Source organism: Zavarzinia sp. (genome assembly GCF_049306435.1).
Classification (GTDB): domain Bacteria; phylum Pseudomonadota; class Alphaproteobacteria; order Zavarziniales; family Zavarziniaceae; genus Zavarzinia.
Genome location: NZ_JBAQRT010000322.1, coordinates 1 through 41,316 on the forward strand (window position 1 = coordinate 1; position 41,316 = coordinate 41,316).

The following is a 41,316-nucleotide window of genomic DNA, read 5'->3' on the forward strand; positions in this document are numbered from 1 at the left end:
AGGCCGAGGGGGGGCGGCGTCGGCGGCGGCTCCTCCCATTCGGGCAAGCGGTTCCAGACGTCGAGGCCAGTGCCTCGCCCCTCGCCGCCATCGGGCCGGCCCAGAGCGGAAAGGACGAGCGGCGCCCAGACCCAGCCGCCCCGCCCCATGGTGAAGGCGATACGCACCGCTTCCGCCGCGTCGCTTGCGCGCGACAATTCGTCGAGCAGCAGTGCCGCCGCCTGGGGCAGGATGCTCGCCTCGTCGATCAGATCGGCAGGCGGCGCGAGGCCGAAGACACGGGCAAGCCCCCCCGCGCTCGGCAGGCAGAATTGCGCCGGCCGCGCGAAGGCGAAAAGCTCGAGCACATCGAAGCCACGGAGCTGCCGCACGCCGAGGCGCCGCGCCGTCAGCGGCGCATGGGCCAGCAGCAATTGTCCGCTGTCGGCGGCGATCGCGCCATCACGCAGGGACAATTCCTCGATCTCCCCCGTCGGCCGCACAATGACGGCCTGACCGACACCAACGGCCAGCGCCGGCAGGCCGAGCGGCGGAACGTGACGAGAGGAAGGCGATTCGGACATGGCGGGATGATAGACGGACCGGCGCGAAGACGAAGCGCGCTCAACGCCGATCTATCTCGCGCCCCAGAAAAGGACGAAAAGCGATCAGAACCTCGCGCAAGAACGAGTCACCGAAACGGCCAAATCGGCGCGCATTCCGGCCCAGATAAAAGGACCGCTCGGCAATATCGTGATTCCATTCAGAAACAGTGATCCATGCGCGCTTTGCCGGATCGAGCCCCGCCCGCCGACGTTCGGCCTCCGGCACCTCGACAGTCACTTGCCCCTCGCGCGGAGCAGTACTCGAAATCGCCAGGAGTGCCACATGGGTAAGCCCATCGGACTTACCCTTGACGACGAAGGCAAGACAGCTTGGCCTTTCCTTCCGGCCCTCGGTCTCGCCCCGGTCATCCTGCCAGCGCCACAAATAGGGATAATCGATAACCAGCCCCGAAAAGAGCTCCGTCATTTTTGGGCCGGTTGGCTCAGGAAATCGTCAATGGCCTCGGCAAACAGATCCGCCACCTCGGCGGGCGCCTCGCCCGGGCCATAGGCCCGCTGGCTGTCTGCCTGACGCGCCAACCGCTCGAAATCTTCGACCGACATCAGGACATAGCGCGGCTTACGATGCTGCGTGATCGCTACTGGCGCCCTGTTGGCGGCGATGGTGACGGTGCGGATGTCACGCACCAATTCAACCGTGCTGAATTCTTTCATACCGCTGGCCCGAAACTATATACGCCCTATACGCAATATACGCATTTTCCGTAGAATCCGCCAGAGAGGTTGAGCGCCCGAAGATGCACACAGGGCATCGAATGCAGTATCGGCTGCGCTGGCGGCAAGACGCCAACGAGCGCCCGGCATTGCTCGCGCCCTTACCTTAAAGCCTCGGCAGCCATGTTCACAACGGCGCCGCCATTCAATTGACGAAAGCCTTGCGCCGCCTTACGAACAGACCCGCGACGAAGGCGTTGCTTCAAAGGAGTTTTTGCGAAATGTCGAGCGAGATCCGCACGCTTGCCCAGAATGCCCGTGCCTGGCCCTTCGAGGAGGCACGGAAACTGCTGGCGCGGATCGAGAAGAAACCGGAAGTGCTCGACAAGGGCTACATCCTGTTCGAGACCGGCTATGGCCCCTCGGGCCTGCCGCATATCGGCACCTTCGGCGAGGTTTCGCGCACCACCATGGTCCGCCACGCCTTCAACGTGCTGACCGATGGCAAGATTCCGTCGAAGCTCCTGTGCTTTTCCGACGACATGGACGGGATGCGCAAGGTGCCGGACAATGTGCCCAACCCCGAATTGCTGCGCGCCAATCTGGGCAAGCCGCTGACCCGCGTGCCCGATCCCTTCGGCAAGTTCGAGAGCTTCGGCCACCACAATAACGCGATGCTGCGCTCGTTCCTCGACCATTTCGGCTTCGAATACGAATTCGCCTCGGCGACCGACTATTACGCCGAGGGCAAGCTGGACGACATGCTGCTGCGTATGTTGGCGCGCTATGACGAGGTGATGGCGATCATGCTGCCCACCCTGCGGTCGGAGCGGCAGGAGACCTATGCCCCCTTCCTGCCGGTGCATCCGAAGACCGGCGTCGTCATGCAGGTGCCGATCGAGGGCCGCGATGTCGCCAGGGGCCTGATCCGCTGGACCGACCCGGAGACGAAGGAAACCTTCGAGACCCCGGTGACCGGCGGCGGCTGCAAGGCGCAGTGGAAGCCCGACTGGGCGCTGCGCTGGGCCGCCCTCGGCGTCGACTATGAAATGTCGGGCAAGGACCATATCGACAATGTGAAGACGTCGAGCAAGATCTGCCGCGTGCTGGGCGGCCTGCCGCCGGACGGCTTCAACTACGAGCTTTTCCTCGACGACAAGGGCCAGAAGATCTCGAAGTCGAAGGGCAACGGCCTGACCATCGAGGAATGGCTGACCTATGCCAGCCCCGAGAGCCTGTCGCTGTTCATGTATGCCCAGCCGAAGACGGCCAAGCGGCTCTATTTCGACGTCATTCCGCGCCAGGTGGACGATTATTTCGATCATCTCGCCGCCTATCCCGCTCAAGACCCGGCGAAGCAGCTGGAAAATCCGGTCTATCACATCCATTCCGGCCAGCCGCCGGTGGTGAAACTGCCGATCACCTTCGGCCTGCTGCTGAACCTCGCGGGTGTCGTCGCTTCGGAAGACAAGTCGGTGCTCTGGGGTTTCATCGCCCGCTATGCCCCGGGCGCGACGCCGGAGACCCTGCCGGTGCTGGACGACATGGTCGGCCATGCCATCGCCTATTTCCGCGACTACGAGAAGCCGCACCGCAAATTCCGCCTGCCGACCGAGGTCGAGGCGGCGGCGCTGTCGGAACTCGCCACCTGGCTCGAAAGCGGCCCGGCGGACCAGAGCGCGGAAGCCCTGCAGACCGAGGTCTTCGAGATCGGCAAGCGCCATGCCTTCCCCAGCCTGCGGGACTGGTTCAAGGCCTGCTACGAAGTGCTGTTCGGCGAGGCGCAGGGGCCGCGCCTGGGCTCCTTCATCGCGCTGTTCGGCGTCGCCAATTCTGCCCGGCTGATCCGCAAGGGCCTCGCTGGCGAGTTGCTTCAGCCGGCCGCGGCGGCATGACCGAAGCCGTCTACAAGATCATGGACCGCGCGGCCTGGGAGCAATTTCAGGCCGCCGGCACATTCGCGGGCGCCCCGGTCGATCTCGCCGATGGCTATATCCATTTCTCCGCCGCCCATCAGGTCCAGGGCACGCTGGACAAGCATTTCGCCGAGCGGGCGGACCTCGTGCTCGTCGCCGTCGATGCCGCCGCGCTCGGCGCAGCCCTGCGCTGGGAAGTCTCGCGCGGGGGGGACCTGTTCCCCCATCTTTATACCGCGCTGCCGCTTCAGGCCGTGACCATCTGCACCGCCCTGTTGATCGGCGACGACGGGCGCCACAGGGCGGCCGAAGCCCTGGCGAGCGTCTCCGGCGTCGGCGGCTGACCGTCCATCATCTGGGCCGCGATGCGGCGCGACGCCCGGACGAGCAAACCGCCCACGGTCGCCGCGTCCATGTCGCGCGAGGGCGCGGCGATGGCGGCGATGACCCGCTCCCCTTCCCCGAAGACCGGCACCGCGACCGACAGGGCGCCCAGTGGCCCCTGACCCCGGTGTACCGCGAAGCCGACCCGGCGCTGCACCCGCAGCGACTGGCGGAAGGCGGTCCAGCTGGTGCCGAGCCCGGCTTCAGCGATGGCCGGTGCCGAGACGTCGTAGATGCGCCGCAGGCGGCGGACCGATTCATGGGCGAGGACGACCCGCGCCGCCGCGCTGTCGAACAGGCTGGCCGAGAGACCGCGCACCAGATCGGGCGGCGTGGCGAGGCCCGGCGCCGCCTCGACATGGGTCACCACCACCTGGTCACGATAGGGCTGGACCACGGTGACGAGCGCGAGACTGCGGGCCAGTTCCGCCAGCTGGCCGCGCGCCGTCGCCAGCAGCGGATCATAGAGCCGGATCAGCCGGTCGAGGCCGATCACTGCGGGGCCGAGGCTGTAGGCGCCGTCCGGCCCCGGCGAGACGAGGCCCGCCGCCGTCAGGCTCTTGAAATAGCGATAGACGGTCGAGCGCGAAAAACCGGTCCTCGTCATCGCCTGTTCGACCGTCCAGTGCGGCCGCTCGGCGGCGAAAAGGTCCAGAACGCGCAACATGCGGTCGAGACTGCTCATGGAATAACGCCTCCTGCTTCGGGCCGGGAGGCGCCACAAGGCACCTCATCCTTCTGCTGATACGTGGTGGACGAGCAATCCGATCTGTTCGATTTCAACTTCTACCTTGTCGCCCTCGCGCAGCCAGGGCGGCGGATTGCGTCCGGCGGCGACCCCGGCGGGCGTTCCCGTCGCGATCACGTCGCCGGGATTGAGCGTCGTGAAGGACGAGAGATAGGCGATCAGCGCCGGAATGCGGAAGATCATGTCGGCGGTAGAGCCGTTCTGCCGCTCGACTCCGTTCACCCTGGTGACGAGGCGCAGATCATGGGGATCCCTCACCTCGTCCGCCGTCACCATCCAGGGGCCGAAGCCGCCGGTGCCGGGGAAATTCTTGCCCGGCGCGAACTGGCTGGTGTGGCGCTGGAAATCGCGCACCGAAGCATCCTGGAAACAGGCATAGCCCGCGACATGGGCCATGGCGTCGGCGGCCCGGACATGGCGCGCCGGCCGGCCGATGATGACCGCCAGTTCACCTTCATAGTCGAATTGCGTGGAATTCTTCGGCAGGATCAGATCCGACCCCGGCCCGACCAACGTATCGGCGAAGCGCGTGAATACCGTCGGGAACGGCGGTGCCGTGCGCCCCATTTCACTGGCATGATCGGCATAGTTGACACCGATGCAGATGATCTTTCCCGGCACGGGCACCGGCGGCAGCAGTCGGACATCGGCCAGCGCGATATCGGGCGACAGGCGGGCGACGGCGGTCGCCGCCTTGCCGAGGCTGGTCGCGATGCAGTCGAGGATTTTCGGCGCCTCCGCCGACAGAAGGGCCGACAGATCGACGATGCCGTCGCCCTTCACGGCGCCATAGCCAAGCCGCTGGCCATCAAGGAAGGAGACGAGCTTCATGGGGTCCTCCGCTGCGCTTGTTCCGCCGACAGAAGGGCGCAAAGCGCTGCCTGTTGTCTACCACCAAGGCTATGCGCCGCCGCTGCCCGCCAGCCATCGCTTTCCCATGGCCAAGTTCGCCGCGCTTTTCGACGAATTGACGGCGATGGGCATCGCCCGCCCGGGCCATACCCATGTCCCCGCCCCGGCGACGCGCGAGCAGCTGATTCGCGTGCACGAGGCGGGCTATGTCGATGCCGTGCTGGCGCGGGCGGTCCCCCCGGCGGTCGAGCGGCGGATCGGCCTGCCGGTCGATGACGGCGTCGCCCGCCGCGCCCTCCTCGCCAATGGCGGCACCTTGCTGACGGCGCGTCTCGCGCTGCGCCATGGCATCGCCTGCAACACGGCGGGCGGCAGCCATCATGCCCGCCGGGAAACCGGCGCGGGTTTCTGCGTCTTCAACGATGTCGCCGTCGCCATCCGCGCGCTGCAGGCCGAAGGCGCGATCGAGCGGGCGCTGATCGTCGACCTCGACGTCCATCAGGGCGACGGCACCGCGGAAATTTTCGCTGGCGATGCTTCCGTCTTCACCCTGTCGGTCCATTGCGGCGCGAATTTCCCGCTGCGCAAGGAAGCCTCGGATCTCGATATCGACCTGCCCCCGGAGACGGGCGACGAAGCCTATCTCGAAGCCCTCGCTCCCGCGCTCGATGCCGCCATCAAGGCAGGCCCCTTCGATATCGTGTTCTACAACGCCGGGGTCGATGTCCATGGCGCCGACCGGCTGGGCCGCCTTGCCCTCGGCGATCAGGGCATCGCGCGGCGCGACGCGCTGGTGATCCAGCTGGCCCGGGCGCTGGGCCTGCCGCTGGCCGGGGTGATCGGCGGCGGCTATATGGATGACGTAATCGCCCTCGCCCGGCGCCACGCCATCCTGCACCAAGCAGCCGAGGCCGCGCTCAACGATGGAATCGCCAAGGCGCCCCAAGCGGTGTAAACCTGTGGCGCCATCCCGAGACAAGAAGAACCGCGGCCCGACCGGTCGCCCTGCGGCGTGGAGGCATCGATGAATGCAAGACCCCTGATCGCCGTCATCGGCGGCGGTATCGCCGGGCAGAGCGCGGCCTCGGTGCTGTCCGAGGCCGGGGCGCTGGTGACCGTTTTCGACAAGGGCCGGGGCGCCGGCGGGCGCCTCGCCACGCGGCGCGACGATGCCCTGCAATGGGACCATGGCGCGCAATATTTCACCGCCCGCGATCCGGCCCTGAAAGCCGTGCTGGCCGGTCTCGTCGCCCGGGGCGTGGTCGCCCCCTGGGAAGGCGTGATCGGCAACCTCGGCCCCGGCGGCTTCACGCCCACCGAGGAAACGGACGCGCGCTTCGTCGGCCAGCCGCGCATGAGCGCCCTCGTCGGCGCCCTCGGCACCGGCGCCACGGTTTACGATGTCGAGATCCGGGACATCGCGCCCCGCGGCCCCATGCTGACGGTGACCGACCGCCATGGCGAGCATTTCGGCCCCTATGACGGTGTCGTCGTCGCGACCCCGGCCCCGCAGGCCGTGCCCCTTCTGGCCCTTGCGCCCGAATTGTCGGGCCGGATCGCCGCCGTCGAGACCGCGCCCTGCTGGGCCCTGATGCTGTCGTTCGCCGCGCCGCTGCGCCTTGGCTTCGACGGTGCCTTCATCGATCTCGCCCTGACCGATGGTCTTCTGTCGTGGATCGCCCGCGACACGTCGAAACCGGGCCGGCCACAGGACACGGCCGAGACCTGGGTGCTTCACGCCGCCCCCGGGTGGAGCGCGGCGCATGTCGAGGATGAGGCGGAGGATGTCGCGGCGCGGATGCTGGCGGCCTTCGCCCTGCTGGCCGGAGGTCTGCCGGTGCCGCTTTCGGCGCGGGCGCATCGCTGGCGTCACGCGATGACGACGCGGCCGCTGGGCCAGCCGCATCTGATCGACCCGCGGCGGCCGCTGGGCGCCTGCGGCGACTGGTGCCTGGGCGCGCGGATCGAGGGCGCCTTCCTGTCGGGCCGCAGTCTCGGCGCGGCCCTGGCGCGGCAGATGGGCCTTCGACCGGCTCAGGCTTCCAGTTCGGCGTCCCAGTAGAGAAAGTCGTTCCAGCTGTCATGCAGGTAATTGGGCGGGAAGGACCGCCCGTTTTCCTGCAGCTGCCCGACCGTCGGGACATAGGGGCGGGAGCGCAGGTGCAGCCCGGATTCCTTCAGCATCCGCCCGCCCTTCCGCAGATTGCAGGGCGAACAGGCGGTGGTGATATTGTCCCAGGTGGTGCGGCCGCCCCGGCTGCGCGGCAGGACGTGATCGAAGGTCAGGTCGTCGCCATCGCCGCAATACTGGCAGGCGAAACGGTCGCGCAGGAAGACGTTGAACCGCGTGAAGGCCGGATGCCGGGCCGGCTGGACATAGGTCTTCAGGCTGACCACCGACGGCAGGCGGATCTCGAAACTGGGGCTGCGCACCGTCCGGTCGTATTCCGAGAGGATGTTGACGCGGCCAAGGAAGACCGCCTTGATCGTGTCCTGCCACGACCACAGGCTGAGGGGGAAATAGCTAAGCGGCCGGTAATCCGCGTTCAGAACGAGCGCGGGACAGGCACCGACCGGCTGGGACATCGCGTTCATCAATACGCCTCGCCCTAAACCCAGACTGCGGTCTGCGATGCAGACCCAGCAAAATAGTGTCAAGCCTTGCGGTTGGACGCCAGTAAAATACTACATGCAGTGTGACGATGTCGTGACCTCGGCCCGTCCTTCTTCAGTCGCGGGAATCCAGCAGATGGCGGCACAGGAATTCGCCGCCGAGCGCCAGCCCCTCCGGCCCGATGCCGTGCGGCAGGCCTTCCTCGACATGCCATTGCACCGGAACCAGGGCGGCGGAAAGCGCCGCCACCGCCCGGCGCAGGGCGACGACCGGCACGACGCCATCGGCATCGCCGTGAATCAGCAGCACCGGCGGCTTGCAGGTCATTTCCCCGGCGAGGAGATCGCCGCCCGCCAGCGCCCCGGAATACCCAAGGATCGCCGCCGGGGCCAACTTGCGCCGAAGGCCGACATGCAGCGTCATCATGCAGCCCTGGCTGAAGCCGACGAGGGCGAGGGCGCTGTCCGGCAGGCCCGCCTTTTCCAGTTCGCGGTCGATGAAGGCGTCAAGCACCGGGGCCGCCTGGCGGGCGCCGGCCAGACGTTCCGCGTCGCTGAAATCGGTCAGCGGGAACCATTGCCGGCCAAAGCCGCCCAGCACGCAGGGTTGCGGCCCGTCGGGGGCGACGAAAAGCGCATCGGGCAACATGCGCCGCCACGGATCGGCGAGGCCGATCAGATCCTCGCCATCGGCGCCGAAGCCGTGCAGCAGGATCACGAGCTGGCGGGCAGGCCGCCCCTCCGCCGGGGCTAGGCGCGGTCCGTCGATGGGGGTCATTCGGTTATCTCCTGCGGGGCGGCGCGGCTGGCATAATCATGACGCCGAATCGCCCGAGGAAAAGCCCGGATTGGTCAATATTGCTCCCATTTCGACGAGGTTCGCGCCAAGCCCCACGGGCTGCCTGCATCTGGGCCATGCTTTCGCCGCCTGGACGGCCCATGACCGGGCGCGCGCGGCCGGCGGGCGCTTCCTCCTGCGCATGGAAGATATCGACCAGACCCGCTGCCGGCCAGCATTCGAGGCCGGCATCATCGAGGACCTGACCTGGCTGGGCATCACCTGGGACGGGCCGGTGCGGCGCCAGTCGGAGCATTTCGCCGATTACCGCTCCGCCCTCGACCGGCTGACCGAGCTTGGCGTGATCTATCCCTGCTTCTGCACCAGGGCCGAGATCGCGGCCGAGGTCGCCGCCAGCCCGGGCGCGCCGCAGGGTCCGGCCGGCCCGCTCTATCCGGGGACCTGCCGCGGCCTCGACGCCGGCCAGCGCGCCTTTCGCCTGGCCGAGGGGCGGGACCATGCGCTTCGCCTCGACATCGGCAAGGCCCTGGCCCTCGTCGGCCGGCCCCTGTCCTGGCACGACGAGAAGGCGGGCGAACAGCCGGCGCGGCCGGAGATCCTGGGCGACGTGGTGTTGGCGCGCAAGGAAACCCCGACGTCCTACCACCTCGCCGTCACCGTCGACGATGCGCTGCAGGGGATCACTCTGGTCACGCGGGCGATCGACCTGTTTCCGGCAACCCATGTCCACCGCCTGCTGCAGGCGCTGCTCGGCCTGCCGGTGCCGGCCTATGCCCATCACGGACTGGTCATCGGCGAGGACGGCATCCGCCTCGCCAAGCGGGACAAGGCCCTGACCCTCGCCGCCATGCGCGCGACGGGCCAAACACCGCTGGAGCTGCGCCGCCGCCTCGGCCTGCCGGCTTGCTGATGCGAGGACAAGCCCGTACCCTCCCCGGCAAAACGGAGAAGAGTTCATGAAAAGCCAGAAGATGGTCGACTATGCCGCGCCCCTGTGCGAGTTGGTCGCCCCCGATCCGGTGCCCGAGGGGACCGAGGTCGTGGTGCGGATTTCCCGCTGCGGCGTCTGCCATTCCGACCTTCACATCCACGAGGGCTATTTCGAGATGGGCGGCGGCAACCGGCTCGACATCAGGGCCGGGCGCAAGCTGCCCTTCACCCTCGGCCATGAGATCGTCGGCCAGGTGATCGCCGCCGGCCCCGCGGCCGAAGGCGTCTCGGTCGGCGACCGGCGCGTGGTCTATCCCTGGATCGGCTGCGGCAGCTGCGGTGTCTGCGCCCGGGGCCTCGAGCATCTGTGTCCCAAGGGTCGGCACCTCGGCGTCAATGTCGACGGCGGTTACGCCGACACGGTGCTGGTGCCCCATCCGCGTTATCTGCTCGATTACGCCGGGATCGAGGAAGACCGCGCCGGACCCCTCGCCTGTTCGGGCCTGACCGCCTATTCCGCCCTGAAGAAGATCCCGGCGGCGGGCGCGGGCGATCCCCTGCTGATCATCGGGGCGGGCGGCGTCGGCCTGATGGCGATCCAGGTGGCGAAGGCGCTCTATCCGGCGGCCCCCCTCGTCGTCGCCGAGATCGACCCGGTGAAGGGCGAGGCGGCACGGGCGGCGGGCGCCAGCGAAATCGTCGACCCGCGCGACAAGGACACGCTGGCGAAACTCCAGAAGACTTATGGCGGCATTCATGCCGCCTTCGATTTCGTCGGCGCCGAGGCGACCGTGAACCTCGCCATACGATCCTTGCGCCGGGGCGGCACCGCGGTCATCGTCGGCCTGTTCGGCGGCGCGCTGACGATGCCGATCCCGCTGTTTCCGTGGAACGGCATCACGGTGCTCGGCTCCTATGTCGGCACCCTGCCCGAACTCGCCGAACTGCTCGACCTCGTGAAGGCCGGCAAGGTCGCGCCGATCCCGGTCACCCTCCGCCCCATGAGCGAGGCGACCGAGGCCCTGCACGACCTGAAGGCCGGCAAGGTGCTCGGCCGCACCGTCCTCACGGTCTGAGGGCTCGGGCGACGGCGGCTACCCTCAGGCGAGGGCCGGGGGCCGCCGCGCCATCATGATCGACAGCAGGGCGGCGACGAGGCCGGTCGCCCCGGCGATCACGAAGGCTTGCAGATAGTCGCCCTGCACCGTCCGCATATAGCCGGCGAAGAAGGCGGCGCTGGCCGCGCCCATCTGGTGACCGGCGGCGATCCAGCCGAAGATCACCGGTGCGTCGCGGTCGCCGAAATGATCGCTGGTCAGGCGTAAGGTCGGCGGCACGGTGGCGATCCAGTCCAGCCCGAAGAAGATCGAGAAAATGCCGAGGCTAAGCAGATCGAAATCCGAATGGATCAGGAAGATCAGCGACAGCCCCCGGATGCCGTAATAGACGAACAGCAGCTTGCGCGGATCGAAACGGTCGGTCAGCCAGCCGGACAGGGTGGTGCCGGCCAGATCGAACAGGCCCATAACCGCCAGCAGCCCAGCCGCCTGCACCTCGGGAATGCCATTGTCGCCGCACAGCGCGATCAAATGGGTGCCGACGAGGCCGTTCGTCGTGAAACCGCAGATGAAGAAGGTGGCGAAGAGATACCAGAAGGCCCGCGTCTTCATCGCCCGGCCCAGAGTGGCGAAGGTCGAGGCGATCATGTTGCCCGGACGGGGGGCCGGAATATCCGGAGCCTTGGCCGCGCCATAGGGCAGCAGACCGATCGACGCCGGGTATTCCGGCAGCAGCCACCAGACGATCGGGATCATCAGGGCGCAGGCTGTGGCCGCCGTCAGCACCACCGCCTGCCAGCCGAAGCTCTGGGCGATCGCCGCCAGCGCCGGCAGGAACAGCAGCGTGCCCGTGGCCGCGCTCGCGGTCAGCAGGCCCATCACGAGGCCGCGATTGGTCGCGAACCAGCGGTTCACCACCGTCGCGCCGAGGACGATGGCGATACAGCCCGACCCCAGCCCCGAACAGACGCCCCAGGTCGCGATCAGCTGCCAGGGCTCCGACATGAAATAGGACAGCAGCGGGGCCACGGTCATCAGCACCAGCGCGCCGATCATCACCCGGCGGATACCGAGGCTGACCATCAGCGTCGCGGCGAAGGGCCCGACCATGCCGTAAAGGAAAATTCCGATGGCGGCGGAGAGCGATACCGTGTCCCGGCTCCAGCCGAAACCCGCCTCCAGCGGCAGGATCAACACCCCCGGCGCCGAGCGCTGCCCGGCCGACACCAGCAACGCCAGGAAGATCACGGCGACGACGACGAACGCGTATCTCTGGCCAAAGGCCCTGGGGCGCATTATGTTCATGTGACTGACCGGTACGTTTCAGATGTTTCCTTCATACGTACCGATCGGTAACACCGTCAACATGAAGTTTTTGCATGACCGTATCCGCCAATTCCGCAGACCGCCCCCGCCGCGCCGTCGACCGCATCCGCGAGACGGCGCGCGAGCTGTTCTATCGCCGGGGCATCCGCGATGTCGGGGTGGAAGAGATCGTGACCACGGCGGGCGTGACCAAGCCCAGCCTGTACCGTGCCTTCGCCTCCAAGGACGAATTGGCCGCCGCCTATATCCGCGACTATGACGCCGACTTCTGGCAACGCTTCGAGGCGGTAACGGCCCCCCTTGCCGGCGACCCGAAGGCGCAAGTCATCGCCTGGCTGCAATCGATCGAGGATCGGACAAGGGTCAGCCATTACCGGGGCTGCGGCATGACCAATGCCGCCGTGGAATATCCCGACCGCGACCACCCGGCCCGCCTCGCCTCGGTCGCGAACAAGAAGGAATACCGCCGCCGCCTGCGCGGGCTCGCCGCCGGCCTCGGCGCGCGCGACCCGGACATGCTGGGCGACGCGCTTCTCCTCCTCATCGAAGGCACCTATGCCTCGGCCCAGCTCTTCGAGGGCGACGGCCCGGCGATCCATCTGGTCGAGGCCGGCAAGGCCCTGATCGCGGCGAGCCTTTAGCCGATCTCCCGCACATAGTCGATGAAGGCTCGCAAGGGCGCCGGCATCAGGTGGCGGCTGGGGTAATAGAGGAAGGGGCCGGGGAAGCTCTGCCACCAGTCCTCGAGCACGGGTACGAGCTTGCCCTTCGCCATCGGCGGCCCCAGCCAGTCCTCGAAGCCGAAGACGAAGCCGAGCCCGGCTTCCGCCGCCGTGATCAGCGCCTCGATCGAAGATGAAACCAGCGGTCCCGAGGGATCGACGCGGACCACCTCGTCCCCGCGCATGAACTCCCACGGCCATTGCGTGCCATGGGGAAAGCGATGGCGCAGGCAGGCGTGATGCAGCAGGTCACGCGGGTGTTGCGGAGAGCCGGCCTTTTCCAGATAGGCGGGGGCGGCGCCGAGGATATAGCGCTGCACCCGGGGGCCGATGGGCACGGCGATCATGTCCTGCTCCAGCGTCTCGCCATAGCGGATGCCGGCATCGAAGCCGGCGGCCAGCACGTCGATGAAACGATCCTCGCTCATCAATTCGACCGTGATGCCGGGATGGCGGGCGAGGAAACCGGCGATGATGGGCGGCAGGACCACCCGGGCGACGATGCCGGGCACGTTGAGGCGCAATGTGCCGGTCGGGCTGTCGCGAAAACTGTTCACGGCGTCGAGGGCGGCGCGCATCTCGTCGAGGGCCGGGGTCAGCCGCTCCAGGAGGCGCAGGCCGGCCTCGGTCGGGGTGACGCTGCGGGTGGTGCGGTTCAGCAGTCGAACGCCCAGCCGCTCCTCCAGCCGGCGGATCGCCTCCGACAGGCTGGAGGCGGAAAGCCCCCGCAGCCTGGCCGCGCCCCGGAAGCTGCGCGCGCGGGCGACGGCGGCGAAGAGATCGAGATCGGCGAGATCCGGCGTCAAGGTCATTGTACGATTTTCCGAACAGCTCGTCTGGATAAAGGCGGATTATCGAACATAATCATCCGGCGCATGATCCCGCCATCGATTTCGCGGGAGAGCATGATGCAACAGCGCAAATTGGGCACCACCGGCCCCCTCACCTCCGCCCTTGGCCTCGGCTGCATGGGCATGTCCGATTTCTACGGCCCGGCCGACCGGGGCGAGAGCATCGCCACCATCCACGCCGCGCTCGATGCCGGCGTCACCCTGCTCGACACCGGCGATTTCTATGGCTCGGGTCATAACGAGATGCTGATCGCCGAGGCGCTGCGGGACGTCGCCCGCGAAAGCTACCAGCTGTCCGTCAAGTTCGGCGCCCTGCGCGATCCGGCGGGCGGCTTCATCGGTTACGACGGCCGGCCGGCGTCGGTGCGCAATTTCCTGGCCATGAGCCTGAAGCGGCTGCGGACCGACCATATCGACGTCTATCGCCTGTCCCGCCTCGACCCTTCGGTGCCGATCGAAGACACGATCGGCGCCATCGCCGACATGGTGAAACAGGGCTGGGTGCGCCACATCGGCCTGTCGGAAGTGGGCGCGGAGACCATTCGCCGGGCCGCCGCCGTGCATCCGATCTGCGATCTTCAGATCGAATATTCCCTGATCTCGCGGGGGATCGAGGATTCGATCCTGCCGACCTGCCGCGACCTTGGCATCGCCATTACCGCTTATGGCGTATTGTCGCGCGGGCTGATCAGCGGCCACTGGCAGGCGGGCCAGCAGAAGGCGGGCGATTTCCGCGCCTTCTCCCCCCGCTTCGCCGAGGAGAATGTCGGCCACAACCTCGCCCTCGTCGAAGCCCTGGGCAAGCTGGCCGCGACCAAGGGCGCCACGGTCGCCCAGATCGCCATCGCCTGGGTAGCGGCGCAAGGGTCCGATATCGTGCCGCTGATCGGCGCCCGACGCCGCGATCGCCTGAGAGAGAGCCTGGGGGCGCTGAACGTCACCCTGACCACCGAGGACCTCGCCGCGATCGAGGCGGCGATCCCCAGGGGCGCGGCGAAGGGTGAGCGATATCCCGCGCCCCTGCTCGTTCATCTCGACAGCGAGAAATAGGCGCCCCGGCCTTTCCGTTTGGCGATCCCCGCCCCTCCCCCCATATGGAAGGGGTGACTCGGCACCGAAGGGAACAAGACCATGCCCAAACGGAAAGAGAACAGCGAAGCCCCGCCGCTCGATCCGATCGACGAGGCCAGCCGGGAGTCCTTCCCGGCCAGCGATCCGCCCGCCTTCGTGCCGACCCATGCCGGCACGGGGGTCCCGGCGGTCGACGAGGACGAAAAGCCCTCGGCGCCTTGATCCCGATCAGGTCGCGGCGGCTCGGGCTGCTGCTATGCTTTCCCGGTCGGCCTTGGGGCCGGCGCAACAACGCCGCGCCCCATGCAGGGCGTGGCCGACAAGGGAGATGTGTCCGATGGGTCGCGTGCAAGGAAAAGTCGCCCTGATCACCGGGGCCGCCAAGGGAATCGGCCGGGAAACCGCGCTGCTGCTGGCGCGGGAAGGCGCCAGGGTCGCGGTGACCGATGTCGACGAGATGGAAGGCGGCAAGGTCGCCGAAGCCATCATCGCCGCCGGGGGCGAAGCCCTGTTCCTGAAACAGGATGTCGCCGACGAGGCGCAATGGCAGGCGGTGGTCGCTGCGGTCGTGGCGCGTTTCGGCGCCCTGAACATCCTCGTCAACAACGCGGGCGTCGCCCTCTCCGGCAGTGTCGAGGAAACCAGCCTCGAGGACTGGCGCTGGCTGATGTCGATCAATCTCGACGCCGTCTTTCTCGGCACCAAACACGCCATTCTCGCGATGAAGGAAACCGGCGGCGGCTCGATCGTGAATCTCTCCTCGATCGAAGGCATCATCGGCGATCCCAATCTGGCCGCCTATAACGCCAGCAAGGGCGGGGTGCGCATCTTCACCAAGTCGGCCGCGCTCCATTGCGCCAAGGCCGGTTACAAGATCCGCGTGAACTCGGTCCATCCGGGTTACATCTGGACGCCGATGGTCGAGGGCTTTCTGAACGACACCGAGGATCCGGCTGCCGGCAAGGAAGGCCTCGTCGCCCTGCACCCGATCGGCCACCTCGGCGTCGCCGCCGACATCGCCAACGGCATCCTCTATCTCGCCTCGGACGAATCCGGCTTCATGACCGGCAGCGAACTGGTGATCGACGGCGGTTACACCGCGCAGTGATGCCGCCGGGTGCTGTCACAATAGCTTGGCGATATCCTCCGGCGACAGCACCCGCCCGCTCGACACCAGCTTGCCGTCGACCATCAGGGCCGGGGTATGCATCACGCCCGCGGCCGCGATATCGGCGATATCGGTCACCTTGACGAATTCCGCGTCGATGCCGGCCGCCGCCGCGGCGGCCTTGGCGTTTTCGCCAAGGGCGATGCACTTCTTGCAGCCCGAGCCGAGGATCTTGATGATCATGGTGTCTTCCTTCAGATGAACCAGCCGGAAATGGCGTTGAACAGAAAGCCGATGGCGAGGATGCCGCCGGTGACCACGCCGGTGAAGATGACGAGCAGGGGCATCTTCACGACGCGCTTCAGGAGAACCAGCGATGGCAGCGACAGCGCCGTGACCGCCATCATGAAGGCCAGCACCGTGCCCAGCCCCACGCCCTTGCCCACCAGCGCCTCGGCGACCGGCAAGGTGCCGAAGATGTCGGCATACATGGGAATGCCGACCAGCGTCGCCAGCGGCACCGACCACCACTTGTCCTGACCGAGCAGGGCGGTGATCGCGGCTTGCGGTATCCAGTTGTGGATCAGCGCGCCCAGGCCGACCCCGATCAGGACATAGGGCCAGACCCGGGCGGCGATCTCGACCACCTGATCCCGGGCATAGGCCAGCCGCTCGCCCCTGGTCATCGCGCTCTCGGTATCGGACACGGGCGCCTTCCGCACGAAATCGGCGATCTGCGATTCCAGCCTCAGATGGCCGATCAGCGTGCCCCCGACGATCGCCACCGCCAGCCCGACCGCGACATAGGCGAGGGCGATCGACCAGTTGAAGATCGAGGCGAGCAGGATGATCGACGCGAGATCGACCAGCGGAGAGGAAATCAGAAAGGAAAAGGTCACGCCCAGCGGCAGGCCCGCCGCCGTGAAGCCGATGAAGATCGGGATCGACGAACAGGAGCAGAAGGGCGTGATCGTGCCCAGCAGGGCCGCCAGGATATTGGCGCCCAGCCCGGCCCGGCCGCCGAGGATGCGGCGCGTCCGCTCGGGCGGGAAATAGGTCTGGCCGTAGGAGACGGTGAAGATCAGCGCCGACAAAAGCAGGAAGATCTTCACGACGTCATAAACGAAGAACTGGACCGAGCCGCCGAGGCGCGACGCGGGGTCGAGACCGACCGCCGTCACCCCGGCCGTCACGAGATCGGACAGCCACACCATCCGGAGCAATTGGTCGTTCAGCCAGCCGAACAGCATCAGGCGATACCCTCGCCCCTGCGGACGACACGACTGGGGACAGGCTGCTTCAACACCATGATCGACCTCCGGCTTGCCCCTACTTGTGCATGAAGGGGCTGCCGGCGACTTGATCTGGATCAGGCGACCGGGGCCGCCATCGCGGCCCCGGCGACGGGATCAGGCCGCGACCGGCAGGTCGTCGATCATGGCGACGATGTCGGCCATGATGTCGGTCAGCTGATAATCCTTCGGGGTGTAGACCCGGGCGACACCAGCCGCCTTCAGCCTGGCTTCGTCTTCCGGCGGGATGATGCCGCCGACGATCACCGGAATATCGGCGATGCCCGCGGCCTTCATCTTCTCCATCACGTCGGTCACCAGCGCGACATGGCTGCCCGAGAGGATGGACAGGCCGACGACATGGACGCCTTCTTCCAGCGCCGCGTTGACGATCTGCGCCGGGGTCAGGCGGATGCCCTCGTAGACGACTTCCATGCCGGCGTCGCGGGCACGGACGGCGATCTGTTCGGCGCCGTTGGAATGACCGTCGAGGCCGGGCTTGCCGACCAGGAACTTCAGGCGCCGGCCGAGCTTGGCCGAGACGGCGTCGACCTTGGCCCGCACCGCGGCCATGTCGCCGGCCGGCGCGGAGGCGGCGCGGGCGACGCCCGTCGGCGCCCGGTATTCGCCGAAGACCTCGCGCAAGGTCTGGCCCCATTCGCCGGTGGTGACACCGGCATGGGCGGCGGCGATCGAGGGTTCCACGATGTTGCGGCCTTCGACCGCGGCGCTGCGCAAGCCTTCCAGCGCGGCTTTCACCCGGGCGTCGTCGCGGGAGGCGCGCCAGGCCTTCAGGCGCTCGACCTGTTCGGATTCTGCGGCATCGTCGACGACGAGGATCGAGCCTTCACCACCGCCCGACAGCGGGCTGGGCGCCGATTCGATGAATCTGTTCACGCCGACCACGGTCATGTCGCCCGATTCGATGGCGGCGAGGCGCTGGGCGTTCGATTCGACGAGACGCTGCTTCATATAGGAGGATTCGACGGCGGCGATCGCCCCGCCCATGGCCTCGATCCGGGCCAGTTCCTCCATCGCGGCCGCCTTCAGCTCGGCGACCTTCTGTCCGACCACGGTCGAGCCGTTGAAGATATCGCCGAATTCGAGCAGATCGGTCTCATAGGCCAGGATTTGCTGGCAGCGCAGCGACCATTGCTGATCCCAGGGCCGGGGCAGGCCGAGCGCCTCGTTCCAGGCCGGCAGCTGGACCGAGCGGGCGCGGGCATCCTTGGACAGGGTCACCGCCAGCATTTCGAGGAGGATGCGGTAGACGTTGTTTTCCGGCTGCTGCTCGGTCAGGCCGAGGCTGTTCACCTGCACGCCATAGCGGAAGCGGCGGAACCGCTCTTCCTGCACGCCATAACGGTTCAGGGTGATTTCGTCCCACAGTTCGGTGAAGGCCCGCATCTTGCAGACTTCGGTCATGAAGCGGATGCCCGCGTTCACGAAGAAGGAAATCCGCCCGACCACCTTCGGCAGATCCGAGGCCGGCACCTGGCCCGCCTTCTTCACCTCGTCGAGCACGGCCTGCGCCGTCGCCAGGGCATAGGCCAGCTCCTGGACCGGCGTCGCGCCCGCTTCCTGCAGATGGTAGGAGCAGACGTTCATCGGGTTCCACTTCGGCACGTCCTTGTAGGTGAAGGAAATGACGTCGGCGATGAGGCGCATCGAAGGCTGCGGCGGGAAGATATAGGTCCCGCGCGAGAGATATTCCTTGATGATGTCGTTCTGCGTCGTGCCCTGCAGATCGGAGCGCTTCGCCCCCTGATCCTCGGCCGTCGCGATATAGAGCGAGAGCAGCCAGGCCGCCGTCGCGTTGATCGTCATCGAGGTGTTCATGCGGCCGAGCGGAATACCGTCGAACAGCGTGCGCATGTCGCCGATATGGCTGATCGGCACGCCGACCTTGCCGACTTCGCCGCGCGACAGGACATGATCGGCGTCATAGCCGGTCTGGGTCGGCAGATCGAACGCTACTGACAAACCTGTTTGTCCGCGCGCGAGGTTCGTGCGATAAAGAGCATTGGACGCCGCCGCCGACGAATGGCCAGAGTAGGTCCGGATCAGCCAGGGGTCGTCCCGAACGGCCTTGGCCCCGTCATTCGCCACGCTCTCACGCTTGGTATCACTCATTGTCAGAATCCCCGCTCTCGCAACTTTCTGGCGTTCTAGACCCTCTGTCGGCCAGCGACATTACTCTTTCGGACCATATCCGATGCCATATTATTCAAATAGCATGTTGTGCGACGCAAAATAAACTTGCAACTCGGACACACTGCATCCAAAACTCCGCCCCTACCCCGATCTTGTCCTTGGCGTAGGATGGTCGGGGGGCGGCAAGCGAATACAAGCAGCAAAAGCCGACCATATATAAACCGACGGAGCGCGAGGGACAGAAGCATGACGGCAACCACGACGGGTCAGGTCCAGGCGATCTCGACCAGCCAGCCGATCAAGGATCTTTACGAAGTTGGCGAGATCCCGCCGCTCGGGCATGTGCCGAAGCAGATGTACGCCTGGGTGATCCGGCGCGATCGTCACGGTCCGCCCGAACAGGCGATGCAGCTCGAGGTGATGCCCGTGCCCGAGATCGGCGAGGACGAAGTCCTGCTGCTCGTGATGGCGGCCGGCGTCAACTACAACGGCGTCTGGGCCGGCCTCGGCATCCCCGTTTCGACCTTCGATGTCCACAAGAAGGACTATCACATCACCGGCTCGGACGCGTCGGGCGTGGTGTGGAAGATCGGCGCCAAGGTGAAGCGCTTCAAGGTCGGCGACGAAGTCGTCGTCCACTGTAACCAGGACGACGGCGACGACGAGGAGTGCAACGGCGGCGATCCGATGTTCTCGCCCTCGCAGCGCATCTATGGTTACGAGACCGCGGATGGCTCCTTCGCCCAGTTCACCGTCGTCCAGGCGCGTCAGCTGATGCACCGGCCGAAGCACCTGTCGTGGGAAGAATCGGCCTGCTACACGCTGACCCTCGCGACCGCCTACCGGATGCTGTTCGGCCATCGCCCGCATATCCTGCGTCCCGGCCACAACGTCCTCGTCTGGGGCGCCTCGGGCGGCCTCGGCTCGATGGCGATCCAGCTGATCTCGATCTCGGGCGCCAATCCGATCGGCATCATCTCGGACGAGACCAAGCGCGATTTCGTCATGTCGCTGGGCGCCAAGGGCGTGATCAACCGCAACGACTTCAAGTGCTGGGGCCAGTTGCCCAAGGTCAATTCGCCCGAATACGACGCCTTCATGAAGGAAGCGCGCAAGTTCGGCAAGGCGATCTGGGACATCACCGGCAAGGGCAACGACGTCGATTTCGTGTTCGAGCATCCCGGTGAAGCGACCTTCCCGGTCTCCACCTTCGTCGTGAAGCGTGGCGGCATGGTGGTGTTCTGCGCCGGCACCTCGGGCTTCAACATCACCTTCGACGCCCGCTTCGTCTGGATGCGTCAGAAGCGCGTGCAGGGCAGCCATTTCGCCAATCTGATGCAGGCGAGCCAGGCCAACCAACTGGTGATCGAGCGTCGCCTCGATCCCTGCATGTCCGAAGTCTTCTCCTTTGAAGATATTCCGCGCGCGCACACCAAGATGTGGAAGAACCAGCACAAGCCGGGCAACATGGCGGTTCTCGTTTCCGCCAAATATCCGGGCCTGCGCACGATCGAGGACGCGATCGAAGCCGGCTACAGCGCCTGATCCACAACACGTTGAGTACTCCGAGGAGCGAATGATGAGCCTTGCCGCCCCTGCATCCCATACCGCGACCGACGCCGTGCTGACCGATCTGTTCGGCAAGGCGGCCGAGGCGGTACAAGCGGCGGATACGCTCCTCGGTCACGCCAGGGTGGCGGTTCTGGCCAAGGTCGCCGTGAACGGCAAGGTTTCGGGCGCGAAGCTCGAAACCGAGCAGTTCGCGGCCCATGGCCTCGCCTGGCTGGCGACCTATGTCGAATCGCTGCGCCAGCTTCTGCACTGGGCCGAAACCCTGAAGGGCGAAGGCAAGCTGGGCCGGCTCGAGACCATGATCCTGCAGGCCGGTTTCGGCGAATATCTCGCCCAGATCGAGGGCGGCATCCCGATGAGCCAGGGCGAGGTCGTGCGCCCGGCCGATTACGGCCTGACCGAAGCCCAGGTGAATGACTATCTGGCCGTGCCGGGCGTCTCCGCCCTGCTGCACGCCGGCAATACCGCGACGGTGCGCGCCGAGATCGCCACCGCGATTTCCGATGGCCTCGCCAGCGGTTTCGGCGACCTCGGCCTCGACGAGACCATGGCCATGGTGCGCGACAGCTTCCGCCGCTTCGCCGAGGACAAGGTCATTCCCTTCGCCCACGAATGGCACCTGAAAGACGAGTTCATCCCGCTCGAGATCCTGTCGGAACTCGCGGAACTGGGCGTCTTCGGCCTGACCCTGCCGGAGGAATACGGCGGCCACGGCCTTGGCAAGACCGCCATGTGCGTCGTCACCGAGGAACTCTCGCGTGGCTATATCGGTGTCGGCTCCCTCGGCACCCGCGCCGAGATTTTCTGCGAACTGGTGATGGCCGGCGGCACCGAAGCCCAGAAGCAGAAGTGGCTGCCGCTGATCGCCGGTGGCGAGTTGCTGCCGACCGCCGTCTTCACCGAACCCAATACCGGCTCCGACCTCGGCTCGCTGCGCACCCGCGCGGTGCTGGACGGCGACGTCTACAAGGTCACCGGCAACAAGACCTGGATTACCCACGCGGCCCGCGCCGACGTGATGACCCTTCTCGCCCGCACCAATCCGGCCGAGCCGGGTTACAAGGGCCTGTCCATGTTCCTCGCGGAGAAGACCCGCGGCGACGACGCCAATCCCTTCCCCACCCCCGGCATGACCGGCGGCGAGATCAAGGTGCTCGGCTATCGCGGCATGAAGGAATATGAGATCGGCTTCGACGGTTTCGAGGTGAAGGCCGAGAACCTGCTGGGCCAGCAGGAAGGCCAGGGCTTCAAGCAGTTGATGACCACCTTCGAATCCGCCCGCATCCAGACCGCCGCGCGCGCCGTCGGTGTCGCCCAATGCGCGCTCGAACTGGGCCTGCGTTACGCTCAGGAGCGCGTCCAGTTCGGCAAGCCGATCTACAGCTTCCCGCGAGTCTTCGGCAAGCTGGCCTGGGCCGCGGTCGAAATCATGATCGCCCGCCAGATCACCTTCTTCGCCGCGCGCGAGAAGGACGCCGAGCGTCGCTGCGACCTCGAGGCCGGCATGGCCAAGCTGCTGGCCGCCCGCGTCGCCTGGGCGACCGCCGACAACGCGCTGCAGATTCACGGCGGCAATGGTTACGCCGAGGAATATCCGATCTCCCGCGTGCTGTGCGATGCCCGCATCCTGAACGTCTTCGAGGGCGCGGCCGAGATTCAGGCGAATGTCATCGCCCGCCGCCTGCTCGAAGGCGGCAATTGATCCCCGATACCGATCCGGCGGCGCGCTTCGGCGCGCTGCCCCTGCCGGCCTGCACCCGGCATCTCGGTTTCTCGCTGGTCCGCTTCGATCCCGCCACGCGGGAACTCGAGGCGACATTCGACGGCAAGCCCGAGTTCTGTAATCCGCGCGGTGTCGTCCAGGGCGGCTTCCAGGCCGCCATGCTCGACGACGTGATGGCCGTCGCGCTGATCCTGACGACCGAGGGCAAATTCGTGCCCCCGACGCTGGAACTCAAGGTGTCCTATTTCGAGCCGGTGATGCCCGGCCCCGTGCGGGCCAGGGGGCGGGTGCTGCGCCTTGGCCGCTCGATCGTCTTTCTCGAAGGCGATCTCCTGGGCCACGACGGGCGGCTGCTTGCCCGCGCTTCCGCGACGGGCAAGCTGCTCGCGATCGGCTGACGCCCACCGTCCTCGCGGGGATCAGTCCGCGACGACCGGCGCGACCACGGCGAGGGCCGTGCCCGCCTTGACCAGCATCCAGACGATGATGGCGGCGCCGCCCATCCACACCAGGGTGCGCAAGGCACCGATATTGGCGAGATAGATCGCGGTATAGACCAGGCGGACGGCGATGAAGATCATCGCCCACTGGTCGAGCCAGGCGCGGTCGACACCGGCGACGATGCACAGGATGACGGCGGCGGCGAAGGGCGCGACCGCTTCCAGATGGTTGTTGTGGGCCCAATAGGCGCGCTGGCGCCAGCCGGTCTGCTTTTCCAGCCAGATGCGGGGCGCGTTGTTGTCATAGCCTTTACCGGCGGTGACCTTGCCCACGATATTGGTCACGGCCGGCATGAAGATCGCAATCAGCAGGCAAATCACGGCAATCGACATCGTCTCTCTCCTCCCTGCGTTATGTTCGCAGCATCGGAGAGATAACAGCACCGCCGGCAATCGGAAAGGGTGGGTTCAGAGCCCGAAGGTCCGATCCGGCACCCCGCCCACGGTCTCGAGCGCGAAGCGCCCGCGCGGCCCCTCGATCACGGCGGAAAGACCGGCCGTCCCGCCGCGCGGACGCAGCGTCAAGCCGAGCGCAGCCAGCGTCCATTCGAGACGCGGCGCGTCAGGCCCGGTCACGGTGAAATCGACCAGCGACAGGCCCGCCGGGGCCGACAGGGACGGATGCGGTGATTCGCGCCAGTCGATCAGGAAAGGCACCAGCGCGCCAAAGCCGTGCCCGGCGATGCCAAGGATGGTCCAGGCCAGATGCACGCCATCGGGCCGTGTCCGCGCCATGGCGACCGGCCCGGGGCTCGACAGTCCCGCCCCGGGCAATTCCGCCGCCAGCCGCGCGAGGTTCCTTCCCTGCGCGCACCAGCCGATCAGGCTCGGCACCGGCAGCGCCTCGACGAGGGCGCCCAGCGTGCCCGTCCGGTCTTGCAGGGGATCGGGCGCGAGGATTTCGAGATAGAGCCCGGGGCCAAGCCCGGCGAGGGCGTTCCTGGTGCCAAAGCCCGGATGCCGGCCGCCGACCGCCGCGCGCACACCCGACAGGGCTTCCAGCCGGTCGATCCCCTCTTCGAGATTGGCGACGGCCCAGATCAGATGGTCGAGACGGTCAGGCCTCATGCCCCCTCCCCCGCCAGCAACGCCCGCAGTCCCTCGCGATAGGTCGGATAGGCCAGCCGAACCCCCAGTTCGTCATGCAGGCGCCGGTTGGACACGCGCTTCGATTCGGCCCAGAAGCTGCGCGCCATGGCGCTCATTTCCGCGTCCTCGAAGGCGATGCGGGGCGGCCGGGGCAGGCCGGCGAGATCGGCGGCGAATTCGATCACTTCCCAGGGCGGCGCCGGCTCGTCGTCGCAGACATTATAGGCGGCGCCCGGATGGGGCCGCGCGGCCGAAGCGTCGAGCACGGCGGCTATATCCTCGACATGAATGCGGCTGAAGACCTGGCCCGGCTTGACCACCGCCTGCGCCCTGCCGGCGCGCAACTGGTCGATCGCGCTGCGCCCCGGACCATAGATCCCGGCGAGGCGGAAGATATGCAGCGGCAGTCCGAGGGCCGACCAGGCGGCCTCCGCCGCCGCCCGGCGCTGGCCGCGCGCCCCGGTCGGGGCGATGGAGGCGCTTTCGTCGATCCAGTCGCCGCCCCGGTCGCCATAGACGCCGGTGGTCGAGAGATAGCCCGCCCACAAAAGGCCCGAAAGTCCGCTCAGAAGAGCGCCATGATGATCGATCACCGCGTCGCCCCCGGCATCGGGCGGGACCGAGGACAGCAGATGAGTGGTGCCCGCCAGCGCCGCGACCGGATCGGTCAGCGGCCGTCCCCGGTCGAACAGATGAACCTCGATCCCTTCCGCGCGCAGGGCTTCGGCCTTGGCTTCGTTTCTAACCGTGCCGGCGACGGTGAAGCCCCGGGGGCGCAGACGCCGGGCCAGCGCCAGCGCGCTATAGCCGAGGCCGAAACAGAACAGGCGGGGCATGTGCGGCCTTGCATCGACGAATACGAGAGAGGACTGTAGCCATCATGCCCGCCCTGAAACAAGCCGCCCTCGGCCTCCTCCTTGCCGTCGCCGTGACCCTGCCCGCCCGGGCCATGAGCTATGGCGAATGCACCGCCATGATCGACAAGGCCCCCGGCGATGCCTATAGCGCCGCCCTCGCCTGGATCAAGACGACGGACGATCCCGCCGCCCAGCATTGCGCCGCCCTCGCCGAAGTCGCGCTGAAGCGCTATGGCGCCGCCGGCGACCGGTTGAACCGCATGATCGACCAGACCGAGAATCCTTACGAGGCCGCCGCCCTGCTCGGCCAGCTCGGCAATGTCCGGATGCTGGACGGCAAGCCGGATCTGGCGGTCAAGGCCTTCAGCCTCGCGGTGAAGAACACGCCGAACGATCCGCAACTCCTGTCCGACCGGGCGAGGGCCTATGCCGCGCTGAAGAACTGGGAAATGGCGGCCCGCGATCTCGACGCGGCCGTGCAGATCGACGATGGCGACGCCGAGCTGCAACTGCTCTATGCGACGGCGCTGCGCGAAGCCGGCAAGCTGCCCGAAGCCCTCGGCGCCATCGAGAAGGCGGCGAGCCTCGCCCCGGGCGATGCCGCCATCCTGCTGGAGCGCGGCCGCATCCACCTGCTGCGCGATGAACACGACAAGGCCGCCGCCGACTGGAAAAAAGCCGCCGCCACCGCGACCGACCCCGCCGTGCGCGACGCCGCCAACGCCAGCCTCAAGGCGCTGGCGAAGAAATAGCGCTCAGCCGCGCCACCGCCCATTCCGCCATCGCCCGCACCTGCGGGCTTTCGTCCGCCGTCAGGTGCCGGGCGACGGACAGCAGGGCGGGGTCGCCCGAATTGCCGATGGCGACGCAGACGTTGCGGATGAAGCGGTCACGGCCGATACGCTTCACCGGCGTCGTCGCGAACAGGCCGCGGAAGCCGGCGTCATCGAGACGGGCGAGGTCGGCCAGCGGCATGGCCGCCAGTTCCGCCCGCTCCGACAGTTTCAGATCGTGGGCGGCGCTGGCCCATTTGTTCCACGGACAGACCGCGAGGCAATCGTCGCAGCCGTAGATGCGGTTGCCGATGGCGGCGCGGAATTCTTCCGGGATCTCGCCGTCATATTCGATGGTGAGGTAAGCGATGCAGCGCCTGGCGTCGAGCTGATAGGGCGCGGGAAAAGCCTTTGTCGGGCAGATGTCGAGGCAGCGGCTGCAACTGCCGCAATGATCGACCTCGGCCTCGCCCGCCGGCAGGTCCGCCGCCATGAACAGCGCGCCGAGGAAGAGCCAGGAGCCATGCTCGCGGCTGACCAGATTGGTGTGCTTGCCCTGCCAGCCGAGGCCCGCCGCCTGCGCGAGCGGCTTTTCCAGCACCGGCGCCGTGTCGACGAAGACCTTCACCTCGGCGCCGAGGCGGCTGACCGCCCATTGGGCCAGCATCTTCAGCCGGCCCTTCATCACATCGTGATAATCGCGCATCCGTGCATAGGCGGCGATCAGGCCCCGGTCCTTCTCGTCGAGGAGGGCGAGACTGTCGCTCGTTGGCCCGTAATTGGCGCCCAGCATGACGATGGTGCGAACGCCAGGCCAGAGCACGCGGGGGTCGGCCCGGCGGTCGGCGGTATCGGCCATCCAGCCCATGGCGCCTTGCCGGCCTTGCTCGAGCCAGGCGCGGAACAGATGGTCGCGGCCGAGCGTCTCGACCGCGTCGGGCGCGGCGAAACCGACGGCATCGAAGCCAAGCCGCCGCGCCTCCCGCTCGAGGGCAGCGCGGGGATCGGCGATCGCGGCCATGGCGTCAGAAATCGAGGTCGGCGTATTGCGGCGGCGGCGGCATCCCGGCGACATGATCGCCCAGCAGCGGCCGGAAACTGGGCCGCGACTTCACCCGCACATACCAGTCCTTGGCCCTGGGATGCGCATCCCAGGGCACATCGCCCAGATAATCGACACAGGACAGATGGGACGCGGCGGCGATGTCGGCGAGGCCGAATTCATCGCCCGCCAGCCAGCGCCGCCGCTCCGACAGCTCGCCGATGTAATCGAGGTGATAGCCGATCAGCTGCTTGCCGACACGGATCGCGCCCGAGTCGGGATTGCCGAGACCGTAGAACCGCTTGCTCACCTTCTCGAACAGCAGGTTCAGCGTGACTTCGGCGTTGAACTTCTGATCGAACCAGGCCATCAGGCGCCGGGTCTCGGCCCGCCCCGCCGGATCGAAACCCAGCAGGCGCCGGTCGGGATAGACTTCCTCCAGATATTCGACGATGGCGACGGAATCGGCGAAGGCCTGACCGTCCGGCTCCACCATCACCGGCACCTGGCCGGCGGGATTGAGCGCCAGGAATTCCGGCCGGCGATCCCACGTCTTCTCGACCCGCAGCTCGAATTCCAGCCCCTTTTCCTTGAGCGCGAGGCGGACCTTGCGCGAGAAGGGCGACAGCGGTTGATGATACAGGATGCGCATGGCCGGGACTTTAGGCGGGGGGGACCGGGCCGACAAGTCTCTTGTCGGCCGACATAGTCAGGGGGGAAGCAGGGCCTGCAATCGCTTGAGGCAGGCGGTGAAACCCGACAAGTCGGTGAGGCTCGCCGCGGCCTCGTGTTCGAAGACGGTGATGGCGGCATCGATCATGAGATTGTCGCCGAAGCCGAAATCCTCGACCAGCAAGCCGTCGCGATCCGTTGGCCGGCCATCGGCGTCGCCGCCGAAATCCGCGCCGTTCCAGATCCGCACCCGGTCGGCATAGCTGCCGACGACATTGCGGTAACCCAGCACGGTCTTGCCCAGGGCCACGGCGAAACCGACCTCGAACACCGTGCCGGCATCGGCGCCCGGGCCCCGGAACGGCGTCAGATTGGCGATGACCGCATCGGCGGCGCGGATCATGCCGATGTTCGAGCGATAGATCGACCGGGCCAGGTCGCGGGGCTCGGTCGCCTCGGCCTCGATCGCGCCATCGAGCGGATAGAGCCCGACATAGCCGACGGCACCACACAGCGCCTGTTTGGCCCGGCCCAGGGCGAAGGCGTCGGCGTGAAAGACCTCCGGCCCCGCCAGATAGATGCTTTTCATGACCACGTCGGCCCGCCCCGTCAGACTTGCCAGGTTTCAACGCCGCGATTGACGAAATTCACCGGCGTCGCCTGCCCGCCCGCCTCGTTCAGGGCATGGAGCAGCGAGAAGCGGTGCTCGGGCGAGACGATGAAGAACATGAAGCCACCACCGCCCGCGCCCGAGACCTTGCCGGCCTGGGCGCCATTGTTCAGGGCGACCTGAAACAATTCGTCGATACGGGCGGTCGAGACGCCGGATGCCGTCAGCTGCTTGGCTTTCCAGGAATCGTTCATGATTTCCGCCATGCGCGGAATGCTGCCGACCAGAAGCGCCCGCTTCATCTCGATGGCGTCGTATTTCAGCCGGTCCATCGCTTCGATGGTGGCGCTGCCGGCCGACTTCAGGCCGGCGGTCTGGCGATCGATGATCTCGGCCGACTGGCGCGAGCGGCCGGAGAAACAGGTGACCAGCGAGCATTCGAATTCATTGGCGATGGCGTCGGACACCCGCAAGGGATTCACGATCACCCGATCGTTCGACAGGAATTCGATAAAATTCAGACCGCCGAAAGCCGCCGCGTATTGATCCTGGCGCCCGCCCGACAGGGCGAGATCGATGCGCTCGATCTCGAAGGCGAGACGGGCGACGTCATAGGGTCCGAGCGGAGCGCTGAGCACGGAGCGCATGGCATCGACAAGCGCCACGACGAGCGCCGAGGATGAACCAAGGCCCGAACCGGCCGGGGCATCGACCGTGGTCCTGATCGTCATCGGCGCGCGCCGGCCGCCGTTGAATTCCGTCATCATCCGCTGATAGACGCCGCGATGAAGGAGCAGTTTCGCGGCGCTCAGCGGCTGATCGATCTCGAAGCTCTCCTCCACCCCGGTATCGTCCGACATGAAGCACACCCTGTTGTCGGCGCGGGGGATGATCGAGGCGAAGGCATAGCGATCGATGGTGACATTGAGCACGGCGCCGCCGAACTGGTCGCAATAGGGCGACAGATCGGTGCCGCCGCCGGCAAGGCCAAGTCGAAGCGGCGCCCGCGCCCTGGTCTTCTGGAAAATCAGCCCGGCCATGGCGCTCCCCCCTTGAACGGAATCAGCCCGTCGCCCGCGATGCTACAGGACTTGCGCGGCCGGTACAGCCCGTGGCCCGTGGACACAAAAAAAGACCCGGGACGTTTTGCCGTCCCGGGCCCTTGATGTTGTCAGGACAACCGCGTTCAGGCGGCGTCGGTCGCGCTCACCGCGGGGATATCGCCGGCTTCGATCGCCGCCAGTTCCTTGTCGCGGTTGCTGGCGACTTCCTTCAGGCGGTTCATCATCGCGCCGGTGCCCGCCGGGATCAGGCGGCCGACGATGACGTTTTCCTTCAGACCCACCAGATGGTCGACCTTGCCGGCGGTCGCCGCCTCGGTCAGCACGCGGGTGGTTTCCTGGAAGGACGCCGCCGAGATGAACGACCGGGTCTGCAGCGAGGCCTTGGTGATACCCTGCAGCACGGGGCTGCCGGTCGCCGGGCGCAGGCCCAGCTTCATCGTCCGCGCGTTTTCCTCGTCGAACTCGACACGGTCCACCTGCTCGCCCTGGAGGAAGGTGGTCGCGCCCGAATCCTCGATCTCGACCTTCTGCAGCATCTGGCGAACGATCACCTCGATGTGCTTGTCGTTGATCTTCACGCCCTGCAGACGATAGACGTCCTGGATCTCGTTCACGAGATAACGGGCCAGGGCCTCGACACCCAGGACCTTCAGGATGTCATGCGGCGCCGGGTTGCCGTCGAGCAGGTAGTCGCCCTTCTGGATGATATCGCCTTCCTGAACGGCGATATGCTTGCCCTTCGGGATCAGATATTCCTGCGGATCGGAATCGTCGCCTTCCAGCGGATGCAGGATGACGCGGCGCTTGTTCTTGTAGTCCTTGCCGAATTCGACCCGGCCCGAACGCTCGGCGATGATCGCGTGGTCCTTGGGACGACGCGCCTCGAAGAGTTCGGCGACGCGCGGCAGACCGCCGGTGATGTCGCGGGTCTTGGCCGATTCCAGCGGAATACGGGCAAGCACGTCACCGGCATTGATCTTGCCGCCGTCCTCGACCGAGAGAATGGCGCCGGCGGCCAGGAAGTAACGCACTTCCGTGCCGTTCGGCTGCAGGATCGGATGCCCCTTCTCGTCGCGCAGGCCGATACGCGGACGCAGGTCCGAGGTCTTCGGCTGGCCGCGCCAGTCGATGACTTCCTTGTTGGCGATCCCGGTCGCCTCGTCCGTCGCCTCGCGCATCGAGACGCCTTCGACGAGATCCATGTAGGCCGCGTAACCTTCGCGTTCCGAGATGATCGGCAGGGTCCGGGGATCCCACTCGACCAGCTTCACGCCCTTGGTCACGCTCTGGCCTTCGTCGAAGAACAGGCGCGCGCCATAGGCGACGCGATGGCGGGCACGTTCGCGGCCGTTGGCATCGACCAGGATGAGTTCGCAATTGCGGCTCATCACGACCATGCGCTTCGAGCTGTCGACGACGATGTGACGGTTGTTGATCTTGATCGTGCCGTCGATCGTCGCCTCGACGCTGTTCTTTTCCGAGAACTGCGCCGCGCCGCCGATGTGGAAGGTACGCATGGTGAGCTGCGTGCCCGGCTCGCCGATCGACTGCGCCGCGATGACACCCACGGCTTCGCCCATGTTGACGGGCGTGCCCCGGGCCAGATCCCGGCCATAGCAACGGGCGCAGGCACCGCCATCCGCCTCGCAGGTCAGGACCGAGCGGATCAGCACCGACTGGACGCCGGCCTTGGTCACGCGCTCGACGTCATCCTCGAGGATCATCTCGCCGGCCGCGACCACGAGGGCCGAGGTCGCGGGGTCGACGATGTCGATCGCCGCGGTACGGCCGAGGATCCGGTCGCCCAGGGGCTCGATCACATCGCCGCCTTCGACGACTTCGGTCACGGTCAGGCCGTTCGAGGTGCCGCAATCGTCGACGACGATGATGCAGTCCTGCGCCACGTCGACCAGACGGCGGGTCAGGTAACCCGAGTTCGCCGTCTTCAGCGCGGTATCGGCCAGACCCTTGCGGGCACCGTGGGTCGAGTTGAAGTACTCGAGAACCGACAGACCTTCCTTGAAGTTCGAGATGATCGGCGTCTCGATGATTTCACCCGACGGCTTGGCCATGAGGCCGCGCATCCCGGCGAGCTGCTTCATCTGCGCCGCCGAACCACGAGCGCCCGAATGGGCCATCATGTAGATCGAGTTGATCGGCTTGGCGCGGCCCGTGGCCTCGTCGATCACGACCGACGAGATTTCCTTCATCATCTCGTCGGCGACCTTGTCGGTGCACTGGGCCCAGGCGTCGATGACCTTGTTGTACTTCTCGCCCTGGGTGATCAGACCGTCGAGATATTGCTGCTCGTATTCCTTGGCCTGTTCCTGCGTGGCCGCGACCAGCGCGTCCTTCGCCTTCGGAATGACCATGTCGTCCTTGCCGAAGGAAATGCCGGCGCGGCAGGCATGGGCATAGCCGAGCGCCATCAGGCGATCGGCGAAAATCACCGTCTCCTTCTGGCCGCAATGGCGGTAGACGGTATCGATGACGGTCGAAATGTCCTTCTTGGTCAACAGCTTGTTGATCATCGAGAAGGGCACGTTCTTGTGCCGCGGCAGCAGCTCGGACAGCAGCATGCGGCCCGGGGTGGTCTCGACGCGAACGACGATCGGATCACCATTGCCGTCGACCGTGTGCAGGCGCGCGCGGATCTTGGTGTGCAACGTGACCGACTTCGAATCGAGCGCCGCCTGGATCTCGTTGATGTTGGCGAAGGCCATGCCGTCGCCCGGCTCGTTCGGCCTCTCCATCGTCAGGTAATAGACGCCGAGGACGATGTCCTGCGACGGCACGATGATCGGCTTCCCGTTGGCGGGGCTGAGGATGTTGTTGGTCGACATCATCAGCACGCGGGCTTCGAGCTGGGCTTCGAGCGACAGCGGCACGTGAACCGCCATCTGGTCGCCGTCGAAGTCGGCATTGAAGGCCGCGCAGACGAGCGGATGCAGCTGGATCGCCTTGCCTTCGATCAGCGTCGGCTCGAAAGCCTGGATGCCGAGACGGTGCAGCGTGGGCGCCCGGTTGAGCATGACCGGATGTTCGCGGATCACCTCTTCGAGGATGTCCCAGACCTCCGGCCGCTCCTTCTCGACCATCTTCTTCGCCATCTTGATCGTGGTGGCGATGCCCTTCATGTCCAGCTTGGCGTAGATGAAGGGCTTGAAGAGTTCGAGCGCCATCTTCTTCGGCAGGCCGCACTGGTGGAGCTTCAGCTCCGGCCCGACGACGATGACCGAACGACCCGAATAGTCGACGCGCTTGCCGAGGAGGTTCTGGCGGAACCGGCCCTGCTTGCCCTTCAGCATGTCCGAGATCGACTTCAGCGGACGCTTGTTGGCGCCCGTGATCACCCGGCCGCGACGGCCGTTGTCGAACAGGGCGTCGACCGCTTCCTGCAACATGCGCTTTTCGTTGCGGACGATGATGTCCGGCGCGCGCAGCTCGATCAGACGCTTCAGGCGGTTGTTGCGGTTGATGACGCGGCGGTACAGGTCATTCAGATCCGAGGTCGCGAAGCGGCCACCGTCCAGCGGCACCAGCGGGCGCAACTCGGGCGGGATCACCGGCACGACGGTCAGGATCATCCATTCCGGACGGTTGCCGGATTCGATGAAGGACTCGATCAGCTTCAGGCGCTTCACGATCTTCTTCGGCTTGGCTTCCGACGTCGTGGTCGCGAGTTCCTGGCGCAGTTCGTCGCGCTCGCCCTCGAGGTCGAGCTTTTCGAGCATCTTGCGGATCGCCTCGGCGCCGATGCCGGCCTCGAAGCTGTCCTCGCCATACTCGTCCTGAGCGCGGATGAAGTCTTCCTCGTTGAGAAGCTGGTTACGCTTCAGCGCGGTCAGACCCGGCTCGGTCACGACGTAATTCTCGAAATAGAGAATCCGTTCGAGATCCTTCAGGGTCATGTCCATCAGAAGGCCGATGCGCGACGGCAGCGACTTCAGGAACCAGATGTGCGCGACGGGCGAAGCCAGTTCGATATGGCCCATGCGCTCGCGCCGGACCTTCGACAGGGTGACCTCGACGCCGCATTTCTCGCAGGTGATCCCGCGATACTTCATGCGCTTGTACTTGCCGCACAGGCACTCGTAGTCCTTGATCGGCCCGAAGATCTTGGCGCAGAACAGGCCATCCCGCTCCGGCTTGAAGGTGCGGTAGTTGATCGTCTCCGGCTTCTTGATCTCGCCATGGGACCAGGCGCGGATCTTTTCGGGGCTGGCGATCGAGATCTTGATCTGATCGAAGGCCTGGGTACCGGGGGCGTGGCCGAACAGGGCCATAACCTCTTGGTTCATCACTTTGCTCCCTCATGCGGCGCGGGCATACCCGACGCCGCTCGGTTGCGGAAAATCATGGTCGACAATTCAGGCATCGGCAAGGACACCGCGCTTACGCGCTGCCCTTGCCGCCCATGTCGACGTTGAGGCCGAGAGACCGCATTTCCATGACGAGGACGTTGAAGGACTCGGGAATACCGGCCTCGAAATTGTCCTCGCCGCGCACGATCGCCTCATAAACCTTGGTGCGGCCCGCGACGTCGTCCGACTTCACGGTCAGCATTTCCTGCAGCGTGTAGGCGGCGCCATAAGCCTGGAGCGCCCACACTTCCATTTCGCCGAAGCGCTGGCCACCGAACTGGGCCTTGCCGCCCAGCGGCTGCTGGGTGACGAGGCTGTAGGGGCCGATCGACCGGGCGTGGATCTTGTCGTCCACCAGGTGATGCAGCTTCAGCATGTAGATGTAACCGACCGTGACCTTGCGGTCGAAGGTCTCGCCGGTCCGGCCGTCGATCAGCGTGCTCTGACCCGAGGAGGCGAAGCCCGCCATCTTCAGGTAGTCCTCGATGTCGGACGGCTGGGCGCCGTCGAACACCGGGGTCGCGATCGGCACGCCGCGGCGCAGATTGTCCGCCATCTCCAGCAGCTGGCTGTCCTCGAGAGGCTCGATCTTCTCGGCGTATTCGGTCGCCGAATAGATGGTCTGCAGCTTCTCGCGGAGGGTGATCGCTGCCGCGTTGCCGCGACGGATCTTGTCCGCCACTTCGCCGATCTGGCGGCCGAGACCGGCCGTGGCCCAGCCAAGGTGGGTTTCCAGGATCTGCCCGACGTTCATGCGCGAAGGCACGCCGAGGGGGTTCAGCACGATGTCGACATTGGTGCCATCCTCGAGATAGGGCATGTCCTCGCGCGGCATGATCCGCGAGATGACGCCCTTGTTCCCGTGACGGCCGGCCATCTTGTCGCCCGGCTGCAGCTTGCGCTTCACCGCGACGAAGACCTTGACCATCTTCATCACGCCCGGCTGCATCTCGTCGCCGCGCTGCAGCTTCTCGACCTTGTCCTCGAAACGCTTCTGCAGACGGTCCTTGGCTTCGTCGAAGTGCTTCTTCAGCGCCTCGATATCGAGGTTGGTCTGCTCGTCGCCCTTGATCGCGACCTGCCACCACTGACCCTTGGTCAGTTCGGACAGGCCCGCTTCGTCGACGGTCAGGCCGGACCGCATCCCCTTGGGACCCGACGCCACGGTCTTGCCCAGCAGCAGGACCTTGAGACGGCCATAGACGTTACGCTCCAGGATCGCGAGTTCGTCGTCGCGGTCCTTGGCCAGGGTCTCGATCTGCTCGCGCTCGATCGCCAGGGCGCGTTCGTCCTTGTCGACGCCGTGACGGTTGAAGACGCGGACCTCGACCACCGTGCCGGCGACGCCCGGCGGCAGACGCAGCGAGGTGTCGCGGACGTCCGAGGCCTTCTCGCCGAAGATGGCGCGCAGCAGCTTCTCTTCCGGGGTCATCGGGCTTTCGCCCTTCGGCGTCACCTTGCCGACCAGGATGTCGCCCGGCTTCACTTCGGCGCCGATGTAGACGATGCCCGCCTCGTCGAGGTTCTTCAGGCCTTCTTCACCGATGTTCGGAATGTCGCGGGTGATTTCCTCGGGCCCGAGCTTGGTGTCGCGGGCCATCACTTCGAATTCCTCGATGTGGATCGAGGTGAAGACGTCTTCCGACACGATCCGTTCCGAGATCAGGATCGAATCTTCGAAGTTGTAGCCATTCCACGGCATGAAGGCGACGAGCACGTTGCGGCCGAGCGCGAGCTCGCCCAGCTCGGTCGACGGACCATCGGCGATGATGTCGCCCTTGTTGACGAGATCGCCCACCTTCACCAGCGGACGCTGGGTGATGCAGGTGTTCTGGTTCGAGCGTTGGAACTTCAGCAGGCGATAGATGTCGACGCCCGCGGCGGCCGGATCCGTCTCCTCGGAGGCCCGCACCACGATACGAGTGCCGTCGATCTGGTCGACGACGCCGGAACGCCGGGCGACCTGGGTCACGCCGGAATCGCGGGCCACCGTCGCTTCCATGCCGGTGCCGACCAGCGGCGCTTCCGCCTTGATCAGCGGCACGGCCTGGCGCTGCATGTTCGAGCCCATGAGGGCGCGGTTCGCGTCGTCATTCTCGAGGAAGGGAATGAGCGCGGCGGCGACCGACACCAGCTGCTTGGGCGAGACGTCCATCAGCTGGATCGCGGAGGGCAGACGCATCTCGAACTCGCCCGCCTCGCGGCAGGACACGAGATCGGCGGTGAAGCGGCCTTCCTCGTCCAGTTCGGCGTTGGCCTGGGCGATCGTGTATTTGCCCTCTTCCATCGCCGACAGATAGACGACCTCGTTGGTCACCTTGTGGTCGATCACCTTGCGGTACGGCGTCTCGATGAAACCATACTGGTTCACGCGGGCATAGGTCGCCAGCGAGTTGATCAGACCGATATTCGGGCCTTCCGGCGTCTCGATCGGGCAGATACGGCCGTAATGCGTCGGATGCACGTCGCGCACCTCGAAGCCGGCGCGCTCGCGGGTCAGACCGCCCGGGCCAAGCGCCGAGAGGCGGCGCTTGTGGGTGATTTCCGACAAGGGATTGGTCTGATCCATGAACTGCGAGAGCTGCGACGAGCCGAAGAATTCGCGAACCGCTGCGGCGGCGGGCTTCGCGTTGATCAGGTCGTGCGGCATCACGGTCTCGATCTCGACCGAGGACATGCGCTCGCGGATCGCCCGCTCCATGCGGAGAAGGCCGATACGATACTGGTTCTCCATCAGCTCGCCGACCGAGCGGACACGACGGTTGCCGAGGTGATCGATGTCGTCGATCTCGCCGCGGCCGTCCTTCAGCTCGACCAGGGTCTTGATGACCGCGAGGATATCTTCCTTGCGCAGGGTGCGCTGGGTATCCGGCGTCTCGAGGCTGAGGCGCGAGTTCATCTTCACCCGGCCGACGGCCGAGAGGTCGTAACGCTCCTCGTCGAACAGCAGGCCGAGGAACAGCGACGACGCGGTGTCGAGGGTCGGCGGCTCGCCCGGGCGCATGACGCGATAGATTTCGATCAGCGCCTGCTCGTAGGACTGGCTCTTGTCCGCCATCATGGTGTTGCGGATATAGGGGCCGACCGAGACATGGTCGATGTCGAGGGCATGGAATTCCTCGACGCCCGATTCCTCGAGCAGCTTGACGGCCGCTTCGGTCAGTTCCTCGCCGGCCTCGATCAGGATCTCGCCGGTTTCCTCGTTGATCATGTCATAGGACGCATAGCGCCCGACGAGATCGGACGAGGACACGAACAGCTCCTCGACGCCTTCCTCGCGCAGCTTCTTCGCCATGCGCGGGGTCACCTTGGTGCCCGCCGCGACGACGACCGCGCCGGTCTTGGCGTCGATCAGGTCGACGAGCGGCTTCACGCCGCGCAGACGCTCCGGCTCGAACGGGGTGCGCCACTGGCCCTGGCCGAGGGAACCCGAGCGGCGGAACACGATCGAGCGGTAGAAATGGTTCAGGATCTCCTCGGCGGTCATGCCGAGGGCGAACATCAGCGTCGTCGCCGGCAGCTTGCGGCGGCGATCGATGCGGACATGCACCAGATCCTTCGCGTCGAACTCGAAATCGAGCCACGAACCGCGATAGGGAATGACGCGGGCGGCGAAGAGATACTTGCCGCTCGAATGGGTCTTGCCGCGGTCATGGTCGAAGAAGACGCCCGGGCTGCGGTGCATCTGCGAGACGATGACGCGCTCGGTGCCATTGACGACGAAGGTGCCATTGGCCGTCATCAGGGGCATGTCGCCCATGTAGACGTCCTGCTCCTTGATATCGAGCACGGACTTGGCGCCGGTATCCTCGTCGGTTTCGAAGACGATCAGGCGGAGCGTGACCTTCAGCGGGGCGGCGAAGGTCATGCCGCGCTGCTGGCATTCCTCGACGTCGTACTTCGGGTGCTCGAATTCATATTTCACGAACTCGAGATGGGCGTTCTCGGAAAAGTCCTTGATCGGGAAGACCGACTTGAACACCCCCTGGATGCCCGTGTCGGTGCGCTTCTCGGCGCTCACGTCGATCTGCAGGAACTGGTCGTAGCTCGACTTCTGAACTTCGATCAGATTCGGCATGGTCGTCACTTCGGGAATACGCCCGAAGGACTTACGGACCCGCTTGCGGCCGGTGAAGGAAATCGCCATGGGACCCTCGCGACAACGTCTCTACTGCGCTTCTGGCTTGATGGGGGGCGGCGCGCAGCCTCTGCCCCTTCATCGCCCATCCGGGCCGGCCCCTCGTCGGAGGGGGAAACCGGGGGCAGGCGAACCCGCCCCCGGCAACTTCCGAAGTCGTTAAATTACTTAACGACGACCTTGGCACCGGCCGACTCGACCTGGGCCTTGATCTTCTCGGCTTCGTCCTTGGAGACGCCGGCCTTGATTTCCTTCGGCGCGCCTTCGACCAGATCCTTGGCTTCCTTGAGGCCAAGACCGGTGATGGCGCGGACTTCCTTGATCACGTTGATCTTCTTGTCGCCGGCTTCCTGCAGGATGACGGTGAACTCGGTCTGCTCTTCGACCGGGGCGGCGGCAGCGGCCGGGCCGGCGGCGGCAACGGCCACCGGAGCGGCGGCGGAGACGCCCCACTTCTCTTCGAGGAGCTTCGACAGCTCGGCGGCCTCGATGACGGTGAGGGCCGAGAGTTCTTCAACGATACGGGCCAGATCAGCCATTTTGATACGTCCTTGTAGTCAACTGGATTGGGTTGATGTGGTGGCTCACGCCGCCTGCTCTTCGTCCTTTTTGGCATAAGCCGACAGAACCCTGGCGAGCTGACCGCCCGGCGCCTGCAGCACCGATGCGATCCGCGACGCGGGCGTCTGGATCATGCCAAGGAGCCTGCCGCGAAGTTCGTCGAGCGACGGCAGCGTCGCGAGGGCCTTGACACCCTCGACGTCCAGCTGCTGACCGCCCATGACCCCGCCCTTCAGAACGAACTTGTCGTTCTTCTTGGCGTATTCGACCGCGACCTTCGCCGCGGCGACGGGATCGGTCGAATAGGCGATCGCGGTCGGGCCTTTCAGCAGGTCCGCGATGCCTTCGAACTTCGTGCCCTGGAGAGCAAGCTTGGTGAGCCGGTTCTTGGAAACCTTGAAGCTGGCACCCGCAGCGCGCATCTGGCGACGAAGATCGGTGATCTCCGAGACCTTCAGCCCGCTGTAGTGACCGACAACCACCAGGGAAGTCTCGTTGAAGACCTCCGAGAGGGTCGCGACCAGCTCCTTCTTTGCGGCTCTGTCCACCTTGTTACTCCCGAGTTACCCGGCGACACACCATGCCCCGCCGGGCTGTTTCTGCCAGAATCACGGAGAAATCCCCGCGATCCGTGACACCTGTCCCGAGAAAGACCCAATCCCAGCCCTGAGGTACGGCCCCAGGTCCGAATTCGGACTACTCCCGTCTATGCTGGCGGATTTTAAGTGCCGCGGGCAGGAACCCGTGACACACCAGCAGTCTCGGACAGGGTGGCGCTCCGTTGCCGGATCGCCTCTTCCCACCCCCTCGCGGAAGCGGGAAACCCTGAAAATCCCCCGGCCCTTCGGCCGGGAGACTCCCAATTCTTCAGAAGATCGAAGAAACGTCAGCCGACAACCGACGAAACTTCGACCTTGATGCCCGGGCCCATGGTCGAGGACACCGCCACCTTCTTCAGGTAGGTACCCTTGGCGCCCGTCGGCTTTGCGCGCGACACCGCGTCGACGAAAGCCTTGATGTTCTGCTCGAGGGCTTCCGGCGAGAAGCTGGCCTTGCCGACACCGGCCTGCAGGACGCCGGCCTTCTCGACACGGAATTCCACCTGACCGCCCTTGGCCGCCTTGACGGCGCCGGCGACGTCACCGGTCACCGTGCCCAGCTTCGGGTTCGGCATCAGGCCGCGCGGGCCGAGCACCTTGCCGAGCTTGCCGACGACGACCATCATGTCCGGCGTCGCGATGCAGCGGTCGAAGTTGATGTTGCCGGCCTGGACTTCGGCGGCGAGGTCATCGGCACCGACGATGTCGGCGCCGGCGGCCTTGGCCAGCTCGGCCTTCTCGCCCTTGGCGAAGACGGCGACGCGGACGGTCTTGCCCGTGCCGTTCGGCAGGGTGACGACGCCGCGAACCATCTGGTCGGCGTGACGCGGATCGACGCCGAGATTCAGCGCGACCTCGATGGTCTCGTCGAACTTCGCCGTGGCGCGCTCGCGGATCATCTTCACCGCGTCGGTCAGCGGATAGCTCTTCGCCGGATCGATGCCTTCGGCGGCCTTGCGCAGACGCTTTGCGATAGCCATGGGATTACTCCTTCACCGCAAGGCCCATCGACCGGGCGGAGCCGGCGATCTGGCGGGCAACGGCCTCGACGTCGTTGGAATTCGAGTCCTTGATCTTGATCGCGGCGATTTCGCGGATCTGATCCATCGAAACCGAACCGACCGTGCCCCGACCCGGGGTCGTCGAACCCTTGTTCAGGTTGGCGGCCTTCTTCAGGTAGAAGGTCACCGGCGGGGTCTTGGTCACGAAGGTGAACGACTTGTCCGAATAGACAGTGATCACCACCGGGATCGGAATCCCCTTCTCGAGGTTCGCCGTTTCCGCGTTGAACTGCTTGCAGAACCCCATGATGTTCACGCCGCGCTGGCCCAGCGCGGGGCCGATCGGCGGGGACGGGTTGGCGGCGCCAGCCTTCACCTGCAACTTGATGTAACCGTCAATCTTCTTTGCCATGACATCCCTCCTGGCCGTATCCCGAAAGCGGGAAGCGGCCGGTTGATCCGGGAGGTTGTGGGTACGGCCCCTGGTGGTCTCCCCAGGATGGCCTCCCGCACCGACCGCCGCGCCTCCTCAAGGGAAACGCGGTAGCCCCTCGCCTTTTCCCTCAGATCTTCTCGACCTGAGCGAATTCCAGTTCGACCGGGGTCGCCCGGCCGAAAATCGAAACCGCGACCTTGAGGCGCGAACGCTCGTGGTCGACATCTTCCACCACGCCGTTGAACGAGGTGAAGGGGCCGTCCGCCACCCGAACCTGTTCGCCGATCTCGTAGGTGATCGTGCTCTTGGGCCGCTCGATGCCTTCCTGCACCTGGTGCAGGATATGCTGCGCCTCACGCTCGGAAATCGGCGTCGGCTTGCCGGCGGGACCAAGGAAACCCGTGACCTTGGCGGTATTCTTGATCAGGTGATAACCCTGATCGCTCATTTCCATCTTCACCAGCACATAGCCGGGATAGAACTTGCGTTCGGCGTTCACCTTCTGGCCGCGGCGGATCTCGACCACTTCCTCGGTCGGCACCAGGACTTCCTGGATCTGATCCTGCATACCGTGCTGCTCGGCCTGCTCGCGGATCGAGCCCGCGACCTTCTTCTCGAAGCCCGAATAGGCGTGAACGATGTACCAGCGCGCTGCCATGACCTTACGCTCCGAAGCCGAGGATCAGTTCGACCAGCTTGGAAAGGCCGATATCCACTGCAAGGAAAAATATAGAGGCAACCACAACCATGACAAACACGAACAGCGTCGTGATACCGGTCTCCTTGCGCGACGGCCAAGTGACCCTGGAGACTTCCTGGCGCACCTGCCGGGCAAATTCGATCGGACTCGACTTGCTCATGCCCTGTCACTCACCCTTGCGTTCAGGAACCCCGATACCGGAGCCCCGATTTCCAACGAGCCTAGGGCCGGGATGCGGTTGCCCGCGTCCGGCCCTTTGCCCTTCGATCTGACAACCCGCCCGGATGCTCACCCGCGAAGGATGGCAGGAGTGGAGGGGCTCGAACCCCCAGCCCCCGGTTTTGGAGACCGGTGCTCTACCAATTGAGCTACACTCCTAAGGACCCGGCCAGGTATCCTTCAAACCTTACTTCTCGATCGATGCGACGACGCCGGCACCGACGGTGCGGCCGCCTTCGCGGATCGCGAAACGAAGACCGTCGTCCATGGCGATCGGAGCGATCAGCTCGACCGACATCGCGACATTGTCACC

The 41,316-nt window shown here is 66.0% G+C and carries 40 protein-coding genes, 1 tRNA gene and 2 pseudogenes; 14 read left to right on the forward strand and 29 right to left on the reverse strand.

Annotated elements, in window-relative coordinates; all coding sequences use genetic code 11:
• The 3 genes and pseudogenes from WAZ62_RS18365 to WAZ62_RS18375 form a co-directional block, all read right to left on the reverse strand.
• Positions 1-563, reverse strand: a pseudogene (locus WAZ62_RS18365) (ATP-dependent DNA helicase); the annotation flags it as partial.
• A 40-nt stretch (positions 564-603) separates the two neighbouring features.
• The gene (locus tag WAZ62_RS18370; protein WP_422644988.1) at positions 604-1,011 is read right to left on the reverse strand and encodes a hypothetical protein; all 408 of its coding nucleotides are present in this window, start codon (positions 1,009-1,011) and stop codon (positions 604-606) included.
• Entirely contained in the window at positions 1,008-1,259 is a 252-nt protein-coding gene (locus WAZ62_RS18375; RefSeq protein WP_422644989.1) for a type II toxin-antitoxin system Phd/YefM family antitoxin, read from the reverse strand. Before WAZ62_RS18375 ends, WAZ62_RS18370 begins: the two co-directional genes overlap by 4 nt.
• A 281-nt stretch (positions 1,260-1,540) precedes the next feature.
• Between WAZ62_RS18375 and WAZ62_RS18380 the strand changes: the two genes are divergently transcribed.
• Together WAZ62_RS18380 and WAZ62_RS18385 are read left to right on the forward strand one after the other, a co-directional pair.
• Positions 1,541-3,154 carry a lysine--tRNA ligase gene (locus tag WAZ62_RS18380; RefSeq protein ID WP_422644990.1) on the forward strand — a complete coding sequence of 538 codons (1,614 nt, stop codon included), beginning with the start codon at positions 1,541-1,543 and terminating at the stop codon, positions 3,152-3,154.
• Positions 3,151-3,519, forward strand: a complete 369-nt coding sequence (locus tag WAZ62_RS18385) for a DUF952 domain-containing protein (protein WP_422644991.1) — start codon at positions 3,151-3,153, stop codon at positions 3,517-3,519. Before WAZ62_RS18380 ends, WAZ62_RS18385 begins: the two co-directional genes overlap by 4 nt.
• Here WAZ62_RS18385 and WAZ62_RS18390 read toward each other — a convergent pair.
• Together WAZ62_RS18390 and WAZ62_RS18395 are read right to left on the reverse strand one after the other, a co-directional pair.
• Complete coding sequence (locus WAZ62_RS18390) at positions 3,423-4,244, reverse strand: IclR family transcriptional regulator (RefSeq protein ID WP_422644992.1); 822 nt, start codon at positions 4,242-4,244, stop codon at positions 3,423-3,425. The genes WAZ62_RS18385 and WAZ62_RS18390 overlap by 97 nt on opposite strands.
• 45 nt (positions 4,245-4,289) lie before the next feature.
• Entirely contained in the window at positions 4,290-5,138 is an 849-nt protein-coding gene (locus WAZ62_RS18395; RefSeq protein WP_422644993.1) for a fumarylacetoacetate hydrolase family protein, read from the reverse strand.
• On the opposite strand from WAZ62_RS18395, the gene WAZ62_RS18400 reads away from it, so the two are divergent.
• Positions 5,137-6,114 (forward strand): histone deacetylase, encoded by a 978-nt coding sequence (locus WAZ62_RS18400; RefSeq protein WP_422644994.1) that lies wholly within the window; start codon positions 5,137-5,139, stop codon positions 6,112-6,114. The two genes, WAZ62_RS18395 and WAZ62_RS18400, sit on opposite strands and share 2 nt — an antisense overlap.
• A 69-nt stretch (positions 6,115-6,183) precedes the next feature.
• Positions 6,184-7,221, forward strand: a complete 1,038-nt coding sequence (locus WAZ62_RS18405; protein WP_422644995.1) for an NAD(P)/FAD-dependent oxidoreductase — start codon at positions 6,184-6,186, stop codon at positions 7,219-7,221.
• Here the strand turns inward: WAZ62_RS18405 and WAZ62_RS18410 are convergent.
• Positions 7,194-7,745, reverse strand: a complete 552-nt coding sequence (locus WAZ62_RS18410) for an HNH endonuclease (protein ID WP_422645025.1) — start codon at positions 7,743-7,745, stop codon at positions 7,194-7,196. The two genes, WAZ62_RS18405 and WAZ62_RS18410, sit on opposite strands and share 28 nt — an antisense overlap.
• A 142-nt stretch (positions 7,746-7,887) precedes the next feature.
• Positions 7,888-8,550: an alpha/beta hydrolase gene (locus WAZ62_RS18415; RefSeq protein WP_422644996.1), complete on the reverse strand. Its 663-nt coding sequence runs from the start codon at positions 8,548-8,550 to the stop codon at positions 7,888-7,890.
• A gap of 79 nt (positions 8,551-8,629) precedes the next feature.
• Between WAZ62_RS18415 and gluQRS the strand changes: the two genes are divergently transcribed.
• Together gluQRS and WAZ62_RS18425 are read left to right on the forward strand one after the other, a co-directional pair.
• Positions 8,630-9,481 carry a tRNA glutamyl-Q(34) synthetase GluQRS gene (gluQRS, locus tag WAZ62_RS18420; RefSeq protein WP_422645026.1) on the forward strand — a complete coding sequence of 284 codons (852 nt, stop codon included), beginning with the start codon at positions 8,630-8,632 and terminating at the stop codon, positions 9,479-9,481.
• A 46-nt stretch (positions 9,482-9,527) separates the two neighbouring features.
• Positions 9,528-10,577 (forward strand): alcohol dehydrogenase, encoded by a 1,050-nt coding sequence (locus WAZ62_RS18425; protein ID WP_422644997.1) that lies wholly within the window; start codon positions 9,528-9,530, stop codon positions 10,575-10,577.
• 24 nt (positions 10,578-10,601) lie between these two features.
• On the opposite strand, the gene WAZ62_RS18430 is transcribed toward WAZ62_RS18425, so the two are convergent.
• Entirely contained in the window at positions 10,602-11,864 is a 1,263-nt protein-coding gene (locus WAZ62_RS18430) for an MFS transporter (protein ID WP_422644998.1), read from the reverse strand.
• 74 nt (positions 11,865-11,938) lie between these two features.
• Between WAZ62_RS18430 and WAZ62_RS18435 the strand changes: the two genes are divergently transcribed.
• The gene (locus WAZ62_RS18435; RefSeq protein ID WP_422644999.1) at positions 11,939-12,526 is read left to right on the forward strand and encodes a TetR/AcrR family transcriptional regulator; all 588 of its coding nucleotides are present in this window, start codon (positions 11,939-11,941) and stop codon (positions 12,524-12,526) included.
• Here WAZ62_RS18435 and WAZ62_RS18440 read toward each other — a convergent pair.
• Positions 12,523-13,419: a LysR family transcriptional regulator gene (locus WAZ62_RS18440; protein ID WP_422645000.1), complete on the reverse strand. Its 897-nt coding sequence runs from the start codon at positions 13,417-13,419 to the stop codon at positions 12,523-12,525. The genes WAZ62_RS18435 and WAZ62_RS18440 overlap by 4 nt on opposite strands.
• Before the next feature lie 93 nt (positions 13,420-13,512).
• On the opposite strand from WAZ62_RS18440, the gene WAZ62_RS18445 reads away from it, so the two are divergent.
• The 3 genes from WAZ62_RS18445 to WAZ62_RS18455 all read left to right on the forward strand — a co-directional run bounded on the left by WAZ62_RS18445 (position 13,513) and on the right by WAZ62_RS18455 (position 15,637).
• Entirely contained in the window at positions 13,513-14,508 is a 996-nt protein-coding gene (locus WAZ62_RS18445) for an aldo/keto reductase (RefSeq protein WP_422645001.1), read from the forward strand.
• Positions 14,509-14,589: 81 nt separating this feature from the next.
• Positions 14,590-14,751, forward strand: a complete 162-nt coding sequence (locus WAZ62_RS18450; RefSeq protein WP_422645002.1) for a hypothetical protein — start codon at positions 14,590-14,592, stop codon at positions 14,749-14,751.
• Between the two features lie 115 nt (positions 14,752-14,866).
• On the forward strand, positions 14,867-15,637 hold the full coding sequence (locus WAZ62_RS18455; protein WP_422645003.1) for a glucose 1-dehydrogenase: 771 nt from the start codon (positions 14,867-14,869) through the stop codon (positions 15,635-15,637).
• A gap of 15 nt (positions 15,638-15,652) precedes the next feature.
• On the opposite strand, the gene WAZ62_RS18460 is transcribed toward WAZ62_RS18455, so the two are convergent.
• From WAZ62_RS18460 to WAZ62_RS18470, 3 genes are all read right to left on the reverse strand, one after another.
• Positions 15,653-15,880, reverse strand: a complete 228-nt coding sequence (locus WAZ62_RS18460; RefSeq protein WP_422645004.1) for a thioredoxin family protein — start codon at positions 15,878-15,880, stop codon at positions 15,653-15,655.
• Between the two features lie 11 nt (positions 15,881-15,891).
• Positions 15,892-16,887: a permease gene (locus WAZ62_RS18465; protein WP_422645005.1), complete on the reverse strand. Its 996-nt coding sequence runs from the start codon at positions 16,885-16,887 to the stop codon at positions 15,892-15,894.
• 159 nt (positions 16,888-17,046) lie between these two features.
• Positions 17,047-19,062 (reverse strand): methylmalonyl-CoA mutase family protein, encoded by a 2,016-nt coding sequence (locus WAZ62_RS18470; RefSeq protein ID WP_422645006.1) that lies wholly within the window; start codon positions 19,060-19,062, stop codon positions 17,047-17,049.
• Between the two features lie 267 nt (positions 19,063-19,329).
• Here WAZ62_RS18470 and ccrA point away from each other — a divergent pair, with 267 nt between their 5' ends.
• From ccrA to WAZ62_RS18485, 3 genes are read left to right on the forward strand one after another with little or no spacing between them, the layout of a single operon-like run.
• On the forward strand, positions 19,330-20,628 hold the full coding sequence (ccrA, locus tag WAZ62_RS18475) for a crotonyl-CoA carboxylase/reductase (RefSeq protein WP_422645007.1): 1,299 nt from the start codon (positions 19,330-19,332) through the stop codon (positions 20,626-20,628).
• 34 nt (positions 20,629-20,662) lie between these two features.
• Positions 20,663-22,357 (forward strand): acyl-CoA dehydrogenase family protein, encoded by a 1,695-nt coding sequence (locus WAZ62_RS18480; RefSeq protein ID WP_422645027.1) that lies wholly within the window; start codon positions 20,663-20,665, stop codon positions 22,355-22,357.
• The gene (locus WAZ62_RS18485; RefSeq protein ID WP_422645008.1) at positions 22,354-22,776 is read left to right on the forward strand and encodes a PaaI family thioesterase; all 423 of its coding nucleotides are present in this window, start codon (positions 22,354-22,356) and stop codon (positions 22,774-22,776) included. Before WAZ62_RS18480 ends, WAZ62_RS18485 begins: the two co-directional genes overlap by 4 nt.
• 21 nt (positions 22,777-22,797) lie before the next feature.
• Here WAZ62_RS18485 and WAZ62_RS18490 read toward each other — a convergent pair whose 3' ends face one another.
• From WAZ62_RS18490 to WAZ62_RS18500, 3 genes are all read right to left on the reverse strand, one after another.
• Positions 22,798-23,211 (reverse strand): MAPEG family protein, encoded by a 414-nt coding sequence (locus WAZ62_RS18490; protein ID WP_422645009.1) that lies wholly within the window; start codon positions 23,209-23,211, stop codon positions 22,798-22,800.
• Positions 23,212-23,286: 75 nt separating this feature from the next.
• Positions 23,287-23,946, reverse strand: a complete 660-nt coding sequence (locus WAZ62_RS18495; RefSeq protein WP_422645010.1) for a VOC family protein — start codon at positions 23,944-23,946, stop codon at positions 23,287-23,289.
• Positions 23,943-24,803: an SDR family oxidoreductase gene (locus WAZ62_RS18500; protein ID WP_422645011.1), complete on the reverse strand. Its 861-nt coding sequence runs from the start codon at positions 24,801-24,803 to the stop codon at positions 23,943-23,945. Before WAZ62_RS18500 ends, WAZ62_RS18495 begins: the two co-directional genes overlap by 4 nt.
• 44 nt (positions 24,804-24,847) lie before the next feature.
• Here WAZ62_RS18500 and WAZ62_RS18505 point away from each other — a divergent pair, with 44 nt between their 5' ends.
• Positions 24,848-25,576: a tetratricopeptide repeat protein gene (locus tag WAZ62_RS18505; protein ID WP_422645012.1), complete on the forward strand. Its 729-nt coding sequence runs from the start codon at positions 24,848-24,850 to the stop codon at positions 25,574-25,576.
• Here the strand turns inward: WAZ62_RS18505 and queG are convergent.
• From queG to tuf, 14 genes and pseudogenes are all read right to left on the reverse strand, one after another.
• Positions 25,554-26,618, reverse strand: coding sequence for a tRNA epoxyqueuosine(34) reductase QueG (queG, locus tag WAZ62_RS18510; RefSeq protein WP_422645013.1), 1,065 nt, complete (start codon positions 26,616-26,618; stop codon positions 25,554-25,556). The genes WAZ62_RS18505 and queG overlap by 23 nt on opposite strands.
• A 4-nt stretch (positions 26,619-26,622) precedes the next feature.
• Positions 26,623-27,291 carry a glutathione S-transferase family protein gene (locus WAZ62_RS18515; RefSeq protein WP_422645014.1) on the reverse strand — a complete coding sequence of 223 codons (669 nt, stop codon included), beginning with the start codon at positions 27,289-27,291 and terminating at the stop codon, positions 26,623-26,625.
• Positions 27,292-27,348: 57 nt separating this feature from the next.
• Positions 27,349-27,900, reverse strand: a complete 552-nt coding sequence (locus tag WAZ62_RS18520; RefSeq protein WP_422645015.1) for a nucleoside 2-deoxyribosyltransferase — start codon at positions 27,898-27,900, stop codon at positions 27,349-27,351.
• Positions 27,901-27,920: 20 nt separating this feature from the next.
• The gene (locus tag WAZ62_RS18525; protein WP_422645016.1) at positions 27,921-28,961 is read right to left on the reverse strand and encodes a hypothetical protein; all 1,041 of its coding nucleotides are present in this window, start codon (positions 28,959-28,961) and stop codon (positions 27,921-27,923) included.
• A gap of 146 nt (positions 28,962-29,107) precedes the next feature.
• A complete protein-coding gene (gene rpoC, locus WAZ62_RS18530; protein WP_422645017.1) occupies positions 29,108-33,286 on the reverse strand; it encodes a DNA-directed RNA polymerase subunit beta' in 4,179 nt (1,392 codons plus the stop codon).
• A gap of 94 nt (positions 33,287-33,380) precedes the next feature.
• Positions 33,381-37,496, reverse strand: a complete 4,116-nt coding sequence (rpoB, locus tag WAZ62_RS18535; RefSeq protein ID WP_422645018.1) for a DNA-directed RNA polymerase subunit beta — start codon at positions 37,494-37,496, stop codon at positions 33,381-33,383.
• A 155-nt stretch (positions 37,497-37,651) separates the two neighbouring features.
• On the reverse strand, positions 37,652-38,026 hold the full coding sequence (gene rplL, locus WAZ62_RS18540; protein WP_422645019.1) for a 50S ribosomal protein L7/L12: 375 nt from the start codon (positions 38,024-38,026) through the stop codon (positions 37,652-37,654).
• Between the two features lie 45 nt (positions 38,027-38,071).
• Complete coding sequence (gene rplJ, locus WAZ62_RS18545) at positions 38,072-38,596, reverse strand: 50S ribosomal protein L10 (RefSeq protein WP_422645020.1); 525 nt, start codon at positions 38,594-38,596, stop codon at positions 38,072-38,074.
• A 338-nt stretch (positions 38,597-38,934) separates the two neighbouring features.
• On the reverse strand, positions 38,935-39,627 hold the full coding sequence (rplA, locus tag WAZ62_RS18550; protein WP_422645021.1) for a 50S ribosomal protein L1: 693 nt from the start codon (positions 39,625-39,627) through the stop codon (positions 38,935-38,937).
• A 4-nt stretch (positions 39,628-39,631) separates the two neighbouring features.
• Entirely contained in the window at positions 39,632-40,060 is a 429-nt protein-coding gene (gene rplK, locus WAZ62_RS18555; protein WP_422645022.1) for a 50S ribosomal protein L11, read from the reverse strand.
• A 151-nt stretch (positions 40,061-40,211) separates the two neighbouring features.
• Positions 40,212-40,742 carry a transcription termination/antitermination protein NusG gene (nusG, locus tag WAZ62_RS18560; protein ID WP_422645023.1) on the reverse strand — a complete coding sequence of 177 codons (531 nt, stop codon included), beginning with the start codon at positions 40,740-40,742 and terminating at the stop codon, positions 40,212-40,214.
• A gap of 4 nt (positions 40,743-40,746) precedes the next feature.
• Positions 40,747-40,944 carry a preprotein translocase subunit SecE gene (gene secE / locus WAZ62_RS18565; protein ID WP_422645024.1) on the reverse strand — a complete coding sequence of 66 codons (198 nt, stop codon included), beginning with the start codon at positions 40,942-40,944 and terminating at the stop codon, positions 40,747-40,749.
• A 142-nt stretch (positions 40,945-41,086) separates the two neighbouring features.
• Positions 41,087-41,162: transfer RNA gene (locus WAZ62_RS18570), tRNA-Trp, on the reverse strand.
• A 28-nt stretch (positions 41,163-41,190) separates the two neighbouring features.
• Positions 41,191-41,316 (reverse strand): annotated as a pseudogene (gene tuf / locus WAZ62_RS18575) (elongation factor Tu); the annotation flags it as partial.

Bases quoted from the DNA above. Each gene is read 5' to 3' on its own strand.
- WAZ62_RS18370 (WP_422644988.1), bottom strand. From the start codon at position 1,011: ATGACGGAGCTCTTTTCGGGGCTGGTTATCGATTATCCCTATTTGTGG.
- WAZ62_RS18375 (WP_422644989.1), bottom strand. From the start codon at position 1,259: ATGAAAGAATTCAGCACGGTTGAATTGGTGCGTGACATCCGCACCGTC.
- WAZ62_RS18380 (WP_422644990.1), top strand. From the start codon at position 1,541: ATGTCGAGCGAGATCCGCACGCTTGCCCAGAATGCCCGTGCCTGGCCC.
- WAZ62_RS18385 (WP_422644991.1), top strand. From the start codon at position 3,151: ATGACCGAAGCCGTCTACAAGATCATGGACCGCGCGGCCTGGGAGCAA.
- WAZ62_RS18390 (WP_422644992.1), bottom strand. From the start codon at position 4,244: ATGAGCAGTCTCGACCGCATGTTGCGCGTTCTGGACCTTTTCGCCGCC.
- WAZ62_RS18400 (WP_422644994.1), top strand. From the start codon at position 5,137: ATGGGGTCCTCCGCTGCGCTTGTTCCGCCGACAGAAGGGCGCAAAGCG.
- WAZ62_RS18395 (WP_422644993.1), bottom strand. From the start codon at position 5,138: ATGAAGCTCGTCTCCTTCCTTGATGGCCAGCGGCTTGGCTATGGCGCC.
- WAZ62_RS18405 (WP_422644995.1), top strand. From the start codon at position 6,184: ATGAATGCAAGACCCCTGATCGCCGTCATCGGCGGCGGTATCGCCGGG.
- WAZ62_RS18410 (WP_422645025.1), bottom strand. From the start codon at position 7,745: ATGTCCCAGCCGGTCGGTGCCTGTCCCGCGCTCGTTCTGAACGCGGAT.
- WAZ62_RS18415 (WP_422644996.1), bottom strand. From the start codon at position 8,550: ATGACCCCCATCGACGGACCGCGCCTAGCCCCGGCGGAGGGGCGGCCT.
- WAZ62_RS18425 (WP_422644997.1), top strand. From the start codon at position 9,528: ATGAAAAGCCAGAAGATGGTCGACTATGCCGCGCCCCTGTGCGAGTTG.
- WAZ62_RS18430 (WP_422644998.1), bottom strand. From the start codon at position 11,864: ATGAACATAATGCGCCCCAGGGCCTTTGGCCAGAGATACGCGTTCGTC.
- WAZ62_RS18435 (WP_422644999.1), top strand. From the start codon at position 11,939: ATGACCGTATCCGCCAATTCCGCAGACCGCCCCCGCCGCGCCGTCGAC.
- WAZ62_RS18440 (WP_422645000.1), bottom strand. From the start codon at position 13,419: ATGACCTTGACGCCGGATCTCGCCGATCTCGATCTCTTCGCCGCCGTC.
- WAZ62_RS18445 (WP_422645001.1), top strand. From the start codon at position 13,513: ATGATGCAACAGCGCAAATTGGGCACCACCGGCCCCCTCACCTCCGCC.
- WAZ62_RS18450 (WP_422645002.1), top strand. From the start codon at position 14,590: ATGCCCAAACGGAAAGAGAACAGCGAAGCCCCGCCGCTCGATCCGATC.
- WAZ62_RS18455 (WP_422645003.1), top strand. From the start codon at position 14,867: ATGGGTCGCGTGCAAGGAAAAGTCGCCCTGATCACCGGGGCCGCCAAG.
- WAZ62_RS18460 (WP_422645004.1), bottom strand. From the start codon at position 15,880: ATGATCATCAAGATCCTCGGCTCGGGCTGCAAGAAGTGCATCGCCCTT.
- WAZ62_RS18465 (WP_422645005.1), bottom strand. From the start codon at position 16,887: ATGCTGTTCGGCTGGCTGAACGACCAATTGCTCCGGATGGTGTGGCTG.
- WAZ62_RS18470 (WP_422645006.1), bottom strand. From the start codon at position 19,062: ATGAGTGATACCAAGCGTGAGAGCGTGGCGAATGACGGGGCCAAGGCC.
- ccrA (WP_422645007.1), top strand. From the start codon at position 19,330: ATGACGGCAACCACGACGGGTCAGGTCCAGGCGATCTCGACCAGCCAG.
- WAZ62_RS18480 (WP_422645027.1), top strand. From the start codon at position 20,663: ATGAGCCTTGCCGCCCCTGCATCCCATACCGCGACCGACGCCGTGCTG.
- WAZ62_RS18490 (WP_422645009.1), bottom strand. From the start codon at position 23,211: ATGTCGATTGCCGTGATTTGCCTGCTGATTGCGATCTTCATGCCGGCC.
- WAZ62_RS18495 (WP_422645010.1), bottom strand. From the start codon at position 23,946: ATGAGGCCTGACCGTCTCGACCATCTGATCTGGGCCGTCGCCAATCTC.
- WAZ62_RS18500 (WP_422645011.1), bottom strand. From the start codon at position 24,803: ATGCCCCGCCTGTTCTGTTTCGGCCTCGGCTATAGCGCGCTGGCGCTG.
- WAZ62_RS18505 (WP_422645012.1), top strand. From the start codon at position 24,848: ATGCCCGCCCTGAAACAAGCCGCCCTCGGCCTCCTCCTTGCCGTCGCC.
- queG (WP_422645013.1), bottom strand. From the start codon at position 26,618: ATGGCCGCGATCGCCGATCCCCGCGCTGCCCTCGAGCGGGAGGCGCGG.
- WAZ62_RS18515 (WP_422645014.1), bottom strand. From the start codon at position 27,291: ATGCGCATCCTGTATCATCAACCGCTGTCGCCCTTCTCGCGCAAGGTC.
- WAZ62_RS18520 (WP_422645015.1), bottom strand. From the start codon at position 27,900: ATGAAAAGCATCTATCTGGCGGGGCCGGAGGTCTTTCACGCCGACGCC.
- WAZ62_RS18525 (WP_422645016.1), bottom strand. From the start codon at position 28,961: ATGGCCGGGCTGATTTTCCAGAAGACCAGGGCGCGGGCGCCGCTTCGA.
- rpoC (WP_422645017.1), bottom strand. From the start codon at position 33,286: ATGAACCAAGAGGTTATGGCCCTGTTCGGCCACGCCCCCGGTACCCAG.
- rpoB (WP_422645018.1), bottom strand. From the start codon at position 37,496: ATGGCGATTTCCTTCACCGGCCGCAAGCGGGTCCGTAAGTCCTTCGGG.
- rplL (WP_422645019.1), bottom strand. From the start codon at position 38,026: ATGGCTGATCTGGCCCGTATCGTTGAAGAACTCTCGGCCCTCACCGTC.
- rplA (WP_422645021.1), bottom strand. From the start codon at position 39,627: ATGGCTATCGCAAAGCGTCTGCGCAAGGCCGCCGAAGGCATCGATCCG.
- rplK (WP_422645022.1), bottom strand. From the start codon at position 40,060: ATGGCAAAGAAGATTGACGGTTACATCAAGTTGCAGGTGAAGGCTGGC.
- nusG (WP_422645023.1), bottom strand. From the start codon at position 40,742: ATGGCAGCGCGCTGGTACATCGTTCACGCCTATTCGGGCTTCGAGAAG.
- secE (WP_422645024.1), bottom strand. From the start codon at position 40,944: ATGAGCAAGTCGAGTCCGATCGAATTTGCCCGGCAGGTGCGCCAGGAA.